The sequence below is a fragment of the Cephaloticoccus primus genome (genome assembly GCF_001580015.1).
Classification (GTDB): Bacteria; Verrucomicrobiota; Verrucomicrobiia; order Opitutales; family Opitutaceae; genus Cephaloticoccus; species Cephaloticoccus primus.
In genome coordinates this window covers 1-51,185 of the sequence record NZ_LSZQ01000022.1, presented here as the reverse complement: position 1 = coordinate 51,185, position 51,185 = coordinate 1, and the positions used below count along the sequence as shown (strand labels likewise).

The 51,185-nt window shown below is 62.7% G+C and carries 36 protein-coding genes and 1 tRNA gene; 22 read left to right on the top strand and 15 right to left on the bottom strand.

The features are described 5' to 3' along the window. Nucleotides 1–264: 264 nt before the first annotated feature. From AXK11_RS02725 to AXK11_RS02695, 7 genes are all read right to left on the bottom strand, one after another. Nucleotides 265–618 (bottom strand): type II toxin-antitoxin system RelE/ParE family toxin, encoded by a 354-nt coding sequence (locus AXK11_RS02725; protein WP_068629093.1) that lies wholly within the window; start codon nt 616–618, stop codon nt 265–267. Then, the gene (locus tag AXK11_RS02720) at nt 615–953 is read right to left on the bottom strand and encodes a hypothetical protein (RefSeq protein ID WP_156469163.1); all 339 of its coding nucleotides are present in this window, start codon (nt 951–953) and stop codon (nt 615–617) included. The genes AXK11_RS02725 and AXK11_RS02720 overlap by 4 nt, the downstream gene beginning before the upstream one ends. A 427-nt stretch (nt 954–1,380) precedes the next feature. Further along, entirely contained in the window at nt 1,381–3,009 is a 1,629-nt protein-coding gene (groL, locus tag AXK11_RS02715; RefSeq protein ID WP_068629088.1) for a chaperonin GroEL, read from the bottom strand. Between the two features lie 71 nt (nt 3,010–3,080). Then, on the bottom strand, nt 3,081–3,377 hold the full coding sequence (locus AXK11_RS02710; RefSeq protein ID WP_068629086.1) for a co-chaperone GroES: 297 nt from the start codon (nt 3,375–3,377) through the stop codon (nt 3,081–3,083). Nucleotides 3,378–3,502: 125 nt separating this feature from the next. Next, nucleotides 3,503–5,455 (bottom strand): molecular chaperone DnaK, encoded by a 1,953-nt coding sequence (gene dnaK / locus AXK11_RS02705; protein WP_068629084.1) that lies wholly within the window; start codon nt 5,453–5,455, stop codon nt 3,503–3,505. 181 nt (nt 5,456–5,636) lie between these two features. Next, entirely contained in the window at nt 5,637–9,101 is a 3,465-nt protein-coding gene (locus AXK11_RS02700) for an autotransporter-associated beta strand repeat-containing protein (protein ID WP_197456769.1), read from the bottom strand. A 464-nt stretch (nt 9,102–9,565) separates the two neighbouring features. Continuing rightward, nucleotides 9,566–9,638, bottom strand: a tRNA-Thr gene (locus AXK11_RS02695). A gap of 212 nt (nt 9,639–9,850) precedes the next feature. Here AXK11_RS02695 and queA point away from each other — a divergent pair. The 5 genes from queA to AXK11_RS02670 all read left to right on the top strand — a co-directional run bounded on the left by queA (nt 9,851) and on the right by AXK11_RS02670 (nt 13,939). Beyond that, the gene (gene queA, locus AXK11_RS02690; RefSeq protein WP_197456768.1) at nt 9,851–11,053 is read left to right on the top strand and encodes a tRNA preQ1(34) S-adenosylmethionine ribosyltransferase-isomerase QueA; all 1,203 of its coding nucleotides are present in this window, start codon (nt 9,851–9,853) and stop codon (nt 11,051–11,053) included. Nucleotides 11,054–11,167: 114 nt separating this feature from the next. Beyond that, a complete protein-coding gene (locus AXK11_RS02685; protein ID WP_068629080.1) occupies nt 11,168–11,521 on the top strand; it encodes a hypothetical protein in 354 nt (117 codons plus the stop codon). Next, complete coding sequence (locus AXK11_RS02680) at nt 11,518–12,144, top strand: YceI family protein (protein ID WP_068629079.1); 627 nt, start codon at nt 11,518–11,520, stop codon at nt 12,142–12,144. Before AXK11_RS02685 ends, AXK11_RS02680 begins: the two co-directional genes overlap by 4 nt. A gap of 124 nt (nt 12,145–12,268) precedes the next feature. Further along, nucleotides 12,269–12,712, top strand: coding sequence for a tetratricopeptide repeat protein (locus AXK11_RS02675; RefSeq protein ID WP_231865732.1), 444 nt, complete (start codon nt 12,269–12,271; stop codon nt 12,710–12,712). Nucleotides 12,713–12,952: 240 nt separating this feature from the next. Next, a complete protein-coding gene (locus AXK11_RS02670) occupies nt 12,953–13,939 on the top strand; it encodes an acetyl-CoA carboxylase carboxyltransferase subunit alpha (protein WP_068629075.1) in 987 nt (328 codons plus the stop codon). A 188-nt stretch (nt 13,940–14,127) separates the two neighbouring features. Here AXK11_RS02670 and AXK11_RS02665 read toward each other — a convergent pair whose 3' ends face one another. Next, complete coding sequence (locus tag AXK11_RS02665) at nt 14,128–15,027, bottom strand: 50S ribosomal protein L11 methyltransferase (protein WP_068629073.1); 900 nt, start codon at nt 15,025–15,027, stop codon at nt 14,128–14,130. 167 nt (nt 15,028–15,194) lie between these two features. Here AXK11_RS02665 and AXK11_RS02660 point away from each other — a divergent pair, with 167 nt between their 5' ends. Beyond that, nucleotides 15,195–15,659, top strand: coding sequence for a YiiD C-terminal domain-containing protein (locus AXK11_RS02660; RefSeq protein ID WP_068629071.1), 465 nt, complete (start codon nt 15,195–15,197; stop codon nt 15,657–15,659). A 148-nt stretch (nt 15,660–15,807) separates the two neighbouring features. Here the strand turns inward: AXK11_RS02660 and AXK11_RS02655 are convergent, their stop codons facing one another. After that, entirely contained in the window at nt 15,808–16,596 is a 789-nt protein-coding gene (locus AXK11_RS02655) for a 3-ketoacyl-ACP reductase (RefSeq protein WP_068629102.1), read from the bottom strand. A 181-nt stretch (nt 16,597–16,777) separates the two neighbouring features. On the opposite strand from AXK11_RS02655, the gene AXK11_RS02650 reads away from it, so the two are divergent. The 4 genes from AXK11_RS02650 (at nt 16,778) to AXK11_RS02635 (ending at nt 23,040) form a co-directional block, all read left to right on the top strand. Beyond that, nucleotides 16,778–18,406: a fucose isomerase gene (locus tag AXK11_RS02650; protein ID WP_068629069.1), complete on the top strand. Its 1,629-nt coding sequence runs from the start codon at nt 16,778–16,780 to the stop codon at nt 18,404–18,406. Nucleotides 18,407–18,901: 495 nt separating this feature from the next. Continuing rightward, nucleotides 18,902–20,257 carry a DUF1343 domain-containing protein gene (locus AXK11_RS02645; protein WP_231865731.1) on the top strand — a complete coding sequence of 452 codons (1,356 nt, stop codon included), beginning with the start codon at nt 18,902–18,904 and terminating at the stop codon, nt 20,255–20,257. A gap of 269 nt (nt 20,258–20,526) precedes the next feature. Next, the gene (locus tag AXK11_RS02640) at nt 20,527–21,573 is read left to right on the top strand and encodes a sugar phosphate isomerase/epimerase family protein (protein ID WP_068629067.1); all 1,047 of its coding nucleotides are present in this window, start codon (nt 20,527–20,529) and stop codon (nt 21,571–21,573) included. Between the two features lie 309 nt (nt 21,574–21,882). Further along, nucleotides 21,883–23,040 (top strand): Gfo/Idh/MocA family protein, encoded by a 1,158-nt coding sequence (locus AXK11_RS02635; RefSeq protein WP_231865730.1) that lies wholly within the window; start codon nt 21,883–21,885, stop codon nt 23,038–23,040. 399 nt (nt 23,041–23,439) lie between these two features. Here AXK11_RS02635 and purU read toward each other — a convergent pair whose 3' ends face one another. Beyond that, the gene (gene purU / locus AXK11_RS02630; protein WP_068629065.1) at nt 23,440–24,387 is read right to left on the bottom strand and encodes a formyltetrahydrofolate deformylase; all 948 of its coding nucleotides are present in this window, start codon (nt 24,385–24,387) and stop codon (nt 23,440–23,442) included. Between the two features lie 253 nt (nt 24,388–24,640). Between purU and mqo the strand changes: the two genes are divergently transcribed. After that, nucleotides 24,641–26,173: a malate dehydrogenase (quinone) gene (mqo, locus tag AXK11_RS02625; RefSeq protein ID WP_068629063.1), complete on the top strand. Its 1,533-nt coding sequence runs from the start codon at nt 24,641–24,643 to the stop codon at nt 26,171–26,173. A 225-nt stretch (nt 26,174–26,398) separates the two neighbouring features. After that, nucleotides 26,399–27,925, top strand: coding sequence for a rhamnulokinase (locus AXK11_RS02620; protein ID WP_231865729.1), 1,527 nt, complete (start codon nt 26,399–26,401; stop codon nt 27,923–27,925). Nucleotides 27,926–27,966: 41 nt separating this feature from the next. Here AXK11_RS02620 and AXK11_RS02615 read toward each other — a convergent pair whose 3' ends face one another. Further along, nucleotides 27,967–28,269, bottom strand: coding sequence for a hypothetical protein (locus tag AXK11_RS02615; RefSeq protein WP_068629061.1), 303 nt, complete (start codon nt 28,267–28,269; stop codon nt 27,967–27,969). A 300-nt stretch (nt 28,270–28,569) separates the two neighbouring features. Between AXK11_RS02615 and AXK11_RS02610 the strand changes: the two genes are divergently transcribed. From AXK11_RS02610 to AXK11_RS02580, 7 genes are all read left to right on the top strand, one after another. After that, nucleotides 28,570–29,595 carry a biotin--[acetyl-CoA-carboxylase] ligase gene (locus AXK11_RS02610; RefSeq protein ID WP_068629059.1) on the top strand — a complete coding sequence of 342 codons (1,026 nt, stop codon included), beginning with the start codon at nt 28,570–28,572 and terminating at the stop codon, nt 29,593–29,595. After that, nucleotides 29,592–30,782, top strand: a complete 1,191-nt coding sequence (locus tag AXK11_RS02605) for an ABC transporter ATP-binding protein (protein ID WP_231865728.1) — start codon at nt 29,592–29,594, stop codon at nt 30,780–30,782. Before AXK11_RS02610 ends, AXK11_RS02605 begins: the two co-directional genes overlap by 4 nt. Nucleotides 30,783–30,879: 97 nt before the next feature. Further along, entirely contained in the window at nt 30,880–31,641 is a 762-nt protein-coding gene (locus AXK11_RS02600; protein WP_068629057.1) for an ABC transporter permease, read from the top strand. A 125-nt stretch (nt 31,642–31,766) separates the two neighbouring features. After that, entirely contained in the window at nt 31,767–33,260 is a 1,494-nt protein-coding gene (locus AXK11_RS02595) for a GldG family protein (protein WP_068629055.1), read from the top strand. Nucleotides 33,261–33,420: 160 nt separating this feature from the next. Continuing rightward, nucleotides 33,421–35,613 carry a DUF4340 domain-containing protein gene (locus AXK11_RS02590; protein WP_068629053.1) on the top strand — a complete coding sequence of 731 codons (2,193 nt, stop codon included), beginning with the start codon at nt 33,421–33,423 and terminating at the stop codon, nt 35,611–35,613. Nucleotides 35,614–35,647: 34 nt separating this feature from the next. After that, nucleotides 35,648–38,566: an AsmA-like C-terminal region-containing protein gene (locus AXK11_RS02585; protein WP_156469162.1), complete on the top strand. Its 2,919-nt coding sequence runs from the start codon at nt 35,648–35,650 to the stop codon at nt 38,564–38,566. 311 nt (nt 38,567–38,877) lie between these two features. After that, a complete protein-coding gene (locus AXK11_RS02580) occupies nt 38,878–41,133 on the top strand; it encodes a TonB-dependent siderophore receptor (RefSeq protein ID WP_197456766.1) in 2,256 nt (751 codons plus the stop codon). Between the two features lie 91 nt (nt 41,134–41,224). Here AXK11_RS02580 and AXK11_RS02575 read toward each other — a convergent pair whose 3' ends face one another. Continuing rightward, nucleotides 41,225–43,096: a putative glycosyltransferase family protein gene (locus tag AXK11_RS02575; RefSeq protein ID WP_156469161.1), complete on the bottom strand. Its 1,872-nt coding sequence runs from the start codon at nt 43,094–43,096 to the stop codon at nt 41,225–41,227. A gap of 248 nt (nt 43,097–43,344) precedes the next feature. Between AXK11_RS02575 and AXK11_RS02570 the strand changes: the two genes are divergently transcribed. Further along, the gene (locus tag AXK11_RS02570) at nt 43,345–44,718 is read left to right on the top strand and encodes an ABC transporter substrate-binding protein (RefSeq protein ID WP_082780788.1); all 1,374 of its coding nucleotides are present in this window, start codon (nt 43,345–43,347) and stop codon (nt 44,716–44,718) included. A 114-nt stretch (nt 44,719–44,832) separates the two neighbouring features. Here the strand turns inward: AXK11_RS02570 and AXK11_RS02565 are convergent, their stop codons facing one another. The 3 genes from AXK11_RS02565 to AXK11_RS02560 form a co-directional block, all read right to left on the bottom strand. Further along, nucleotides 44,833–45,432, bottom strand: a complete 600-nt coding sequence (locus tag AXK11_RS02565; protein WP_156469160.1) for a phytanoyl-CoA dioxygenase family protein — start codon at nt 45,430–45,432, stop codon at nt 44,833–44,835. Between the two features lie 17 nt (nt 45,433–45,449). Further along, nucleotides 45,450–45,746: a phytanoyl-CoA dioxygenase family protein gene (locus tag AXK11_RS09660; RefSeq protein ID WP_156469159.1), complete on the bottom strand. Its 297-nt coding sequence runs from the start codon at nt 45,744–45,746 to the stop codon at nt 45,450–45,452. Between the two features lie 155 nt (nt 45,747–45,901). After that, the gene (locus AXK11_RS02560) at nt 45,902–47,113 is read right to left on the bottom strand and encodes a sulfatase-like hydrolase/transferase (protein WP_068629043.1); all 1,212 of its coding nucleotides are present in this window, start codon (nt 47,111–47,113) and stop codon (nt 45,902–45,904) included. Nucleotides 47,114–47,675: 562 nt separating this feature from the next. Between AXK11_RS02560 and rodA the strand changes: the two genes are divergently transcribed. Both rodA and AXK11_RS02550 read left to right on the top strand, forming a co-directional pair. After that, the gene (gene rodA, locus AXK11_RS02555; protein ID WP_231865727.1) at nt 47,676–48,992 is read left to right on the top strand and encodes a rod shape-determining protein RodA; all 1,317 of its coding nucleotides are present in this window, start codon (nt 47,676–47,678) and stop codon (nt 48,990–48,992) included. 101 nt (nt 48,993–49,093) lie between these two features. Continuing rightward, the gene (locus AXK11_RS02550) at nt 49,094–50,872 is read left to right on the top strand and encodes an Rne/Rng family ribonuclease (protein WP_082780787.1); all 1,779 of its coding nucleotides are present in this window, start codon (nt 49,094–49,096) and stop codon (nt 50,870–50,872) included. The last annotated feature ends 313 nt before the right edge of the window (nt 50,873–51,185 follow it).

The following is a 51,185-nucleotide window of genomic DNA, read 5'->3' as shown; positions in this document are numbered from 1 at the left end:
CCCCCCCCCCCGAAGACGATGACTGTGGCGGACAACTGGCGAAAAATGCTCGAACAAAAATTCATGAGATCCCCAGTCGAACAGAGCGAAATAAAACCCTAAAGGAAATTGAAACCTGATCTCAACTTAGCAGTTTCGCTAATCCGCTCAGCTCAAGCCATATGAACAGCTCATTGGAGTGATGCGCAGATGCCTCCCCTTCCCTTGTGCTCGTTGGCACGCCGTCATCGAGTGGCAAAAAACGGCGGAAGATCTTCGAACGGTTTATCGCGCGAATTTCCGCCGCAGGTCCTGCCTCTCGTGCAACACACGCTCGATGATGACGACGCCTGCCTCTATACGGTAAAAGATGATGTGGCGCGGCTGGCTGACCATTCCCGTAGGGGTCCGTGCACGCTCCCGACTCAGCTGCAAATGCCAAGACCGCGCTCCACGCCCAAGCTCCGGCCAAGCCCGGCTCTCCACTCGATAGGGATTCGCCGCAATGTCGGACAGTGCTGTATTAATCAGTGCGGCATAACGGAGGCGAGCAGCCGGCCCGAATTCCTCTTCTGATGTTTCTAATATCCTCGCGATGTCAGCTTGGACGGCCGGGGAAAACGTGTAGGGGAAGCTCATGACGCATGAGCCAACGCTAGAGCCTCCCGTTTAGCTTGTGCCCGCTTGCCCGCCTCCTCGCTCAACCCGTGAATAAAAGCCCCGAGTTGATCGTGAGGAACCTCGATACCGAGCCCTGCGTCGTACTCTGCCCGCGCTACATCGATAGCCGCCTTTAGCTCGGCGAACTTATCCTCCTCGCTGGTCGTCACCGCCCACTCGTCCCACTGTGCATCACTCCAGCCTACCCGTGAGTCACTGATCTGCCGCCCCAGCGAACTACTTGAGGCAGACGAATCGGTGAGCACGGGGGCAGAAGCAGCGGCGGCGGCGTTTGCGTGGGCAGCGGGGAGCATGCTCGCAAGAGTGGACGCTCCGCCGCCCGAGTCAAAGCACCGATGCACGGAAGCGCACAGTCTTCGACCTGTTCAGTTAGCGGAGGTCGGTGACCTCTGCCGCTCACGCTCGCGCGACTTGATCAGCGAGCACATCACTCTGCCCCGCCATGCGGGGGCCGACTTTTTTGGAAAAGCTGAGCGGAGTGGGCCAACAACTACGCCTCACTATTCTTCGACTGGTTTACTTGGCGGAGGGCTCTTTCGTACATGGAGGGAGACACAAAAAAGCGGCACACCCGATTGGGTGTGCCGCGTGAGTTGTAAGTGGACCGAAGCGAGACGGCGCGCCAGCGAGCGCGCCATCCGCAGGCGGTGTGCCAAATGAAAGGAGGGCACATGGACACGGGCCAACGAGCCCGTGCCCATAAAAACGGCCTATGGCCGCTTAGTAGCCCATGTCGCCGCCGCCGGCGGGCACGGCGGGCTTTTCCTTCTCCGGAGCGTCGGTGATGATCGCCTCGGTGGTGAGGAGCAGCCCGGCAATCGACGCCGCATTTTGCAGCGCAGTGCGCGTGACCTTGGTCGGGTCGACGACACCCGCTTTGACGAGGTCTTCGAAGTCACCGGTCGCGACGTTGTAGCCGTTGTTGCCCTTGCTGGCGAGCACCTGCTGGACGACGACTGCGCCTTCGACACCCGCGTTGAAGCAGAGCTGCTTGAGCGGAGACTCGACCGCGCGGCGGACGATCTGCGCGCCGAGCTTCTCGTCGCCTTCGAGCGAGTTGATGACTGTGTCAACCGCCTTGCCGGTGCGCAGGAGTGCGACGCCACCGCCGGAGATGATGCCTTCCTCGACGGCCGCGCGGGTCGCGTGGAGGGCGTCTTCGACGCGCTGTTTCTTCTCCTTCATCTCGGACTCGGTCGCGGCGCCGACGTTGATGACGGCCACGCCACCGGCGAGCTTGGCGAGGCGCTCCTGGAGCTTCTCGCGGTCGTAGTCCGAGGTGGTCTCCTCGATCTGGTGGCGGATCTGCTTCACGCGGGCCTGGATGTCGGAGGACTTGCCCAGCCCCTCGATGATCGTGGTGTTCTCCTTGCCGACGACGATGCGCTTGGCGCGGCCGAGGTCGGTGAGCTGCACGTTCTCAAGCTTGATGCCGAGGTCTTCGGAGAGCAGGCGGCCACCGGTGAGGATGGCGATGTCTTCGAGGATGGCCTTGCGGCGGTCACCAAAGCCGGGGGCCTTTACGGCGACGACGTTGAGCGTGCCGCGGATCTTGTTGACCACGAGCGCAGCGAGGGCCTCGCCCTCGACTTCCTCGGCGATGATGAGGAGGGGCTTGCCGCTCTTGGCGGTGGTCTGGAGCAGCGGGAGGAACTCCTGAAGGTTGGAGATCTTCTTCTCGTGGATGAGGATGTAGGCGTCTTCGAGGACGGCCTCCTGCGTCTCCGCGTTGGTCGCGAAGTAGGGCGAGAGGTAGCCCTTGTCGAACTGCATGCCTTCGACGACGTCGAGGGTGGTCTCGATGGACTTGGCTTCCTCGACGGTCACGGTGCCGTCCTTACCGACTTTCTCGAGGGCCTCGGCGATGATGTTGCCGATCTCGGCATCCCAGTTTGCGGAGACGGTGGCGACCTGGCGGATTTCCTCGGAGGCGTTCACCTTTTTGGAGATCTTGGCCAGCTCGGCGACGGCGGCTTCGACGCCCTTGTCGATACCGCGCTTGAGGTAGATGGGGTTCGCCCCGGCGGTGACGTGCTTGAGGCCTTCTTTGTAGACGGCTTCGGCGAGCACGGTCGCAGTGGTGGTGCCGTCACCCGCGGCGTCGTTGGTCTTGGAGGCGACCTCCTTCACGAGCTGCGCGCCGATGTTTTCATACGGATCGGCCAGCTCGATTTCCTTGGCGACGGTGACGCCGTCCTTGGTGACGGCGGGCGAGCCGAATTTCTTGTCGATGACGACGTTGCGGCCTTTGGGGCCGAGCGTGACCTTGACGGCCTTGGAGAGGAGCTCGACGCCGTGCAGGACTTTCTGCCGCGCGGCTTCGTCGAAGAGGAGTTGTTTAGCTGCCATAATTTTTAAGGGACTATATGTGGGTTGTTGATCTGTAGAGAGGCTCAGGGAAGTGCCCGGGCGCGGGAGCCTCAGGCGACGACGCCGAGGATGTCGTCCTCGCGCACGATCGTGAACTTCTGGTCGTCGATCTTCACTTCGGTGCCGCCGTATTTGGAGATCAGCACCTTGTCGCCGACCTTGACCTCGAAGGGCACGTTCTTGCCCTGCTCGTCTTTCTTGCCGGTGCCCAAGGCGATGACCGTAGCCTCCTGGGGCTTTTCCTTGGCGGAGTCGGGGATGATGATCCCGCCGCGCACTTGTTCCTTCTCCTCGATGTGCTGCACGAGCACGCGATCACCGATGGGTTTGATACTTACTTTAGCCATATATATGTGTGGGTTTTGTGGATTAGATTTTCCAGGTAGGGTTTAAGGCTGCGCAAGGGAGGGCGCCCCGGATGGGGCAGCGGGGGCCTCCCGCACGCAAAAGGGTTAATGGGCGAAGCAGGGGCTCACTTCTTGTCCTTGTCTTCGTCGACGACTTCGAAGTCCGCATCGACGACGTCGGCGGGCTTTTCGGTGCGCTTGCCGGAGTCGCCACCAGCAGCAGTGCCCGCGCCTGCGGCGTCACCCGCCGCACCGGCCTGGGCAGCCTGTGCGGCTTCCTGGGCTTGGGCGTAGAGCTCGGCACCGACTTTGGAGAGGGATTCGAGCGCGGACTTCATTTGCTCGGCGTCGTTGGATTCGAGCGCCTTTTTCGCATCGGCCAGCGCGGTCTCGATCGGCGTCTTCTTGTCGGCAGGGAGTTTGTCACCCGCCTCCGAGAGTGTCTTTTCGAGTTGGTAGATGGAGCTGTCGAGCTGGTTGCGGGTCTCGACGGCTTCCTTGCGCTTTTTGTCTTCCTCGGCGTGGAGCTCGGCTTCCTTGGTCATCCGCTCGACCTCTTCTTGCGAGAGGCCCGAGGAGCCCTGGACGGTGATCTTCTGATCCTTACCGGTGCCCAGATCCTTGGCGGAAACGTGGAGGATGCCGTTGGCATCGATATCGAAGGTGACCTCGATCTGCGGCGTGCCGCGCGGCGCGGGCGGGATGCCGTCGAGCTTGAAAGTGCCCAGCGTTTTGTTGTCGCGGGCCATCGGGCGCTCGCCCTGGAGGACGACGATCTCGACCGAAGGCTGGTTGTCGCTGTAGGTCGAGAAGACCTGAGTCTTCTTGGAAGGGATAGTGGTGTTGCGTGGGATCATCGGCGTGGCGACGTCGCCCGCGGTCATGATGCCGAGGGTGAGCGGCGTCACGTCGAGCAAGAGCACGTCGCGCACGTCGCCCTTGAGCACGCCGCCCTGGACGGCTGCGCCGATGGCGACGACTTCGTCGGGGTTCACGCCTTGGTGCGGGGTCTTGCCCGCGAGGGATTTGGCGATCTCGACGACCTTGGGCATGCGTGTCATGCCGCCGACGAGTACGAGCTCATCGATGCTTGAGGAGCTAAGTTCCGCGTCCTTCAGGCAATTCTGGAAAGGCGGGCGGCAGCGCTCAAAAAGCGTGTCGCAGACTTGCTCCATCTTCGCGCGGGTGAGCTGCACGTTGAGGTGCTTCGGGCCCGTCGCGTCTGCGGTGATGAAGGGCAAGTTGATGTCCACCGACTGCGCGGAGGAGAGGGCGATCTTCGCCTTTTCGGCCTCTTCCTTGAGCCGCTGGAGGGCCATCGGGTCCTGGCGCAGGTCGATCCCGTTTTCTTTGCGAAACTCTTCGACCAGCCAGTTGATCAAGGCGTCGTCCCAGTTGTCGCCGCCGAGGTGCGTGTCGCCGTTGGTCGCCTTGACCTCGAAAACGCCGTCGCCGATTTCGAGCACCGACATGTCGAAGGTGCCGCCGCCCAAGTCGAACACGGCGATTTTTTCGTCCTTCTTTTTGTCGAGGCCGTAGGCGAGCGACGCGGCGGTCGGCTCGTTGATGATCCGCTGGACATCGAGGCCCGCGATCTTGCCCGCGTCCTTGGTCGCCTGGCGCTGCGAGTCGTTGAAGTAAGCCGGGACGGTGATGACCGCCTGCGTGATTTTCTCGCCCAGGTACGCCTCCGCATCGGCCTTCAGTTTGGCGAGCAGGAAGGCAGAGATTTGCTGCGGCGCGAAAGTCTCGGTCTTGTCGCCGACCTGCACCTCAATCGCCGCGTCGCCGTTTTTGCCTGCGACGACCTTGTAGGGCAGCGTCTTCACCTCCTCGGAGACCTCGGCAAACTTGCGCCCGATGAGGCGCTTGGCCGAGAAAATCGTGTTGCGCGGGTTGGTCACCGCCTGGCGCTTGGCGGCTTGGCCCACGAGGCGCTCGCCGTTTTTGGTGAAAGCCACAATGGAAGGCGTCGTGCGCGCGCCCTCTGCGTTGGGGATGACGACCGGCTCGCCACCCTCCATGACGGCCATGCACGAATTTGTCGTTCCTAGATCAATACCTAAAATTCTGCTCATGCTGCCCCTTGGAGCAGCTCCCGTGCCAAGCGCTTAAAAAAAACGTAACTGATTTTAAATAAACTAGTTAATTTAAATAGCGACTACCATCCCAGCCGCCAACGCTTCGCCCTTCTCGCGCAAATACCGGCACATCAGCGCCAACCTGTCCCACCCCTGACACACCCCGCCACTCTCCCCACTAAAAGTGGCTGCGGCTCGGTTTGCGCAAACGGCGCCTGTGCCAGAGGGCGAGGACGAGCGCGGCGGCGCCGAGGATTGTGCCGTAGGTGGCGGGTTCGGGGACGGGGGTGATTTGCCAATGAGTATCGTCGAAGGGGATCCAGCGCGCATCGCCGTAGCCGTCGAAATTAATCTGCGAGAGGATCGCAGGGATCAGCGTTTCGTTACCGCTGCGGCGCACGAGCAGGTAATCGGCAAACTCCACCCAGCGGCGAATGATCAACCGCGAGATGTCATCTGCAAAGGTGAGGTGATTCAGGATCAGGTAATTCGCCTTCCCGATTTCCCCGCCGGAAAAGTCGAGGACACCGCGGCCCTCAATGTGCAGGGTATCGAAGGCTTCGCGCACTCCGGGCGAGTTGGGACCGTTGTTGAACTGCAAAATGCCTTCGTGGACGTGCTGCGATCCGGAGGGGTGCCGAGGCTGCACGCCGCGCAGGGTGACCTTGGCGGTGTCAGCGATTTGGTGGCTATTGAAGAGCAGCAGCGTGTCGCGCCCCTTAAAATCACCGACGACAATGTCGCCCGCGATGGCGGTCACGCCGTGGTCTTTTTGGAGCGAGAGGATGCCTTCGTTCACATAAGTCGTGCCCGTGTAGGTATTGGCGTCCGGCCCGTGAAGAGCCAGGGCACCCGGGCCGCTCTTCACAAAACCTGCGCTGCCAAAGATCGCCGCGCTGAGGTTGAACTGTGAGTTGGCGATGTGGACATAGAGGTTGTCCGCAGCAGTCGTCAGCCGGCCGAGCACGAGCTTGCCGCTTTGGCCATTGGGCGCGGTGGCAACGAAGCCGCCCGAGGTGATGTTGAGCGCCGTATTATTATCCACGAGGTCAACGACCCAACTATCCTCAAAACGCAGCGAGTTGATGGTAAGGGTGCCATTCACAGTCCGCGCGGTATTGATCGACACGTTGTGATCAGGAGCCCAAGTCGAGGGAGCGCCTGTCCAATAATCGTTGTAGGGGACCAGTGCGCCGTCGCTCGTCACTGTCGCCCACTGCGAGCCGTTGACCGTGGCGTAGGGCAAGATGCCGCCGCTCAAGGCGGGGGCAGCGCTAAACCATAACCGCGGGCCAGTGCTCCCACCACCATAGGTGCCGGTGCCCGCCGAGTTGGTGAAATTAATCGTCGAAGACGCGTCGATACGCTTCAGCGAAGCCAGCGTGAGGGTGGCCACATTGCCATTGTTAACGACGTCGATCGTGTTTGCCCCGCCGGCCAGCGTGAGCGCACCGAGCGTCTCCGAAGAGTCGTAAATCACAGAGCCGAGGAAGCGCAGCGTGCCCGCGCTCAGGGTAATCGGTGCATCGTTCTTGACGCGGTCGGCCCTATCTTGTCCGCCAGTGGCCGAGTCGTGCGTGCCGCTATTGTCGAGGGTGACACGGCCCGCGCGGCCAATCCGCAGCTCGCTGATGTTTGCCAAGGAGCCGTCCTCGTTTAGTCGAAGCTCGGCGCCCTCGACCGTCACCGAGCCTTCGAGGTCGGGGTTTTCCACCGCCATGTCGAGCCGCCCGTCACCGGTGAGCCGCAGGCTGCCGTTGGAGAGCGGCTGAGTAACCTTCACCTCCGCCCGAACGGCAGCCTCCACTCCCATAACGCGCGAATCGGCCGTGCGGATCGTGCGCTCGCCGCCCGCGAAATCGAGCTTCGTATCCCAAATGTGGGTCACAGCACTGCCATGCGCGCCGATGATCAGCATATTATCGAGCCCTACAAAATATTGCTGCCCCCAAGTGACTTTGTCCTGCGAGCCGTTGAGGCGAATGGTACCGGTAAGGCCGCCAAAGTGTGCGAGCCCGCCGTCCTTTCCCGCCATCCACTGCACCTGCCCCGCACCCACACCGAGCATCACCGTGTCGCCCTCAAGTCCGAAGGTGCCGCCGCCGAGTTGGAAGTTGGTCAACACGTTATAAGACGAGATCGGCCTTTCCAAAGATCCCTCCAGGATTTCCGTCGGGCCACTATAGTTGAGGTGGCCACTGATTATGAGGCGGCCCGTGCCTGTTTTGATAAGGCCGCCGTTGGTCAACTCGCCGCCCAAAAGCAGGCCTGCAACTGTTTCGCGGTGCACCCAGATCTCGCGCTGGCCGCCAGCTAGGTCGATCGGGTTGTGAAAGCTCACCAGCCCGCCTGTGCCCTCCGCACCAAACATCAGCACGCTGCCTATCGGGACGAAGCCGCTCTTCCCCCAAGTCACTTTGCCGCGTACTACCCCATCTTCATTCGTCAACTCCACGTAACCCGGGTTGCCAAACTCGGCCCTCGAAAAGCCCCCGCTGCCCGTCCACTGGATCTGGCCGGGGCCAGTGCCGAGCTTACGCTCAAAATTCCGAAACTTGCCCGAGGAGCTCATATCGCTGTTAAACGCCAGCACGCCCCCATCAAGGATGAGGTTCGTGCCCACATCGGTATTTCCAAAGCCGCCCTGGAGCGCCGCCTCGCTCGCGATCCACAGGCCGCCCTCCTTGATGATCGTCGCACCCGTGTACGAGTTGCCCGTGTTACTCAGCCTCACGATTCCGCGTCCGACCTTGATAAACGAACCGCTGCCGCTCACCACGCCAGCGAGCGTCAGCCGGTTCACCCGCGCGCCGACCGAGGCATCCCCCAGCAACACCACATCCCCCGCGAACGTGTTGTTCCCCCCGTCGCTGTAGAGCGCGCCGACGTGGCCCTCGCCATGGCGCCACACGCCCAAGCCCGCGATCTCGATGGTCTTGGCACTCTCATAGTTCACCGAAGGGCCAAGGGCGCCCCAATTAAGCTGGCGAAAGGCGAGCGTCGCGCCCGCAGCCACCTGTGTCGCCAGCGTACTACTGCCTAGCGCACCATCGGCGCTTGCTACTGCCATTCCTGAATCAACGTGCACCGTCCCCGCCCAGCCCGCGCTCGTGTTGGCAAACACCACGTGACCCGTGCTCGTGTTGACGCGGAGCTCGCCGCCTCCCCCAAAAGCACCCGAAAAGCGCATCGGCCCCGGCCCCTCAAGCAGAAGCGTATGCCCACTCAAGCCGAACGTGCCGTTAAAACGCAGCCCGCCCAGATTCTCGTTAAAAACCCTGAACACGTGACTCGGGGCACTGGAGCTCAGGTTGACCGCCGACTCAAAGGTCACCTCGCTGTGGACACCCGCCACGCTACGCACCGTGATCAGGCGCCCGCCATCGTCCAGCCCTTCGCCGAGCAAAAAAGGCGAGCCCGAGAGCACGTAGTCGAAGCCCGAGTCAAACCACAGCGAGCGCAGCGAAAGGTCGCTCACATTGTTCGTCACCGCTTGGGTACTCCAAGGCTCCCCGCTCGGCGCATTGCCAAACAGCACATCGGCCCCAGCTGGCGGCAGCGCAGAGCCCTGCCAATTATCCGCGCTGCCCCAGTCACTATCCGCAGCCGCCCCGCTCCACTCTACGGTCCCTGCCGGAGGCAAGATCTGCGCAATAGCAGTTGTCGCTCCCGCCATACCAAGCAATAAGAGGGCGGCAAGAATCCCAACTGATCGATTCACTCTAACATTTAAATTGCATATACTTACGCAGTTCATGGGTACACCGGCGAAGGAGGAACAGGTTTCACACATGGGGTAAATTAAGTAGAATCAGGTAGTGGGGCTCTGTCCCTAGCAAAAACCATGCATATATTGCCCTCAAGGCATAATTCAGCTACCCGCGCTCAATCGGTCCCCTTCAACAGGTAGTATTATCGAAATCGCTCGGCATACGCACCGTCCGCCTCTCCCCCGAACCCCAAACAGCCCCCCAGAAACGGCAGTCAGGCATAACGCTGCACCAACATCACGCGCCCTCGCGGAAAAACGGCCATCCGATCCCGGCTTTAGCCCTCACACAGAAGAAGGGCAGCCCACCTAGGCCTCCCCTGCTCGACATCCACGTGAGCCGAGCATCGGACTCGAACCGACGACCCACGCTTTACGAAAGCGTTGCTCTACCAACTGAGCTAGCTCGGCGTCTCACGGCCCCGATTCAAATCGGGGAGCCGCCGAAGAAACTCGCCGCCACTCACACCGCAAGCCTTCATTTGCCGCGCCCACGCGCTCCCTCCCGCCCGCTCCAGCAGCGACGGGACTCACCAACCAACCCAGAACCGCAAAGCCGGCGCGGCCCGATAAGGCCGCGCAAAAAAAGGAGTCGAAGACTCCCGCACCTCGCCACCACTTCTGTGACCGCCGACACTCCCGCCCCTCCCGCCTACACCACGCCACCGCTGCCGACTGAGTGCTTCGACTACGCGCTGCCCGAGGAGCTCATCGCGCAAACGCCGAGCGCGCGGCGCGACGGCTCGCGGCTCCTCGTCGTTGATCGCACGGCGCACACGATCGCCCACCACCACTTTGCCGAGCTCCCCGAGTTTCTCCGCGCGGGCGACACCCTGTTTCGCAACAACGCCGCCGTCTTCCCTGCCCGACTCCGCGCCCTGCGCCCCAGCGGCGGCCAGGTCGAGTGCTTCTTGCTGCGGCCTCACGAGAGCGGCGAAAATTCCACCCTGTGGCTCTGCCTTTTAAAACCCGGCAAGCGCCTCCCCATCGGCGCGACTTTTGCCCACGCGAGCGGCGCCTTCAGTGCCGAAGTCGTCGCCAGAGAACCCGACCGCACGGCAATCGTCCGCTTCCGCATCCCCTCGGGAGCGAGCGTCCCCGAGCTCGCGCGCCGGCTCGGTGCCGTGCCGCTACCGCCCTACATCCGCCGCGAATATGCGTGCAAGGCGTACGACACCGCAGCGACAAATGAAGCACCTATGCGACCCAACGAGGCTGCGCACACAGAAAAGGTCGAAGACCTTGCGCGCTATCAGACCGTTTACGCCGATGAAGCCCGCCCTGTCGCTGTCGCTGCGCCCACGGCCGGGCTGCACTTCACCCCCGAGCTTCTCGCGCAAATCACTGCGCGCGGCGTTGCGCTCGCCGATCTCACCCTGCACGTCGGTCTGGGCACCTTTCGCCCGATCACGACCGATACGATCAACGCGCACCAGATCCACCACGAGCGCTACGAGATCCCCGCGCCGACGCTCGAAAAACTGCGCCACGGCACAGGCCGCCGGATCGCCGTCGGCACCACCAGCCTGCGCAGCATCGAGCACTACCTGCGCCAAAAACAATGCACGGCGGCCGACACTCGCCCTGAGACCGCCGAGCACAGCAGCGAGGCCGATCTCTTCATCTACCCGCCCGCGACCTTTCGCGGAGTCGATGCACTGCTCACCAACTTCCACCAGCCGCGCTCAACACTCCTGTGCCTCGTCGCCGCCTTTCTCGCCCCCGGCTCGACCGACGGGATCGCCTGGCTCCACGAAATCTATGCCGAGGCCATCGCACGCCGCTACCGTTTCTTCAGCTACGGCGACGCCATGCTGATTCTTTAAACCTGCGCCGCGCAGCCCACGTCACTTCCGCCGAATTCGCCGAAAAATCGACCGCCCGCATTTGCATCCACCACGTTGCACACTATCTACCGCGCCCTCGCCATCTCAGAGCCTATGCCCGCCAACGAATCCCCCGCAGCCGCCGACGCCGCCGACTCCGCGCCTGCCGCACACAGCTCCGCCGCACCCCGCGCCACCACGCATCCGATCCGGCTCGCCCTGCGGCTCATTGCGGCCTTCGTCTTTGTCTTCGGCCTCGTCTACTGGGCGGGCAAAGGCGCACACACCGGCTGGAGCATGAACCGCGTGCCCGTCACCCAAGTCGACGAAATCACCGAAATCGAGTTCACCACTTACGAAGAGCGCTTCGTCCCGGGCATCGAATGGCTCGGCGGCGCGATGGCCCTCGGCGTACTCAGCTTCGGCCTCTCCTTCTTTTTCCGTCCTAAAGAAAACCCAGAAGTATGAAAAAAAGTCATCTCCTCGCCTCCCTCCTCCTCGCAGGCAGCATGCTCAGTGCCGCAACGGCCGCGCCGCTCGCCTTCGACTTCACTGATCCCAAGGGAGTCAACGCCGTGCGCTTCCACCTCGACTCGCTCCTTGAGCCGATCAGCGGCAACGCCAACGGCGTCTCCGGCACCGTGAGCTACGACCCCGCCAACCCACGCGCCACCACGGGCAAGATCGTCGTCGCAGCGGGCTCGGCTGTCGTCTCCAACTCGGTGATGACCGACCACATGCTCGGCGAGCAGTGGCTCGACGCCGCCAATCACCCCGAGATCGTCTTCGAGTTGACCGGCCTCAGCGACGTCAAAACCGAGGGCAACAACACCACCGCGACCGCTACGGGTAAGTTCACCCTCAAGGGCATCACCCGCGAAATCTCCGTGCCCGTGCGCCTCTCGTACCTCCCCGGCGCCTTCGGCAAACGCATCAACAAGCCCGAAGTCCCCGGCGACCTGCTCGTCATCCGCGGCGAGTTCTCCATCCAGCGCGCCGACTACGGCATCAAGCCCGGCCAGAACGAAGATAAGGTAAACCCCGAGATCGCCCTCTCGCTCGCCATCGTCGGCAGCCCCGCAAAAGGCTGAGCCTGCCGTAAACGGCAAACCTAGCTTCGACTCTCGCTCTCCAATTGGGGCGCATCCATTTTTCGGATGCGCCCCAATTATTTCGCCCCCACGCTGAAGCCGTTTAACCAATCTGCCCTAAAACGTGAGCATACCAAATACAGGAGAAGAGCCGACGACGCCCACCCCCGGTACCGAAGGGCCACCAACGAGTAGCCCGGCAGCACGTGCCCAGACACCGAAGGAAGACTGCAACTCCCTTCAGGCCCTGATCGACGACGCCACCTTCGACTACACGATGGGCGACGCCGCTACGGCACTCGCCAAACTCCACGCCGCTGTCGAAACCGCACCCGAAAGCTTCCCACTCTGGCACACCCTCGCCGAAATCCACCTCGGCGCCGCACAGCTCGACGAAGCCCTTTCCGCCGCCCAACGCGCCCACGCACTGCGCCCCGACGAGCTCCTCATCAACACCACGCTCTCCCGCATCCACGTAGCCCGCGGCGACCAAGCCGCTGCCGAGAAATTCGGCGCTCAAGCGAAAATCCTCGGCTGGAAAGAGCAGCTCAAAGAAGGGCAACCCTAGCCACAACGCGTGGTGGCGACACTGACGAGCCGCCAGCAAGCGGCTCGCGAAATAAGTGGGGCGCTTCCACTACACGTGGGGAGGGGGGAAGCAGAGAGGCCCTGCGCTCATCAGGATCCTCAACTCTTTTATCGGGCGGGCTGATTTATTGGGCGGGCTGATTGGCCGCGGCTAATACAAAGGTTGCGCGGGCGGCCTGCTTCCGATGCGCTCGGCCTCCCCTTCCCTCTGCACACACACATGGAACCGTCGGCCTACGTCCTGGAATTTGAAAAACCGCTGCGCGACCTCGCGCTTCAGCTCGGCGCGCTCCAGCAGCAATCACTGGAGACCAAGCTCGACCTCAAACCCGAGATCGCCGCCATCGAAAAGAAAATCGAGCAAACCCAGCGCGAGATCTACAGCAACCTCAGCCCCTGGCAGCGCGTCCAGATCGCCCGCCACCCCAAGCGCCCCTACGCCCTCGACTACGTCTCCCAACTCTGCGAAGACTTTGTCGAGCTGCACGGCGACCGGCAGTTTCGCGACGACCGCGCCCTCATCGGCGGCACCGCCTTCTTCAACGGCCAGGCCGTCATGATCATCGCCCAGCAAAAAGGCCGCGACACGAAGGAGAAAATCGCGCGCAACTTCGGCATGCCCCAGCCCGAAGGCTACCGAAAGGCCAACCGCCTCATGAAAATGGCCGAGAAGTTCGGGCTGCCCATCCTCTCCTTTATCGACACCCCGGGCGCGTACCCCGGCATCGGCTCCGAAGAGCGACACGTCTCCGAAGCCATCGCCGTAAACCTGCGCGACATGGCGCTGCTGCGCGTGCCCAGCATCGCCGTCGTCGTCGGCGAAGGCGGCTCCGGCGGCGCACTCGGCATCGGCGTGACCGACCGCGTCCTCACTTTTGAGAACAGCTACTACTCGGTGATCTCGCCCGAAGGCTGCGCCGCGATTCTGTGGAAAGACGGCGCCGCCGCCCCCCAGGCCGCCGAAGCACTCCGGCTCAACGCCGCCACACTCGAAAACCTGGGCGTCGTCGAAGAAGTCATCTCCGAGCCCACTGGCGGCGCCCACTACGACCCGCAAGCCGCGGGCGAAGCCCTCGGCCGCAGCCTCAAAAAACACCTGCGCGAGCTCAACAAACTGAGCATCGAGGAACTCCTCGAAAACCGCTACACCCGCTACCGCAAGCTTGGCGTCTTCGAAGAACCCAGCCCCGCACAAACCGCGCCATAAAAAACACGGCGGAGACCGCACCGAGTGAGCCGTCAGCTCATGACTCGTGAAACAGTCGAGCTGCCCGTCCTGCCGAAAAGTCGGCAGCCCACTTTTTGTGTGGGCTGCAACTAGCACCCTGACCAACGGATAGCCGCGCGCCCAGGCGGGGCGCTTCAGTTATTTGCCCCCCCAAGGGGCTTTTCCGCTCAAGCGGGGCGGGTGCAGGTGATGTCGCACCATTCGCCCAGTGTGTGGCTTTCGGCGAAGTGCCAGTCGGGGGCGGCGCGGCGGAAGGCCTCACTCACGGCTTTGCCCTCGCTGGTGAGGATGCCGCTCAAGACGAGCGTCCCGCCGGGGGCGACTGCGGCGACGAGTGGGGCGGCAAACTCGATCAGCACCGGCGCCAGGATGTTGGCGAGGACGAGCTCGGCCTGCCGCCCGGCGAGGCCCGAAACGAGATCGCCCACAAAAAACTCCACGGCGCCGGACAGTCCGTTGAGCGCGGCGTTTTCCTCGCTCACGCGCACGGCTTCGGGGTCGTTGTCAAAGCCCACAACTGGCCCCAGACCAAGCTTTGCCGCCGAGAGCGCCAGAATCCCCGAGCCGCAGCCGGCGTCGATCACGCGCAGGCCGCGCGGTGACTCGCCGCCCGCCGCTGCGCGCGCGGCGAGCTCGACCAGGCGCTCCACGCAAAGGCGGGTCGTCTCGTGGTTGCCCGTGCCAAAGGCGAGGCCCGGGTCGAGCCACAGCACTTCGTGTCCTTCGGGAAGGACAAACGCGTCTTGCTCCCAGATTGGGGCCCAGTGCAGGCGGCCAAATTGCCAAGCGCGAAAATGCGCCCGATAGCTTTCGCGCCACTCCGGCTCGGCGAGCTGGCGCAACGCGGGTTGCACCTCAGCCGCGGCGAGCGCGGAGCAAGCCTCTCGCAACTGCTCCCATGCGCGCCAAGCCTCTGCCTCGCTCTCAAAAACTGCGACCAGGGCCGCTGTGTGCGCCAGTGCGTCTTCGACGATGTTCCAGCCGAGGAGCTCGGCGGCTTGTATTGCTCCGTCGATTTCCTCGACCGCTTCGGGGGCGACCTCCGCGCGTAGTTCGTATAAAATCATGTGGCGGCGAGCAAAGGGGCGAGCTGCGGCACTTCGAGCGTTTTGTTGAAAAGCGGGCGCCGACTACCGAGCCGGGTTTCCCTCTGCCCAAAAGTGTCGCGGGCTCCTGTTGACGGATGGAAAAACTTTCCCAAATTCGGCGCCCAGCTCCGCCCCCAACCGCCGCCATGAAGTCGCTCAAAGTCCCGGCCTTTCAGCTCTTTCTTCACGAGATGATCCCCCTCGCGAAAATGATGGGGGTAGGCGTGGAGGTGAGCGACGACCACGCGCTCGTCCTGAAAGCCCCCAAGGAGCAGAACAAAAATCCGCTCGGGACGGCCTTTGGCGGCAGCCTCGTCTCGCTCGCCACACTCGCGGGCTACGGCGTCGTGTGGGAGTTGATGAAGGGGAAAAACAACTCCGAGTGGCGCATCGTCGTAAAGGAAAGCCGCGTCGCCTATCGGCGCCCCGTGCTGGGCGACCTGCGCGCGATCTGCGAGCGCCCCGCCCAGGCAGCAATCGCCGAGTTTAAGGACGCGCTCTCCCGCTACGGCAAAGCCAAGCTCAAGCTGCACGCCCGCGTGATCGAGGAAGGCCAGACGGCAGTCGACGTCCGCGCCGCCTTCGTCGTCACCAAAGCCGCCACCGCGTAGCAGCGCACTGCGCAATGGGTACCTCGCACCAATGGTTCGGGAGCGCGTTTTATGGATGGCTTTCCCAGCCACTCCCACGCACGGGAGGCAGGCTTACACCGCAGCTAAACTGGGAGAAGAGGCCGGCCCCGGTCCTGTAGCGGACTGATCAGATGCGGTGAAGGTGGAAGCCGCCGTCCACGTCGAAGCAGGCGCCGGTCGAGAAGGGGAAGCGGTCTTCGGCGATTGCGCGCACGGCTCGCCCGATGTCGGAGGGCTGCCCCCAGCGGCGCAGCGGCGTGATGCCGCGCTCCTCGCGCAAGATGAGCTGGTCGTACTTGTCCTTCACCGCGCCGGTCATGTCGGTCGCGATGACGCCCGGGCGGATTTCGTAAACGTTGATCCCGGCTGCCGCGAGCCGGTCGGCGAAGAGCTTGGTCATCATCGCCAGCCCGGCCTTCACCATGCAGTAGTCGCCGCGATTGGTGGAGGCCGTGTAGGCCGAGATGGAGGTGATGGTGACGATCCGCCCGCGAAAACCTTCCGCATCGGGCGCCTGCGCGAGCATCTGCTTCGCCACGCGCTGCGAGAGGAAAAACGGCCCTTTCAGGTTAATCGCAAAGAGCCGGTCAAAACTCTCCTCCCCCGCGTCGAGCAAGTCGGCGCGCACGGTCGGGGCCACCCCCGCGTTGTTGACCAGCAGGTCGATCCGGCCGCCGAGTCCCTCGCAGGCTTGGGCCACGAGCCGCTCGCGATCTGCCGCCGAGGCAATGTCGCCCTGCACGGTGAGGCCCTCGCCGCCCGCCTCTCGCACGAGCGCGAGCGCTTCGGCAGCGGCGGCCGCATTGCCCGCGTAGTTGATCGCCACGCGGCAGCCCGCGCGGGCGAGCTCGATAGCGATCCCCCGCCCGATACCGCGCGAGGCGCCCGTCACCAAGGCCGTTTTTTGCGTCGTCATAATCACGCCGACCAAAGCCGCGCCGCACTCGCATTCAAAGAAAATCAACGCTCGCCGAAGCCTGCCAAACCGCTAGCTGTGTGCGAAATTTTACGAAAGCGTAAGCCACTGCCCCCACCTACTCCCCCTTCCATTCCCCGGCGCTCACCGCGCGGCCACTCCTCCTTTCACCTCCCCTCTCATGAAAAAACTCCCCGCAAAATCGATCCTCCTCGTCGCCAACGGCGACCTGCGCCTCTCCGCCAATCAAGCGACCTGGCACTTGCAAGTCGCGATGGAGAAGCAGCTCGCCAAGGCCGTCGCCGCACTCGGCTACAAACTCGTCCGCGCCCACGCCTACAAACCCAAGCTCAAGCACGGCTTCATCTCCTCACAAAAAGAAGGCATGGAAGTCTTCGCCGGGATCGACCCGCAGGCGCCGCTGATCGTCGCCGAGTCTGTCTGGCAATACTCGCACCACGTGCTGCACGGGCTCATCTCGCACCGCGGCCCGATCCTCACCGTCGCCAATTGGTCGGGCAGCGCCCCCGGGCTCGTCGGCATGCTCAATCTCAACGGCTCGCTCACCAAGGCGGGCGTAAACTACTCCACCCTTTGGAGCGAAGATTTCACCGACAGCTTCTTTCTCAAAAACCTGGAGAAGTGGCTGAAGACCGGCGCAGTGCAGCACCGCCAGACGCACGTGCGCCCGCTCTCCCGCTGCGCCGTGCCCGCTCGCGCCAAAACCCTTGGCAAGAAACTCGCCGACGAGCTGCGCCAGAAGAAGGCCATCATGGGCATCTTCGACGAAGGCTGCATGGGCATGTACAATGCCATCATCCCCGACGAGCTGCTCTTCCAGACTGGCGTCTACAAAGAGCGCCTCTCGCAGTCCGCCCTCTATTACGAGACCACCCAGGTCAGCGACGCCGAAGCACGCGCCGTTTACTCCTGGCTGAAGAAAAAGGGGCTCACCTTTCACTACGGCAAAAACCCGAAGACCGACCTCACCGAAGACCAGGTCCTGCTACAGTGTAAGATGTACGTGGCCGCACTGCGCATCGCCGACGAGTTCGGCTGCGACGCCATCGGCATCCAGTACCAGCAAGGACTCAAAGACCTGCTCCCCGCCTCCGACCTCGCCGAAGGCCTCCTCAACAACGCCGACCGCCCCCCGGTCAAAAACGCCCAGGGGAAGGAAATCCTCCCCGGCCAGCCGCTCACCCACTTCAACGAAGTCGACGAGTGCGCCGGGCTCGACGGCATCTTCACCCACCGCGTGCACCGCGCCCTCAAGCAGCCCATCGAAAACACGCTGCACGACCTGCGCTGGGGCACCCCCGACCCGACCGGCACGGTAGACGACTACGTCTGGGTCTTCCTCATCTCCGGCGCCGCGCCCGCCGCCCACCACATCGGCGGCTACAAGGGCAGCGACTCCCTGCGCCAGCCGCCCATGTACTTCCGCCTCGGCGGCGGCACCTTGCGCGGCGTCGCCAAGCCGGGCGAGATCGTCTGGAGCCGCATTTTCGTGGAAAACGGCAAACTCAAGATGGACCTCGGCCGCGCCAAAGTCGTCGAACTCCCGCGCGAGGAAACCGAGCGCCGCTGGCGCGAGACCAACCCCCAGTGGCCCATCATGCACGCCGTGACCTACGGCGTCTCGCGCGACCAGATGATGGCCCGCCACAAGGCCAACCACATCCAGGTCGCCTACGCCAAAGACGCCGCCGCGGCCGATCTCGCCCTCTACACGAAAGCCGCCCTCGCCTCCCAGCTCGGCCTCGAAGTCGCCCTCTGCGGCACAAAGGCCAACGGCACGAAGTTTTAAAACGTGCACTCAATTGACCGAGGCGCCGATTGACGGCGAGGCAACGACTCGCCGCCCGATAAAAAGGGCCGAAGCCCCCGCTGCGCGCGGGGCGGTGGCCAGTGGCCACTTCCGTTCAATTCCGGATTTGGTGAGTTCGCTTCGCGAGCACACCAAATCCGGAATTTGAATAAGCAGGACTCCGCCACATCGTAGCAGAAGTTCTGCCGTGATCCCGACGAGTCGGGATTCCATTTGGGCGAATTACAAAAAACCACTGGTTAAACCGGTGTCCCAAGCGAATCGCTACCACGGGTTACCATTCAATTCACCGCACGGTAGCTGAAAGGCAGGCACTGACGAGTCGCCAGCACGCGGCTCGCCAAATGAAAGGGCCTCGGCGGCCCCGCACCACGCGTAGTGGCAAAACGCTGAGGGCTCGACGGAGCGATGCGCCAACGCACAGTCGGGCGGATGCGTGGTACGCGTTGCCCTTCTTTTATTACATGCGCGGTGATGTTTGGCTGGCTGGTGCCGCTCCTGTTTCTGGCTGTGCAAACGCAGCCCGCGCGGGCGCAGTCTGCCGCGGCCAAGGCTCCTCAACGGCCCGAACCGGGCTCGACCGCACTTACTCAAAACAGGAGTGCCGAGTCGCTCATGCTCGGGATTGATGTGCTGGAGGCGCAGGGCTTTGCCGCGATTCGCGGCAAGCGCGTGGGGCTGCTCACCCATCCGGCGGGCGTCAACCGGCGCGGCGAAAGCACGATTGATGTGCTGCGGCGCGCGCACAGCAGCGGCGCGGTAAAGCTCGTCGCGCTCTTCGGCCCCGAGCACGGCATTTACGGCAACTTCAAGGCCGCCGTCGATGTGGCCGACAGCATCGACCGGCGCACGGGGCTGCCCGTCTATTCGCTGCACGGCAAGCACCGCAAACCCACGCCGCAAATGCTCGCCGGACTCGATGCGATGGTCATCGACCTGCAAGACATCGGCACGCGCAGCTACACGTTTGTGAGCGCGATGCTGTACACGATGGCCGCCTGTTTTGAAAACGGAGTCGAGGTCATCGTCCTCGACCGGCCCAACCCGCTCGGCGGCCTCAAGGTCGATGGGCCACCGCTCGACGCCGAGTGGAAAAGCTACGTCGGCGCCTTTCGCGTGCCCTACGTGCATGGGCTGACGATCGGCGAGCTCGCCCGCATGGCGAAGGAAGCGCCGGGCGTCATGCGCGTGCCCGGGCCCAACGGGATCAACGTCACCGAGGCCAACCGCGAGCGCGGGCGACTCACCGTCATCCCGATGCGCGGCTGGCGGCGCAGCATGCGCTGGCCCGACACCGGGCTCAGGTGGATCCCCACCTCGCAGTACATCCAGGACTTTGCTGCCGTGGTCGGCTACCCGATGCTCGGGCTCGGCACCGAGATCGGGAAATTCAGCCACGGGCTGCCCGGCCCGCTCTACCCGTTTCGCACGATTTCCCATCCCGACCTCACCGCGCAGGCGCTCCAGAAAGAGCTGACCGCACTCCGGCTCCCGGGGCTGCGCTTCAGCCTGATCGACGCGCGCAACGCCAAAGGCCAGCCCACCAAAGCGCTCTACGTCGAAGTCACGGACTGGGACGCGTGGCGGCCTACCGAGCTCAATTTTCACCTTATGCGCCTGGCCGCCAAACACGACAAGAAGAACCCCTTCGCCAAGCTCAACGAAGCCGAGAAACGCCGCTTCCTCATCCACACCGGCTCGGCCGCGCTCCTCGACGCGCTGCGCCGCCACGGCGCGCGCACCAATATCGACGCCCTCTTTCGCGACTGGCACGCACGCGCGCTCGTTTACCAGCGGCACTCGCGCCGCTACTGGCTGTACGCACCCTGATGCGCACGGCCCTTTCGCCCGCCTCCCCCCAACCGAGCGCTCAACCGGAGCAAACGCGGCCCGCAGCACGATCCAAATAAAGCGGATGAAGACTGCTTGCAGCGCAAAACGCTTTCTCTCCAACTAGCGCGCATCGGCGCGGGCAGCACCCTGCCCGCGCGTTTCTTCCCCCAACTCTCACCCAAAAACAAAGAACCCTAAAAGCCGCCTCTTACCTGACGCGCGTGCACCGATTGCCGATGCGCCACGTAAAGCGGCCATGAACGACTGTGCCTAGACCCGTCACCATATTCACCGGCCAATGGGCCGACCTCCCCCTCGCCGAGCTCGCGCCGCTCGCCAAAAAAATGGGCTACGACGGCCTCGAACTCGCCTGCTGGGGCGACCACTTCGACGTCGATCAAGCGCTGAGCTCGCCCAAGTACGTTGATGAGAAATGGCAGCTCCTGCTCGACAACGGGCTGAGCAGCTACGCGATCTCCAACCACCTGCTCGGCCAGGCGATCTGCGACCGCATCGACGAGCGCCACCAAGCCGTACTCCCGCCCGACGTCTGGGGCGATGGCGACCCCGAGGGCGTGCGCCAGCGCGCCGCGGCCAAGATGATCGTCACCGGCCAGGCCGCGCGAAAATTCTTCGACGCCAAGCCCGGCCTCAAGGACAGCGAGAAAGGCAAGACCGCCGTCGTCAACGGCTTCACCGGCTCCTCGATCTGGCACTCCATCTACAGCTTCCCGCCCACGCCGAAATCGTACTGGGACGCGGGCTTCGCCGACTTCGCCGCACGCTTCGGCCCGATCCTCGAAGCCTTTGACAAGGTAAACGTAAACTTCGCCCTCGAAGTCCACCCGACCGAGATCGCCTTCGACGCCGCCAGCGCGCAGATGGCGCTCGACGCGCTAAAAGGTCACCGCCGCTTCGGCTTCAACTACGACCCCTCGCACTTCGGCTACCAAGGCGTGGACTACGTCGGCTTCATCCGCCGCTTCGCCGACCGCATCTATCACGCGCATATGAAGGACGTGTGGTGGGGCCACGGAGACGGCACCGTCGGCACCTTCGGCGGGCACACCGAGTTTGGCGACCCGCGCCGCGCGTGGGACTTCCGCTCAGTCGGTCGCGGCGACATCCGCTTCGAGGACATCATCGTCGCGCTAAACGACATCCGCTACGAAGGCCCGCTCTCCGTCGAGTGGGAAGACATCCGCATGGACCGCGTGCACGGCGCGACCGAGAGCGCAGCCTTCGTCCGCCGCCTCGACTTCCCGCGCAACGACGTCGCCTTCGACGCCGCCTTCGACAAGAAAAACCAGTAGTCGCAAAAAAACACCGAGGCTCGCACCGCAAACGCAGTGCGAGCCTTTTAGCATAAGGCTTAACCCAAGAACACTCGCCGCTCAGGCCGCTTGGCGATTCGCCAAAACGGAACAAGCCGCCACCCGGCAAAACGGGAAACCCATCGGGCCGAGTGTTTTGGTTTAACAGTTTTTCAGGACTCCCCCCCTTCCCACTTTTTCTCCCCTCCAAAAAAACATAACCCTGACGGCTCTTCTACTCGCCGAAGCGAAAACGGGAGCATCCCGCAGCCAGGCGACAGAAAGAGCCGAGCGATCCCACAAATTCTTATGAACAGAAAACTACGTTACGGAATGATCGGCGGCGGCCAAGGTGCCTTCATCGGCGCCGTCCACCGCGCTGCAATCGGCCTCGACGGCCAAGCTGAACTCGTCGCCGGCGCCTTCTCCTCCGAGCCCAAGCGCGCCAAGGCCTCCGCGGCCTCGCTCTTCATCGCGCCCGAGCGCGCTTACGGCTCTTACCAAGAGATGGCCAAGAAAGAGGCGCAGCTCCCCGCTGACCAACGCATCGACTTCGTCTCGATCGTCACGCCCAACCACCAGCACTTCCCGCCCGCGAAACTCTTCCTCGAAAGCGGTTTCAACGTCGTCCTCGAAAAGCCCGCCACGCTCAACCTCGCCGAAGCAAAAGCGCTCAAGAAGATCGTAGAGAAGACCGGCAAAGTCCTCGTCCTCACCCACAACTACACGGGTAACGTGATGGTGAAGCAGGCCCGCGAACTGGTCCGCAGTGGCTACCTCGGTGACATCCGCAAGGTCATCGCCGAGTACCCGCAAGGCTGGCTCTCCACCCTCGCCGAGAAGGGCGACAACAAGCAGGCCGGCTGGCGCACCGACCCCAAGCGCAGCGGCGCAGCGGGCTGCATCGGCGACATCGGCACGCATGCCGAAAACCTCGCCCGCTACATCACCGGGCTGGAGATCGACTCCCTGTGCGCCGACCTCACCACCTTCGTCAAAGGCCGCAAGCTCGACGACGACGGCAACATCCTCGTGCGCTACAAGGGCGGCGCCAAAGGCATCCTGCACGCCTCGCAGATCAGCGTGGGCGAGGAAAACGCGCTCAACATCCGCGTCTACGGCACCAAAGCCTCAATCGAGTGGCACCAGGAGCACCCCAACGAACTCGTGGTGAAATACCCCGACAAGCCGCGCGAAATCTGGCGGCGCGGGAACGGCTACGTCTCCGCCCAACCCGCGAAGTTCACGCGCATCCCCGCCGGCCACCCCGAAGCCTATCTCGAAGGCTTCGGTAACATCTATCAAGAAGCCGTTCGCGCCATCCGCGCCGAAGTCGCAGGCAAGAAACTGCCCAAGGATCTCGACTTCCCGACCATCGACGACGGCGTCTACGGCATGGCCTTCATCGAGACCACCGTGAAGAGCTCCAAACTCGGCGCCAAGTGGCTCAAGTTCCCAAAGCTCTAACGAGGTAGCGCCCCTCTCCACTGCGCGTGGGGCGGGGGACGGTGTCCCCTGCCATTTACTGTGCGGCTTGTTGTCGGGCGGAACGCCCGACGAACAAGCCGCACAGTTGAATGAACTCCCTGACCGGAGCTCAGGTGGAAGTTTAACCCGTAAACTTTTTCGCCGCGCCCAAATGGGTTCCCGCTCCATCCACACACGGATTGAGGTAACTGACGAGCCGCCAACGAGCGGCTCGCCAAATGAAACGGGGCTGAGCCCCTCGCAACGCGACAGGGGGATGGCCCGTTAAATTTGGGAATCGCGCTTCGGCGCGCAGCGACGAGGCCGATTCCCAAATTCAATGGCATGTGGCGCCACGCCACCGCCCCACGCGCAGTGGGGAAGTCTGTGACTCGGCTCCTATTCGGAGAAGAGGATTGTTTTGTGGCCGTGGACGAGGACACGGTCTTCCAGATGCAGGCGGAAGCCGCGCGCGAGGACGGCGCTCTCCACGTCTTTGCCGAGCCGCATCATGTCTTTGATCGTGTCGCTATGGCGGATGCGCACGACATCTTGCTCGATGATCGGACCCGCATCGAGCTCTTCGGTCACGTAGTGGCAGGTCGCGCCGATCAGCTTCACGCCGCGTTCCTCGGCTTGGTGGTAGGGGCGCCCGCCGACAAAGGAGGGCAGGAAGCTGTGGTGGATGTTGATGATGCGGTCGCGGTAGCGCTCGCAGAGCCAGGGCGGGAAGATCTGCATGTAGCGCGCGAGCACGATCGTATCGGGCGCGGCTTGATCGATCAGCGCAGCAGTCTGCTTGAGCGCAGCGTCCTTGCCCGCTGGATCGCGCGGCACGGGCACGTGGTGAAAGGGCACGCCGTACCACTCGACGAGGGGGCGCAGGTCGTCGTGATTGGAGATCACGCAGGGCAGGTCAAAGACGAGGTCGCCCGACTTTCGCCGGTGCAGCAGGTGCGCCAGGCAGTGGTCGAAGCGGCTTACGAGGATCACCACGCGGCGCGGTTGCTGCGCATCGGTGATCCGCCACTGCATGCCAAACGCTTCTGCGATGGGGCGGAATTCCTCCGCCAGGCGGGCGAGCAATGCGGCATCATCCGCGGCGGCACTCACGGGCGAGTGCGCCTCCGCCGCGCTCGGCGAGCCCCTCCCGATCTCGAACTCCGAGCGCATGAAAAACCACTGGCTGTGCGTGTCGTGGTAGTGGTTGGCCTCGGTGATCGAGGCGCCGCGCTCCGCCAAAAACGTCGCCACCCGGGCGACGATCCCGACGCGGTCGGGGCAACTGGCAATCAGGCGCAAGCGCGCCGGGTTTAAGACAGGGGGCGGAGTGGGCAACGAGGTCATTGCAGTGCTAGAAGGGCAGGGTTTTCGCAAAACAGGACGCTCAAGCAGCCTTGCGCTCGCCACTTTTACGAGCCGAGAGTTTGCCCCCCCGAAGCGCGGGCACTCTCATCAGCGCGCCCACCGTTTTTCTCCCGATATCGCACCTCTGCCCTCACGCCTCCTGCGCCGCCGGATCGGCAACACGTGTCCCGCCAATCTTCGCTTATAAATAGAACCCGTGTGCGCGGAGCCCCGCCCCCCGCTTTAACACGCCATGCCTGCCCGCACTCACCGCCCTGCCGCTACGCCGCCCATCGATTCGCCCGACGTCCTCCTGGTGGGCAGCGGCATCATGTCCGCCAACCTCGCCGCGCTGCTCAAGCAACTCGACCCCGCGCTCACGATCCAGGTCTACGAGGCGACCGAGCAGCTCGCCCAGGAAGCCTCCAATGGCTGGAACAACGCGGGCACCGGCCATGCGGGCCTGTGCGAGCTGAGCTACACGCCCAATCGCGGCCCCGATGGCGAGGTCGATGTCGCCAAGGCCATCAGCGTCTTCGCCGAGTTTGAGCACTCGCTCCAGTTTTGGGGCTACGCGGCAGCGCAGGGCATGCTGCCCGAGCCGCGCCGCTTCATAAACCCCGTGCCGCACATCAGCTTCGTCCACGGGCAGGACTGGGTCGACTTCCTCGCATCGCGCCATCGCGGGCTCAGCCAGCACCACTTCTTCCGGCAGATGGAGTACTCGACCGACCGCGAGACCATTGCCCGGTGGGCACCGCTGCTGCTCGACGCGCGCGACCCCGCCGTGCCGATCGCCGCCACGCACATGCCGGGCGGCACCGACGTCAACTTCGGCGAAATCGCGCGCGGACTCCTCTCCTGGCTCGCCGCGCAAGACGGCTGCGCAGTCACCACCGCCCACCGGGTCGTCGACCTCAAGAAACTCGACCGACCGCAGCGCGGCTGGCGCGTCAGCGTGCGCGACCTCGCCACTGGCGCCGTCCGGCACACGCACGCCAGGTTCGTCTTCATCGGCGCGGGCGGCGGCAGCCTCCCGCTCTTGCAAAAAGCGGGCATCGCCGAGCAGCGCGGCCTCGGCGGCTTCCCCATCGGCGGCCAGTGGCTCATCTGCGACAACCCCGAGATCGTCGCCCGCCACCGCGCAAAAGTTTACGGCCAGCCGCTCGCCGCCGCGCCCACGATGGCCGTCCCGCACCTCGATACGCGCATCCTCGACGGCCGCCAGACGCTGCTCTTTGGCCCCTTCGGCTCGTGGACGACCAAGTTCCTCCACCGCAAAGGCCGCTGGACCGACCTGCCGCGCTCCATCCGCCCGCACAACCTCGGCACGCTCATCAAGATCGGCCTCAGCAACCTCGGCCTCATCCGCTACCTCATCCAGCAAGGCACCCAGTCGATGCAAGACCGGCTCGACGTGCTCCACGTCTTCTACCCGGGCGCGCGACTCGCAGACTGGCGGCTGATCGATGCGGGCATCCGCGTCCAGGCCATCAAGAAAACCGACGGTCAGGCGGGCATCGTCCACTACGGCACCGAAGTCATCACCAACCCCGAGAAAACGATCTCCGCGCTCCTCGGCGCCTCACCCGGCGCGTCGACCAGCGTGAACATCGTCCTCGAAGTTTTGGAAAACTGCTTTGCCGAAAAACTCGCCGATCCCGCCGTCCGCGAACGCCTCACCCAGATCGTCCCCAGCTACTCGCTCGACCTCGCCCAGCCAGAAAACGCAGAGCGATTTGACGCACTCCACAGCCAAGCCCTGAAACGGCTCCAGCTCGCGTAAGGCGCCGCCGCTTCAGAAGCGCGTTTCGCTCAACGAGCGACACGCGCGAAGAAAACGAGCCCGAAGCCCCCAGCTCGCTGCCCCAAACTCCCCTCCTGCCCCATGCCTGCGAAACCTGTAAAAAATCCCCCGAAGCCTGTGCGCAAAGAAACGGCTACCCGCTGCGCCGCGGCAAAAAAAACACGGGCCAAACCAACGCCTGTACGCGCAAGCCAGCCCGGCAACGTGGCACGCCACACAATCAGCAGCGGGCGCCGCGGCTCCGCTCCGGTTGCTTGCGCGGCGGTTGATCTGGGGGCGACCAGTGGGCGCGTCATCCTCGGGCTCTGGGCGGGAGAGGCGGGAGGGCGCCTCCGGCTCACCGAGGCGCACCGCTTCCCCAACGCCTACCGCGAGCTCGGGCCGCACGCATATTGGGATATCGGCCAGCTCTGGCACGAAGTCCGCAGCGGCCTGGTAAAGGCCGCCGCACTCGTCCCGCACGGCGGGCGGCTCGCCAGCGTCGGCGTCGATAGCTGGGGCTGCGACCACGTGCTGCTCGACGACAGCGGCCGGATCGTTTTCCCGCTCCATGCTTACCGCGACAACCGCGTGCAGCCCGCACTCAAGGCACTCAACAAAGACCGCGCCAGCAGTGCGCGGCTCTACGCGGCGACCGGCATCCCCAATCTCTTTTACAATACCAGCCTGCACCTCGCCGAGACGCTCGACCGCTACCCCGCTATCCGCGGCCTCGCCACGCGCTGCCTCTTCCTGCCCGACTACTTCAACTTCCTGCTCAGCGGCCGGCTCGAAAACGAGCTCACCATCTCCAGCACCTCGCAGCTTCTCGGCGTGCAGCCGCAAGCCGAATGGGCGCCCGATGCGCTCGCGCACTTCGGCATCCCGCCGGAATGGTTTCGCACGCCCATTCTCCCCGGCACGCCGCTCGGCCCCGCCCGCTCCATCCCCGAGCTGCGCGGCGCGCAGGTAATCGCCGTCCCCGGGCACGACACCGCCTGCGCTTACGACGCCATGCCCGCCAGCGAAGACGGCGGTGACCTCTACCTGAGCTCCGGCACCTGGTCGCTCATCGGCTTTGAAAACCCTACGCCGCTGCTCGGCCCTGCGGCGCAAAAAGCGCGCATCGCCAACGAGCGCGCAGGCGGCGGCCACTTCCGCCCGCTCACCAATATCGACGGCCTTTTCCTGCTCGAACAACTCATGGTCGAGTACCCCGAGCAACGGCCCAAAAATGCGAAAGACTGGGCCGCGCTCGTCAGCGCCGCCGAAGCCCTGCGCCCCGCCAGCAAACGCAACACCCGCGCGGCGGCTGGAGGCCCCGCGCTGCTAAAACTAAACGATGGCAGCTTCGCCAACCCCGCCTCGATGAGGGCCGCAATCGACTCCCAGTTGCGCAAGCGGAAGCTGCCGCTGCCCGCCGACCTCGCCGGCTACGCGCGGCTGATCTACGACTCCATCGCGCACAGTCACGCCGAAGCGATGCACCTCTTCGAGCGCCTCACGAACAAACAGTTCAAGCGCATCCTGATGGTCGGCGGCGGCTCCAAAAACCGGTTGCTGTGCCAAGCCACCGCCGATGCTGCGGGCATCCCCGTGCACTCCTTCAGCCTCGAAGGAACGGCTGTCGGCAACATCGCCCGCCAGCTCATCGCCCTGGGCGCAGTAAAAGACCTCCGAAGCTTCCGCCACCACCTCAGCGCACAGCTTACGGGCAGTGCCCGCTACCATCCACGCTCGCGCGACTCGTGAGCCACGCAGCATGATGTAGCCCGCGAAATACTCCGCGCTTCTTACCGTGAAAGCTGCGCGAGAAAAGTGCGGGTGATTTGTTCCCACTCGTGAGCGAGGTCGGTTTTTGGGACGGGCTGGCCTGCGCGGCCGTACCAATACGAGGCGTTGCCGAGGTCGCCTTCCTTGCGGTGCAGGTAGGCGTGTACCCAACACGCTTCGCGCGACTCCAGCCGGTGGATTCCTTCGTGAGCTTTTTCCCAATCGCCTTTGGCATCGTACCACAACGCGCCCAGCTCAACGGAGAGCCCCTCGGGCGGGGCACTATCGGCAGCCACTGAGCGTTTAAATTCGGCGAGTAACATGTGCGCCACGGTAGTAGTGCAGGCGCCGGCGCGCAACCGTTCGCATTTCCCTCCGGACCGAGGTCGGGGCTACGCAGGATGGAGCTGCGCGAGACAATGCCCGGCCCCGCCTTCTCCGGCCTCCCCCTCGCCTTCTCGACGTCACGCTCCAGGTAGAAACGCCCAGCTTCCCCGCAAGCTCACCGCTAAAAAAGGATGCGAAGACCCCTTGCCGCTGGGCGGCCCACTAGCGTTTATTCGCGGCCACTGCTACCGCCTCCCTCCCGCCCTCCTCCCGCCACTCTCACGCTCTCCGCCCGCATGCCACACCGCGCCCACCGACCTGAACTTGTGATCTTGAGCGAGCTCACCCAGGCCGCGCCCGACTACGTCTCGGGTGAGGCACTCGCCGCGCAACTGGGGATCAGCCGCGTCGCCGTCTGGCAGCATATGGAGAAGCTGCGCGCGCAGGGTTTCGAGTTCGAGACCAAGCACTCGCGCGGCTACCGGATCGGCGCGGTACCGCTGGAGCTGCACGCCGCCTATATCGAGATCCTGCTGCGTAAGCGGGGGCGCGATACGGTGCCCTTTAGCGTCTACGACACGATTGACAGCACCAACGACGAGGCCGCCCGCCGCCTCGCGCGCGGCGAGCCCGCGCCCTTCGCCATCCTCGCCCGCGAGCAGACCCGGGGCCGCGGGCGCTTCAAGCGCGATTGGCAGAGCGGCAAGCACGGCAACCTCTACTCCAGTTTTGCGTTTCGCCCCGAGCTGCCGCCGCAGCGGATGCCGACCTTTACGCTCTGGATGGGGGTAAACATCTGCGAGCTGATCCACACGCTGTGCGGGCTGCCCGCGCAGATCAAGTGGCCCAACGACATCGTCTTCGGCAGGCGCAAATGCGGCGGCATCCTCACCGAGGCGCGGATCGATGCCGACCAGATGCGCGACCTCGTTTTCGGCTTCGGGCTAAACGTAAACCAGGTGGCGGGCACCTGGGGGCGGTCGCTGCGCCGCCCCGCCACTTCGCTGCGGGTTGAGGCGGGACGCCCGATCGATGTGAACCATTTGACTGCGGCGTTGCTTGGCAGGATCAGCCTCGCGTACAGCCAGTTCGTCGCCGACCAGTACGCCGAGCAACTCACCACACTTTGGGAGAAGCACGATGCGTTGCGCGGCCAGCAAATCACCGTCGTAAACGGCACGCAAAACATCGAGGGAACCGCCTGCGGGATCGACGAGAACGGCAAGCTGCTGCTGCGGGTGGGCGACGGCACGCAGCAGCGTTTCGCAGCAGGCGAAGTCACACTCGAAAGCGCTGCTGCCCAAGCCCCGATCACCCCATGAGCAACGCCAACGCAGGGCCCGCCACAGTCGCCGCACAAGCCCGCCCGCCTGTGAAGGGTGAGGCGCAGTCTGATTTTGAAACCGCTGTGGCGGGCCCGCCCCCCGCACACATGACAAGCGAAGACGCGCTCACAGCGAGCCCGGCGCCCGCGCCAGCCACGACGCCCGATAGCGATGCAACGCCCCAGGCCGCGCCGCCCTCGCCCCCCGCCCCTCCCGCCATAGAGGTGCACGATCTGGTGAAGAGCTACGCGGGCCACGTCGCCGTGGATCACATCAGCTTCTCGCTGCCGCGCGGAGAGATCCTCGGCTTCCTCGGCCCCAATGGCGCAGGCAAGTCGACCACGATGCGGATCCTCACCGGCTACCTGCCGGCGACCTCGGGCCGCGTCGCCGTCTGCGGGCACCCGGTCGCCTCGCGCGGTGCCGAGGTTAAAAAACTCATCGGCTACATGCCGGAAAATAACCCGCTGCCCGAAGACATGCGCGTACACGAGTACCTGTATTTTCGCGGGCGGCTAAAAGAGATGCCGCGCCGCGCACTCGCGCCGCGCATCGACGAGGTGCTGGAGCTGTGCGACCTGAAGCGCGTGCGCCACAAAATCATCGGCAAGCTCTCCAAGGGCTTTCGCCAGCGCGTGGGGATCGCCGAAGCGATCCTCGCCGAGCCACCGATCATCATCATGGACGAGCCCACGATCGGGCTTGATCCGCACCAGATCCTCATCGTGCGCGACTTGATCGCCAGCCTACGCGGGCGGATGACGGTCATCATCTCCAGCCACATCCTGCCGGAGATCGAGATGACCTGCGACCGCGTCCTCATCATCAACCAGGGCCGGATCGTCGCCCAGGGAACCCCCGAAGAGCTGCGCCGCAGCGTGATCGGCCACTCGCACTACGAGCTCGAAGCCGCGGGCGACCCCAGCCTGCTGCCGCGCGCCCTCGGCGAGTGCGACGAGTCGCTGCAAATCGCCGCCACCGGCGAGCCCGATGCGGCGGGCTTTCACCGCTGGCTGCTCACCACCAAGCGCGAAGACCCGCTGGGCGAGGCGCTCCTGACAGCGCTCACACAAAGCGGCTTTCGCGTGCGCTCGCTGAGCCGCTCGCAGCCCACGCTGGAGGACGTCTTCCTCGCGGCCACGCGCCGCAGTTGGGACGTCACCTCCGATGAATTGAAACGCTAACCCGCTCGCCGCCCTTCCGCTCCGCACGAACCTTTCCCTCCCGCCTCGCCCACTTCTTCTGTAACGCAACTTCCTCCGCTCCCGCCCGCCTCTCCCGATGCGCCACTTCCTCACGATCCTTAACCACGAAGTCCGCATGTTGCTGGTCACGCCCAGCACCTATATCGCGGCGACGTTGTTCCTCGCCGTGATGGGCTTTTTCTTCACGAGCCTTCTGCAAGATTACAGCAACGCGCCCCAGGAAGTCTCGCCGCCCCAGGTATTCTTCCAGCTCTTCTGGTTTCCCGTGCTCTTCATGGTGCCGCTGCTGACGATGAAGTGCCTGGCCGAGGAGCGCCGCCTCGGCACACTGGAAACGCTGCTGACGACGCCCGTCACCACGGCCGAAGTCATTTTGGGCAAGTACGCCGCCGCCTACCTGCTGTACCTCTCGCTCTGGGCGACGACCGGCGGCTTCTTCTACATCCTGTATCGCTTTGCGGGTGACCTGCGCTTCATCGACCCCGAGTCGCTTTTTGGCGGCTACCTGTTTATCGCCGTCTCCGGGCTGCTCTTCATCGCGGTGGGCGTTTTCGCCAGCGCGCTGGCGCGCAACCAGGCCGTCGCGGGCATACTCAGCTTTGCGCTTCTGTTTGCGCTGATCTTCGGCGGCGGGCTTTTGCAAAATACGGCCTGGCTCGAACGCGAGGTGCTGCACCCCGCACGCGAAGCGCTCCACTACGCGCAAATCATCCAGCATCGCGAAGACTTCGCGCGCGGCATTGTCGATACCCGCCAACTGCTCTTCTACCTGAGCAGCACCACGCTCGCCCTCATCTTCAGCATCCTCGGTGTCGAGGCGAAGCTCCTGCACAATTAAGCGCCCGCCCTACCCGCCACTGCCCCACCCATTTTCAGTCCCGCACGCATGCCACTTCACCCGATTTTCAACCCCCACCAACGCGCGGCCAACGAGCCGCGCGCAAAATAGAAAGGTCTGCGACCTTGTTTTCGCCTGACAGTTTTCGTGCCGCCCGATGGCTGCGCACCTGCAACCTCGTCCTGCAGGTGCTGCTCTTCCTTTCGCTCTTTAGCGGGCTAAACTACCTGGCGCGCAGCTACGCGTGGCGCTTCGACCTGACGGCCCAGCAGCGGCACTCGCTCTCGCCCGAGACACGCGCGTACCTGCGCGGGCTGGAGCGACCCGTGCGTATCGTCGTCACCCTGAGCGAGACCGATCAGGACCCGGAAATCGCCGAAGCCTACCGCGACCTGCGCGGCCTCCTGCGCGAGTACAGCTACGCCAGCCAGAGCAATCCCAACGGGCCGATCTCCGTCGAGTTTATCGACGTGTACCGCCAACACCAAATCGCCACCCAGCTCGGCCTCAGCGACTCCAACACGATCCTGTTGCTCTGCGGCGAAAGCCGCCAGCAAGTCGCCATCGCCGACCTGTACGGCGTCTCCGAGCGCCAGCGAAAAGACTTCCGCGGGGAGGAAGCCATCACGGCGGCCATCCTCAGTGTCTCCAACCCCGCGCGCAAAAAAATCTACTTTCTGACTGGCAACGGCGAGCTGCGCCCCGACGACGTCGATCCCACGCGCGGCCTCTCCGTGCTGAGCGACGAGCTGCGGCTGCGCAACTACGCGGTCGAGCTGCTCTCGCTCGCCACCACAGACGCCGTCCCTGCCGATGCCGACCTGGTGATCGCCGCCGCGCCGCAAGGCCGCTACGACGCGCGCACCCAGGAGCAGTTGCGCGACTACCTCTCCCTGCGCCAAGGCCGACTCATCGTGCTGCTCGCGCCCGGGATCCCGCACGGGCTCGACCAGTTTTTTTACGATTGGGGCATCCTCGTGGACGACGTCGTCATCCACGACGGCGATCTCGCCAGCTACACGGACAACGGCGACCTCATCGTCCGCGATTTCAACCCACACCCCATCACCCGCACGCTCATCGACTACCGGATGCCGCTGCGCATCGGCGCGGCCCGCAGCGTGCGGCCCGACCCAGGCCGCGGTCTTGCGGGCGGGCTCGAGGTCTCCGTGCTGGCGGCCACGGCGCAGACCGCCTGGGGAGAAGTCAGCTACCGGCGGCGCAGCAGGCCCGAGTACAACGCGGGCGTCGACCTGAAGGGCCAGCCCGGGCTCGCGCCCGATGGACGGCTCGGCCTGGTCGCGACCTCCGAGCGCGTGCAGGCGCGCGGCGACCTGCCCTTCAGCGTGCGCAGCGGCCGCCTCGTCGTCATCGGCACGGGCGACCTCGTCACCAACCAGCGCATCGCCAACCCGGGGAACCAGAGCCTCTTTCTCAACGCGGTGAAGTGGGGGATCGACCGCGACGCCGAGCTCAACATCCCGCCGCGGCCCATCGAGCGCTTCCAGCTCGCGCTCGACCGCAGCGAGCTGCTCAAGCTGCGCAGCCTGCTCGGCTTCGCCCTGCCGCTCGCGACTGCGCTGCTCGGGCTCATCGTCTACTGGTCGCGCCGCAGCTAGAGCAGCGTACGGCGCACATCTGCACCACCACCTCCTCCACGCTGTACGCGCTCCGCCTACGTACCGTTCCTGTTTTTAACACACCCACTGCCCTTTAAAGCCCAGACACTGGCACGCCCGCGCGGCGGCGCCGATCAAACAAGAAAGCCCCCCTCTTCCCTTGCGCACCAAAGTCACACTCGTCCTCCTCTTTCTAAACGTCGCGCTCTTCGTCTTTATTTTTAAATTCGAGCGCGGCTGGCGCACGGAGCAAGCCGAGCGCGAGACCCGCCGCCGCGTCCTCGGCCCCGAGGCCGCCAGCATCCAGCGGCTGCGGATCAGCGGCCCGGGGCTTTCCACAATCGAGCTCCAACGCAGCGGCGAGCAGTGGGCCTTGAGCTCCCCCATCGACTGGCCTGCCAACCCGCACGCCGTTAACCGCATCTTGAACGAGCTCCAGTTTCTCGAACACGAGACCAGCTTCAGCGTCGCCGATCTGGAGAAAAACCACCAGTCGCTCGCCGACTACGGGCTGGAGCACCCGCGCCTCACGATCGAGTTTACCCCGACCACGCCCGCCGGATCAGCGGGCAGTGCCACCAGCGTCACGCTCCAGGTCGGCGACGAGACCAAGGTCGGCAACCGGCTCTACCTGCTCTCCCCCGAGCGCGACCGCGTGCACGTCGTCGGCCTCTCCCTCCTGCAAAGCCTCAACCTGCCTCTCGAGGAACTGCGCACCGACAACCTCTTCTCGATCCCCACCTTTGAGGCGCGCAGCCTTAACCTGCAAAGCGCCAGCGCCTCGCGCGTGCGCATCCGCCAGGAAGGCAAGCACTGGAGCTTCGAGGCACCCATCATCGCCCGCGCAAACAAGCCCCAGGTCGAGCTCACCATCAACGCGCTCAACGCCCTGCGCGTGCACCACTTCCTGCCCGACAACGACAGCCCCACAGCCAACGCCGAGCTGCGCGTCAGCCTCATCGGCAACAACCGCCAGCAAACCCTCATCCTCCTGCGCGAAGTCCCCGGTGAAGTCGCAGGCCTGCACTCCTCCACGCCCGGGCAGGAGCCCATCCACGTCTTCATCGCCGCGCTCGAAGGCAAGGCCCCGCGCTTCGCCCTCCCGATCCCCGAGCCCCTGCTCAACACACTGCGCAATGCACAGGACGCGCTGCGCGAGACACGCATCCTCGACTTCGAGCCCGAGGCGCTCACGGCAGTCACCCTCTCTGCGCCCAACCAGTCCCCACTCACCCTCCAGCAGCTGCGCAGCACAGCCGACGGGCAAAACACCTGGCAGCTCGTCCGGCGCGACGCCCAGCAAAGCCCGCAGCTCCAGCCCGCCGATCCGCAGCGCATGCAGGAGCTCATCCGCACGCTAAGCCAGCTCGCCGCACAACGCTTCGTGAGCGACGCCCCCAGCGACGCCGACCTGGAGAACTGGGGCTTCAACCGCCCCGAGCGCGAGATCACCCTCACGCTCAACACTCCGGCAAGTGCCCTGAGCCCGGCAGCTACCGCCCCCACTGCCAGCCGCGCGAGCAACCGCGACAACGGCGCCGACTCCTCGCGCACACTCCAGCTCCAGATCGGGCGGCCCAGCCTCTCCGAGCCCCACCTCTACGCGCGGCTCGGCCACGCCCGCTTCGTCTATCAAATCCCCGCCGAGATCCTCGAACAGACCGCTCCCGATCCGCTGCTCTATCGCAACCGGCTCCTGCGCGAGCTCCCCGAGGCCGCCCGCTTCAGCGCGCTCACGATCACCGATCTGCGCGAGGGCCACGTGGCGTTTGAGGCCAACATCGAGGATAAGGAAAGCAGCGCCACCGAGCCTGCCCAACCCAACGCCACTGCGGCAGCAGCGAGTAACGCGCCCGTGCAGCGCCTCTTCGGCGCGCTCCGCCATCTGGAGGCGGCAAGCCTCGTCCAGGATCACTTTAGCGACACGATCTTTGCCTCTGGGGCCGAGCGCTCCTGGCGCTGGCGGATCGACACCACCGTGCAGCTCCCCAGCGGTGGCGGCGGCGAGCAGAGCCAGGCGAGCACGCTGTTCCTCAGCGAGCGGCTCGGGGGCGACCTCCAGCTCGCAGGCTCGCCGGAGCTGGGCCTCGTCTTCGCGGTTAATCAGGAGCTCCTCGACGCGCTCTGGCAGCTCAACTACCGCGAGCCCGCCGCCAGCGAAAATACGCAGCCAGCCAGCGCGCACCAAAGCAGCGCCCCAGCGCAGCCGACTGCCCGGCCCGCGCAGGCTGCCGCCGCAGACGCCACAGACGACGACGCCAGTCGCGAGACAGCAGCCCCCCCCGCTCCCACGGCTTCCGAAGCGACTGCCCCCGAAAACCCCGCCGCCGAAAACGCAGGCGCCGCCGAATAAGATGCCTGCCTCGGTCCCTCGGCCTCCGCCGCCTTTGTTGCGCCACGGCCTGCGCTTCTGCGGGCACTGCCTCGGCTGCTTCTTTTGGTGGACGCTGTGGCTCGGGCTCGGGCTGCTGCTCGGGTTTCAGATCTACACGGCCACCACCAAGCAGATGCCCGTCCCGCCCTTTCTGCTGCGCTCGCTGGAGCAGCAGCTCTCGAACTCCGAGCTCAGCGCCCAGCTCGGCAAAACGAGCTTCGACCCCACCGGGCAAATCGTGATTCAGGACTTGCGGCTGTCGCTGCCCCGCTTTGCCGAGCCAGTCGCTCAGGTGCGCTCGCTCTACATCCAGCTCGACCCGCTGGCCCTGCTCACCGGTCGCGTGCAGGCCGATGCGCTGCGCGCCAATGGGCTGAGCCTCTACATCCCCGCGCTGCTCAGCGGCAGCGGCGCGCGCGAGCTCCTGATCGAAAACGCCGAGCTCGCACTCAGCACACGCGAACACGCACTGGAGTTCACCGAGTTCAGCGCCCAGTCCGCGCAACTCGGCAACCTCGCGCTCTCCATTCAGGGCCGTGTCGATCCGCGCCCACTCATCCGCACCAAGGCGACCGAGACGCTCCCCGCCGCCGAACTCTTCGCCCGCTACTACCCGCTGCTCTGCCGCCGCCTCGGCGAGGCCGCGCAATGGACAGCCGGCCTTCACCCGAGCACACGAATCGATATCGCACTCAGTCCCGACGATGTGGCTGGCGCCTTCGCCGAAATCACGATCACGGGAAATGGCTACGATGCGCCCAAACACGCGAGTCCCCCCTTTTCGCTCGGCGCGTTTCGTGTGACCAGCTCCCCACTGCCTCTGCACAGCACAGCCCCCGTACCGCTGCAAATCGACCTCGCGCTGCGCGCGCTCGACCTTGAGCTCCCGCCCCTCCCGCCTCTCCCAACACGGGTCGCGCCGTCGGCCCTCCCGCCACATTTCGCCCTGCGGCAAAACTCGCCCATCGACCGCCAGGCTCGAGTGCTGGGCCTGCGCGGCACGCTTCGCGGCCTCGTTGACTTCGCCCAGATGCGCGTCCGCCCGCAAGCGCTCGCAGTCGCAGCCGCAGAGCTGCGCTTCGCCGGAGCCAGCCCGCGCGACATCTCCTTGCAGGCGGAGCTGGACGGCTGGCCCCGCATCCGCAGCGCCGCCCTCCTGCAAATCGGCGGCGCCCCGCTCGACCTCGATGCCCGGTTCACACTCGGCGAGCCCGACGCGCAGCTCCACGCGAGCGGTCGCCTGCCGCCCGCGCTGCTCGACCTCGCAAGCGAATACACGAGTACCGACCTCTCCCGCTTCGTCCGCCTGGGCGCAGCCCCCGAAATCGACCTTGAGCTGCGGATCGCTGGCGGCCGACTCGCCGCGCTCACCGGCCGGTTCGACGCGCGCGCCGTCTGGGCACATGGGCTCACGCTCGACCAGATCGGCGGGCGGGTGACGTTTTCGGGAAAACGCTTCGAGGCCCCGCAAGCCTACGCCGCGATCGGCAGCAACTATGCCCACGGCAGCTACACGCAGGACCTTGGCACGCGCGACTACCGCTTCCTGCTAAGCGGGCAGCTCAACCCGCCGGACATCAGCCTGTGGTTTCACGATTGGTGGGCCCAGTTTTGGCAAAACTTTGACCTCTCGAAAAACGCACCGACGGCCTCGGTCGATGTGCGCGGCCGCTGGGGCGAGCCGCAGCACTCGCGCGTCTTCGTTTATGCCGACAGCCATAGCCCGACAATCGAAGGGGCCGCCCTCGACCAGGTCCGCACCCGGATCTACATAAAACCCGATTACTACCACGCCATGGAGCTCTCCATCCGGCGCGGCACGCAAAGCGCCAACGGCTGGTTCCTCCGGCGCAACGATCCGGCCACCAGGCAGCTCGCGCGGGAGGACTTCGACTTCAGCTCCACGCTCGACATGCCCACCCTCGGTGCGCTGAGCGGGCCAGAGGTGCAGGCTGCGATAGCTCCCTTTTACTTCGCCGAGCCTGTTTCGGTAAAAGCCCGCGGCTTCATCGCCGCAGCCGGCGCGCGCCACATCGACCTGCACGGCAGCACCAAAGGCGACTTCACGTTCTACGATTTCCCGCTCAACGGGCTCAACTTCACCGCCATGATCGACGACGACATGCTGCTCGTCGACTCGCTCTCGGCGGGCCTCGCCGAAGGGCTCGTCTCTGGCCGCGTCCTCCTCCAGGGCACGGGCGAGGCGCAGACCCTCGGCTTCGACCTCAGCCTCGCCCAGGGCAAATTTTACAAATGGACCGGCATCGTCTCCGATTACCTCGCGCGGCGGCGCGGCGAAGAGCCCCCACCGAACGTTGAGAAAAATACCAACGTCACGATCGATCTCGACCTCTCCGCCGAAGGCCGCCCCGGCGACACGCTCAGCTTCATGGGCTCCGGAAACATGGAGCTCAAAGGCCGCGGCTTGGGCGAGATCCACATCTTCGGCCTCCTCTCCGAGCTGCTCAACTTTACCGCGCTGCACTTCAACCGACTGCTGACGAGCTTCTCGATTGAGGGCGATAAAATCGTCTTCCCCGAAGTGCACATCACCGGCTCAAACTCCGCCATCACCGCCAGCGGCCACTACGCGCTCGACCGTGGGCAGCTCGACTTTCGCGCCCGCATAAACCCCTTTCAGGAGAGCCGCTCCATCCTGAAAACCATCGCAGGGCTCATGCTCACACCGATCTCCAACGTGCTCGAAGTCCGGCTCACCGGCCCGCTCGACAACCCGAAGTGGAACTTCCTGCACTTCAGCAGCAATCCCGCCACCGCACCCAACAATCCCAATGCCGCGTCCAACAACGCCGCCGCGCCCGCGCCCGAAGAAAATCCGCCGCAGGCCGAGGTTCCGGAAACTTCGGAAACAGGATCGAACACGCAAATAGACGCAGCAAACGTACACCACAATACCGGCGCAGACTACTAAGTCTGGCTAATTGGGGAGCTGTGTCGTCGCCCTCTCGCGCGAGCTGAGCTCGGCCAACGCGCCCTCAACAGTTATACGCACTCGAGGTGCAAGGTTACATGAGATCAAGGGATACTCTGTCTGGTATTATTCTGTTGCCGTCCTACGCGTTTTTTGTCCGGCTACGGGCACTCCCCCCTTCGCGGGTCGCCCCCCCAAAGCGTTTCCCGCGTCCCTTTAGGTCGGCCCGCTCCCCCCTTAGTTTTCCCGCCCCTTTGCCGGTTCGACACAAGTACGCGCCGAACCGCTTCACCCCCAAATCCCCTACCCCCATGAGAAAATATGCATTCGCAACCCGTACGAGCGCATCCGCGTTGATGTTCGCCCTGTGCCTCCCCGCCTTTGCCCAGCAATCCCAAAGCCAAACCGACGAAGAAATCGTCCACCTCTCCCCCTTCGCGGTAAACGAAAGCGCAAATATGGGCCGCTACCAAGCTGCCGAATCCACATCAGGCAGCCGAGTTCGAATGGACCTGATGGACTCCACCCAAAGCATATCGGTTGTCACAAACGAGTTCATGTCTGATATCGGCACTGCTCGCCTTTTGGATGCCACCAAGTATGTAGCTGGCATTAGCAGTATGGGGGGATTCCAATTGCTTATGGACGTGATGAATGTTCGCGGCTTCTCAGACTATGACTTGACCATAGATGGCTTCAGCCAGTTCAGCTTGAGCAACCAAGATCCGATCATCGTAGAGCGCATCGAAATCGTAAAGGGGCCTAATGCGATTCTTGCCCCGCAGGGACTGCCCGGTGGTGTTGTTAATAACATCACGAAGACCCCTCTATTTGTGAATAAAGGCTACGCCTCCTATCAAGTTGGTCGCTGGGATGCCAACCGCGCCGAACTTGATGCCAACTACGTGCTCCGCCCTGACAAGCTCGCCCTGCGCGTGGTAGGTGCATTCACTGATGCCGACCACTACGGCCAAGGTCAGTTTCACCAGAACACCACTGTAATGCCGATGTTCACCTACCGGCTCAGCCCACAGACGGAATTCATTCTCCAGTTTCAAGCCAGTAACGCCTCTATTTTCGCTGGTGGTGACATCCCAGTCTCGGTTTACGCAGTTGGCCGAAGCGATGTCCGCCCCCAAGACGGCTTACCACGCGACTTCCAGATAGGCGGACGCAATATCACCGCCCACCAAAAAGCTCACAACACCCGATTTAAACTTTCCAGCCAAATTACCGATAAACTATCCATGCGAGTTGCGGGAAACTGGGTAGAGTCAGACGTGCGCTCGAACTTCCTGGGCCCGAGTGATCCTTACCTTGGACAAACTGGCATAGTTGTAGACCCGATCAAACTCGACCAAATCACGGGAGAATGGTACTGGGATGGCGTCACCGTGAATCCCAACCCGACCTATATCCTCGGCGGCCTCAAGGAATGGCCTTTGCGCCTGTCGGGTAATTTCCAAAATGACTTCGTCTACGAACACACAGCAAACACTTGGAAATCGCAGACGGTCGCAGGCTACGCCTTCGGCTACAGGAGTCAGCACTTCCGGCAGATAAACTACATCCCCGACGGGATATATTATGACTTCGTTAACAACTATACCCAGCCAGCCTATACCCTTGGGAACGATTGGAACTTTAACTCATCGGACCGCTACCGCACGAATCAAGCCTACATCTACGAAGTCCTCCACCTCTTCGAGAATCGGCTAGTACTTAGCGGGAGCATTTCTCAAAACCGCTATGTTTCCAACACTCATAACAACCAAACGGGAATACGCGTTGAGGAAAAAGCAGAGGCAACACTACCCTCTGCCGGTATTGTTTACAAAATAATCCCCGAGCTTTCAGTTTTCTACGGTTTCTCAAAACAAGAGGTACTTGGCAGTGCCGACCCAGGCTCAGCAATCCCCCCTCACACTCGTCCTGGACGACAGCACGAGGGCGGCCTCCGGCTCCGACTCTTCGAGGGACGACTTTACGCGACAGTCTCCTATTTCGACATTTTGCAGGAAAACCTTTGGGAACAAGATCCCGATAACTATAAGGCCCCGATTCCGTTTCCTCTGAATCCTGCAGTGAGCACTGACCGCACCTCTAAGGGAGTTGAGTTTGAGATCGCTTGGTCGCCCACCCCAAATTTCTCGCTGATTGGAAGTTTCACAGATTTCAAATTCCGCGATGAAGATAACATCCGCGCCCCTAATGTTGCCGAGGAAACGGCCGCACTCTGGGCCTCCTACACCTTTTCCGAAGGCCCACTACGCGGGCTGCGACTAGGCATAGGTGCCAATTACGTAGGCGAGCGTGCAGGCGATACACGCGGCAGATGGACCACACCACCTCTCGGTTACGATCCCGTCAGGATCCAGCCCCGATTCTGGACCCCTTCCTATACTATCGTCGAAGCCAGCGCCAGCTACCGCTTCAAAAAGCACTGGCACGCACAACTCAATATTCATAACCTTTTGGATAGAGACTATGTTTCTGGCTCCGGCCGGAGCCAAATTTATATGAGTACTCCAATTAACCCCAAATTCACTCTTCGTTATGATTTTTGAGCGAGTGCCTGATAAACCTCTGTTAAGCCCCTTCCTACGGCGCGCCATCTGGCGCGCCGTAAGTTTTTATTGGAGCGGGTAAAGCAAGTGCTCACGAATCCTGATTTTCTACAGACATCGCGTAAGGAGTCTGTGTTGGGAATACTGGTCTTTCACTTGGTCTGAGCCGAATAAAAGCCCACTCATTGCGAATCCCTTGCTCAAACTCCATTGGCCAACCGGCTTTGGCAAACTCTGCCAACAACTGCTCCCCACGGTCTGGATAGTCCTTCCGATTCAACAGGATCCCAGCGAAGCCATAGGATTCGAGTCTAGCTGCAAGTTCTCCAGCGGGTAGCTCCTGCACATTGAGCTGCCAATCCGCCCCCTGCCTACCTTTGTTACTCCCATAGGAATAACGCAGCTTGGTGGAGTAAAGGAAAGGCCGAATAGGGTCATAAATAAAAAAGTTGAGCTTAAAAGCTCCACGCCCCGAGAAAGGCTCCGGAAAGTCAAGAACAGGCAGTATGTAGATCATGGCTCCTGCGTCCAAACGATTCTCCAAATTTAAAGCTAAAGCCTTATCCGCCATCACTCGCTCCCTCGTCAGACTTGTAGGAATATTATAGCGAGGAAAGAAGTAGCTCTGATAAGATTGATCCCACATAAAGAGTGAGCCGAGCGCAATCAGTACACCAAACCTTACCTTTAAAGACCACCTCTTCGTCAATCGATGAATTACAAAAACGAAATATAGAAACCCTATCGTCGCGATGGCAAACGAGTAGCGATTAGTACCTCGAATGTCGTAAAAATTCGTTATAAGACTAAAAATCGCATTAACCCCGCCAAAGCTGGCATAGGCAATAGTCCAACACACAGCGAGAAAAGGCAGTGACGGAGAATGCCTATTTAACTGACGATACACTCCCCTAAAAAGCAATGCAAGTAACCCAGCTATGGCGCATAAGCCAATATAAACGCCCCACCAATATTCTCCGACATCCCACTTACCGCCATCATAATACCGCGAGAAAAATAAGGAGACCCCTTTTAAGCGAGTCCCCCAGATAGGAATCAAGAGCTCAATCGGTTTAAGTGCTCCTCCCTCTACATCAGAATAAGTCCTAACCATAGCAGTTGGGTTCACTCCGTACTGAAATCTATATATAACAAAACTCCCCAGCACCAAGATGGCCATAAAGCAAGTAGCTGCCAAGGGGATGAGTGCCATAATAACGCCTTGGCGACGTTTTAGTAATCCGCATAGCACAGCAAGGACACACATCTGAGCAAAAAAGAATACCCAGTAAACATTCAGCAGCCCACTAAGCATCCCGATAACTAACGTAAGCCGAAAGCGAAAAGACTTCCAAGAAAGCCTCTGCACAGTCGCGATATACCACAAGCAGTAGAACTGAAGAGGAAGAAGCCCCGTAGTGACTATCCCTAGACTGTCAAGAGAGCGTTGATTATGTGGGAGAAAAGCATAGACGATGGCGAAAACCCATGCGGTTAACCGCGACACCCGCCAGAGCCTGGCTGCAAAATAAAATGAAAAGGCTGCACCTACGCATGCCAGTATCAGCATAATATTTGATGCAGGCATGAGCCCAGTCACTCTGGCGACCTGCCCTCCCAGCCAAACAATCACTCGCTCGGCCTCAATAAAATCGTTTAACTGCCCGCGAAATGGGGCCCCTAGAGAAGCAGTTGTTATATGAGTAAACAATCCGAGGTCGCCCTCCTTAGCCAGCTTCATCATAGCCAAGATATAATGTGCATCACCAGTATATCGGGTCGGCAGTACGAAGTCACTCCCCCAGCGATCCTCGATAGTCAGCCACAGCGCACATACCACAAGAGCCAGTAAGAGCAATCTGCCGAATCGGCCAGCTGCACGGCTCCGCAGCGGCTGCGAACCTGAGGTCAACCCTCTGGATGGAGATGAAGCCCCCGAGTCATATAAATACTTGAATTTCATAATCAAAAGCAGATGTTTCTTAGTCCGTATAAGCGTGCCTAAGTTCCCGCCAAAGTTTGACACTCGCTTTGCTACCCGAGCCACCACCCATAGGGTGAGCTCCTAAGACGAAAGTCTGCTTTCAAAACTCATATTTTCTTGCCAAACACTTACTTTTGGCTGCCTATGAGAAGCTCACGCCTTTCCGTTGAGGCATTTCTTAGAGTGCCCTCTTGCCCCCTCCCCATAACGCATCTACGTACTTAATCATGAGATCTCTCCTTGGCCCTACCCTGATTTTTTGCTTCGCTGCTGTAAGCTCAGTTCTAGTCATCCTATTACCCGAGAACGAATCCGAGGGGATCTCCTTTTGGGTTTTCGCTACTCCCCATCGTGATTCCTATGTCGAGCCAATCACACGGTGGAATAAGGAGCACCCAGAAAGCCCCTTTGAAATGTCTTTGTTACATGCCCAAGCAATTGAGCACAGGATGCTTTCGGGCTTTCTATCAGGCACACCGATGGCCGATTTATTCGAAACACATGAGGGTATGTATCCCAAGGCTTACCTCGGCCCACTCGACCAGATCGGGTTCTTGGACATCACGGATCGGCTGCACAACGATGGACTTTACGCGCAGTTTAACGAATCGACTCTTTTACAACATAGTGCATACGGTAGGCACTTTGGATTACCTCTGGCGGCTGCCCCCGCCCTACTTGCTTACCGCGCCGACCTCGTTGAAGCAGCCGGCATAAGCGACGCAGAAATTGAACAAATCGAAACTTGGGACGACTACTTCCGTGTCATGCACCCCTTGATGGTGGACCTTGATGGCGACGGGCGGCCCGACCGCTACTTGCTAAGCCTTTCTGAAGTCAGTCACGATACAATCCGTATGCTTGTCCTACAAAATGATGGAGTGCTCTTCGACACAAATGGTCACCCCATCTTCGCTAATGAACGAAATGCCCGTACTCTCGCGACACTTACCAAGTGGATTACCGGCCCAAACCGCGTAAGTATTGACGTCCCCCTCCACAGTTCAGCCGGACACAAACAACGGCTCGATGGGGTCGTTGTAGGAACGATTATTACTGACTGGATGCTCACGCTCTGGAAAAAGGAAAACCCTCAGCTTGGAGGAAAGATTAAACTCATGCCTATTCCCGCTTTTGAGCGCGGAGGACGCCGCACCAGCTCGACCGGTAGCACGATGATCTCCATTAACAAACGTAGCCCACATATCGATACCTGCTGGGAAATGGCCAAATTTCTTTATACTTCACGCGAAGTCGCGAAGCATATTTATCGCGGTTCGGGAATCATCACACCCTTCAAACCCAACTGGCAAGCCCCTTTCTATCACGAGCCCGACCCGTTCTGCGGAGGCCAAGCCTCCGGCACACTTTTTATTGAGCAAATCCCTCATGTTCCCCAGTCTCCAGCTTCGCCTTACCAAAACTTGGCCTATTCCGAACTGGTCAACACCATGATCGGCTTACGTGCCTATGCCGAAAAACACCGCATTTACGAAGTCGATGCCCTCGCCTCCGAAGCACTCCGCCTGCTCCAAAAAGGACAAGACCAGATCCAAGACCTCATCAATCGAAATGTGTTCTTAGAAACACACGAATCTTAAGAGATAGAATACATCCCCCCCCCCCACAATAAGACCACTTCTTCGAAGCAATCTTATTGTTTATCCAATCGTAAAATCTGACAAGTCGGTTCGAGCCATCGGAAATGCACAAGGCTACGCTCCCTCCGCGCCCTCCCAAGTGCCGCCGCAAGGACCACCACCAGGCTCGAACTCGACTACGATATCACGACCATCCATCGACACAAGGGGTAGGAAGAATTTCGATATTCTGCTCAGATCTCCCTTGGCGTAATGGCAGATCCACGAGCGGCGAAAACGCGTTTTCGAGCGATTGGGGCCAGAGCCGTGAATCACGTTACCGTTAAAAAACAGCGTATCGCCCGCTTTCATCTCTGCCAAAACAGGTTTTTGCCCCTCTGGAATAGGTACCCGATGAGGCGCGTAACTAAGTGATACGTCGGCCCGCTCCGGACAAACCAAATCATTGTTTTGAGAATTCGGCACGACCATCAGCCCGCCGTTTTCCGCATCGCAATCGTCCAAGGCCGTCCATGCGGCCATACAAGTGCCAGGCTGCACCAAGAGGTAAAAATTGTCCTGGTGCATAGCTTGGCCGCGCGCCCCGGGCGGCTTGAAGTAGTACATAGTCTGGGTCCCCACGGGCTCCCCTCCCATAAAGCGTTCGAGATACACGCGAGTTTTGGGGTGGAGCATGTAGGCACGCGCCTTCTCATTGAAGCGGTGTGGATGCATCACCCGCGGCCACTGGGCTAGTGGGTCGACCTTATTGCGATCCACGCCCCACAGCTCATCAACGGTCGGCAGCCTGCCCGGTCGTAAAACCCGGGAACACCTCCGTCGGCGTGCATTTTCATAAAAAGCCCGTTCAGGTCTTCGACCTCCTCGGGCGAAAAAAGGCCACGGGCGATGAAATAACCATCGCGGTGAAAGGCCTCAGCCGCTTGGGCGAGGCTCGCCTCGTCGATATTTCCTTCGGAAAGGACAAAAGGCTCGTTAGACGAGTAGCCTTTAACTGCGGATTCTTTTTCGGGTGTTTCTAAGAGCATAGGGTATTTTGGGGTTACGCCCCAACCTGTAGCACAGATCCCTCGAAAAAGCTAGTGGGGCACAGATGACAACCACACCGGCTCCGCACATATTATTTCCACTTATGCCATAATACGGTAGCCGGTAGCCGCCTATTTCGTGTAAGGCTCTCTACTCATCTGCCGAGCTCGTTAAGCTCCCACAGAGAGCCGTCGGCGTTAAAAATAACTTGGCCACCCGGCCCCCAGAAGCCGCTCCAGGCGTGGTCGCACTGGTCGGGCAGCCCCACCACGCTGGGCATCGAGATCTGCGCGCGCTCGGGCTGCTCCAGCCAGCGCTCGCCTCGCGCCCACGCGCAGGTCATCCGGTGCAGGTCGAGCAGCGAAGCGGCCGTCTCCGTATCGCGGCGCGGCGGCTCCAACGGATGCCGCACCAGCAAGGGCACGCGCACGCTCTCCTCGTGCGGCCAGCCTTTGCGGAAGAGGCCGTGCGCGCCGTGCATGTCGCCATGCACGCTGGTGAAAACGATCACCGTGTTCTCGCGCGGCAGTCCCGACAGGAGCCGCCCGATTGCCGCATCCGTCGCCGCGATGTGCGCGTAGTAGCCGGAGAGCTCGCGCCGCGCGCGCTGCTCCACCGCGCCGCCGCGCGGTACGTTTGGCGCGAGCTGGATTTGCCCGGGCGGCAGTGGCGCGAAGCCATTGGCCGCTGCCGCGTAAGGCGGGTGCGGCGCCTCAAGGCTCAGCACCGCAAACCACGGTGCGGCAGCACGGGCCACCTCAGCCACGTCGCCGCTGCCGGCGCTCCCGCGACTCGCCGCGTACTCGCGCAAATACTCTGCCGCACGCGTGCACAAGATCTCGCTCTGGTAGCCGCTAAAACGCTGCGGCTCGGGCAGCCGCGTCCCATGCAGCCACGGGTCGTTGAGCAGGAAGCCGCTCTCAAAGCCTTCCCAAAACGCGAAGCCGCCGCGCGCCTCGGGCGGCACCCGCATCCGCGCATGCGCTTCGCCCACCAGCGGCGCCGCCGGGTCACGCGCAGCGAGGTGCCACTTGCCAAAAAACGCCGTGTGGTAGCCGCGCGCGCCCAGCTCGTGCGCGATCGTCCGCGCGCCCGGCGGCAGCGGATCGTAGTAGCGCGCCACCCCATTTTGCGGACTCGGGATGCCGGTGAGCAGAGCCGCACGCGCGAAGGGCCCAAACGGGTGCGGCGTCACCGCCCGCGTGTAGTTCACGCTCTGCGCCGCCAGCACATCGAGGTGCGGCGTGCGCGCATTGGGGTCCCCCGCAAACCCGCAAGCCTGCGCCCGCCACTGCGTCGTCAGAATCCACAAAATATTGGGCGGGGCATCCGGCATCCAGGCCAAAGCCAGCGAACCAGATTTCATAACGCAACCGCACAAGCCGCGCGTGCGCCCTTTTGACGAGGCCCCAACGAGCGCCTCGCAAAAGAAAAGAGTCGAAGACTCCACTGCGCGTGGGGAGCGGTAGGCAATGCCCTACGCGGGCAGCGGTGGCGGGGCGCCACGTGCCATTTACTGTGCGGCTTGCTGTCGGGCGTTCCGCCCGACGAACAAGCCGCACAGTTGAATAAGCCCGACCTCTGGTCGGGCGGTCGAAGGCCGGTTTATTGGGCGTAGCCTCGTTGGGCCGCACCCAAGCCGCATTTTACCGGTGAATTATTTCATCTCGCCCAAGCGGGTTCCCGCTCCACTCGCGGCGCGACAGGAAATGAGGCATCAAATGCAAACGGAGCGAAAACCCATTGGGGCGATTTTTTTAGTTTACGGATAATTCGCCAGCCCGACCGAAGGTCGGGCATTTCTGCATTGCGGCTTGAGCGACGGCGGAACGCCCGTCGCCCAAGCCGCAATGTAAATGGCAGGGGACACCGTCCCCCGCCCCACGCGCAGTGGGAGTCGGATACCCCTCCCAAAATAAAACTGTCTTGTGCCGCTGCTTCCATTGACCCCGCGGCGGCTCGCCCGTTTAGCTCGCGGGAATTTTCCGCAGCCTGCCGCCCTCTCCCCCCCTTACGTGAATCTCGCCGAGCGTCTCGACAGCCTCCTCCGCTTCCAAACCCAAACGCGCGGGCGTTGGGATTGGGTGAGCCCGCTGGCCTGCCTCGGCCTTGCGCTGATCGGCGTCTTCTTCATCTACAGCGCGCAGCTCCCCGTGCATGGGCGCAACTGGATTACGCAGCTCGTGTGGCTGACGCTGGGGGCGGGGCTTTATCTGGCGGTTTCGCTCATCGACTACCGGTTTTGGCTGGGCATCGCGCACTGGTTTTACCTGCTCGCACTGGTGCCCCTGCTGCTGGTGCTCGTGCCGGGCATCGGCAGCGAGCGCTTCGGCGCGCAGCGCTGGCTCGACCTGGGTTTCTTTACATTCCAACCCTCTGAAACAGCGAAGGTTGCGGTGCTGATCATGGCCGCCAGCCTGCTCGTCCGCGAGCGTGTGGGGACGCTGCGCGACTCGCTCGGGGTGCTGGGCAAATTGGCTCTTGCGGTGGGTTTGCCCCTGGTTCTTATCCTGCTCCAGCCTGACTTAAAGTCGGCTATTGTGCTGCCCCCGATGGTTTTTGCGATGTTGTTCGTCTCCAAGCTCTCTGCCCGTTTTTTTGCGGGGGCTCTGGCGGCATTTTTACTGATCGTGGGGCTGGTGAGCTGGGACACGTGGCGCTACGCGCAGTTTATGGAGACGCATGGCTACTCTTACTTGCGCGACCGCGGGAAGTTTGAGGCGCAGACCTGGTTTCCGCTGCACGACTACCAGCGCAACCGGATCATCTCCTTCGTCGCCCCCGAAAAAATCGACCCGATGGGCATCGGCTGGAACCAGCGCCAGTCGCTGATCTCGGTCGGCAGCGGCGGGCTCACCGGCAAGGGCTGGACACAGGGCACACAAGCGCAGCTCGGCTACCTGCCGAGATCGGTCGCGCACAACGATTTCATCTTCTCGGTCATCGCCGAGGAAAAAGGTTTATTGGGAAGTTTTACGGTTCTGGGTCTGTTCGGACTGGTCCTGTTCAACGGCATACGCATCGCGGGGCTCGCCCGCGACCGCCTCGGCACACTGATCGCCGTAGGCGTCACCGTGCTGCTCACGGTCCACGTGTTTGTGAACATCGCCATGACGATCGGACTGGTGCCCATCACGGGCATACCGCTTCCCTTTATAAGTTACGGAGGCTCCTTCGTGCTCAGTTGCTGCCTGCTGCAAGGACTGGTCCAGAGCGTCTATCGATTCCGCAAGGACTTTGCGTAAAACCCAAATGCCCACTTGCCCCGATATTGACCGCCCTGCCGGGATTTCCTGCGCCGCAACGCCCGACGCACGCCAGAGCTCCGCGCAAATGATAAGGCATAATGAGTTCCCACTCCTCCCCCCGATCCTCCAAACCTGTCCCAAAAAACGCTTCCGGCGACCCGGCTCCTAAAGACCTGAGCCAGTACGACGAAGAGCTCGCCCACCCGCCCCCGATCACCGAAGCGGCCAACGTATCCGCCGAAGAGCTCAAGGCCGAAGCCGCCCGCCGCGCCAAAACCCGCCCGCTGATCCAGCGCGTGCTCTCCACCTTCAAGAAAGAAAAAGAGAGCTACCGCGAGTTGATCATCAACGCCGAGCCACTCGAGCGCCGCGTCGCCCTGCTCGTCGACGGGCGACTCGAAAAATTCGAGATCGAGCGCGACTCCGACACCCGCATGGTCGGCGGCGTTTATAAAGGCCGGATCAAGAACCTCGACCCCGGGCTAAAGGCGGCCTTCGTCGACATCGGCTACACCAAAAACGCCTTCCTGCACTACTGGGACATGCTCCCCGCCGCCGCCGACTCCTCCGTCGAAGTCGTCCGCGTAAACAAAAAGAAAACCGCGCCCGCGCGACCCGCCGAGCCCACCGTCAAAGACATCCCCCGGCTCTACCCGCCCGGCTCCGAGATCGTCATCCAGGTCACCAAAGGCCCCATCGGCACCAAAGGCCCGCGCACCACGACCAACATCGCCCTCCCCGGCCGCTACCTCATCCTCATGCCCTTCAGCGACGGCTGCGGCATCTCGCGCAAAATCGAAGAACCCGCCGAGCGCAAACGCCTCAAGCGGATGCTCAACGAGCTCACGATCCCCGAAGGCATGGGCGTCATCGTGCGCACCGCCGGCGAGGGGAAGAAGACCCGCTACTTCGTGCGCGACCTGCACCTGCTCCTCAAGCAGTGGGAAAAAATCACCGCCAGGACGCAGACCGAGCGCGCCCCCGCCTGCCTCTACCAGGAGCCCGACCTCGTCGAACGCACCGTGCGCGACTTCCTGACCGAGGAGGTCGACCGCGTCCTCATCGACGATAAAACCGAGTTCGAGCGCACCCAGGACCTCGTCGGCCAGATCTCCAAACGCTCCCGCTCCCGCATCGCCCTCTACGAAGACACCATCCCCATCTTCGAGCGCTTCAACATCGAACGCCAGATCGAGCAGACCTTTCAGCGCAAAGTCCCGCTGCCCTCCGGCGGCGAAATCATCATCGACGAGACCGAGGCCCTCATCTCCATCGACGTAAATACCGGCTCGCACAAAAACAGCAGCAACGACGAGCGAAACACCATCTACGCCGTCAACCTCGAAGCCGCCGTCGAAGCCGCCCGCCAGATCCGCCTGCGCAACCTCGGCGGCCTCATCATCATCGACTTCATCGACATGAAAGAGCGCCGCCACCGCAACGCCATCTACGAAAAGATGGTCAGCGGCATGGCCCTCGACCGCGCCAAAAGCCACATCCTGCCCATCTCCACGCTCGGCATCCTCCAGATGACCCGCCAGCGCCAGCAAGAGTCGCTCTCCTCCAACCTCTACACCGTGTGCCCCTACTGCCGCGGCCGAGGCATCGTAAAAAGCGCGACCACCCTGTCCGTCGAGCTCCAGCGCAAACTCTCCTCGGTCATCCGCCGCCTCACCGCGCGCGACGCCAAGAGCCAGCACTCGCTGCGCGTCCTCGTGCACCCCAGCATCCTAGAGCGCATCCGCAGCGAAGACGCCGACCTGCTCATCCGCATGGAAACCCTCTACGGCGTCAAACTCGCCTTCCGCGCCGACCCCAACTACCACGTCGAAAACTACAAAATCCTCAACGCCACCACCGGCGAAGAATACCGCTAGGCACAGGCTCACAGCCCATAAAACGAGTCGAAGACTCCGCTACGCGCGGGGCGGGGGACGGTGTCCCCTGCCATTTAATTTGGGAATCGGCCCCGCCGCGTAGCGGCGGAACACGATTCCCAAATTTCGCACCCTGTCGCGTTGCGACAGGAAGTGAGGCATCCAATGCGAATGAAGCGGAAACCCATTGGGGCGCGGCGAAAGAGTTTACGAGTTAAACTCCGGCCCGACCGGAGGTCGGGAGAGGTTCATGTAAATTTGCGATTTTGGGCGGGAGGGTGGGCGCAAAGCGCGCGGGCAAAATCGCAAATTA

What these genes read in the sequence shown, in the direction of transcription:
- AXK11_RS02655 (WP_068629102.1), bottom strand. Translation starts at nt 16,596, where the DNA reads ATGACGACGCAAAAAACGGCCTTGGTGACGGGCGCCTCGCGCGGTATC.
- AXK11_RS02645 (WP_231865731.1), top strand. Translation starts at nt 18,902, where the DNA reads ATGTTTGGCTGGCTGGTGCCGCTCCTGTTTCTGGCTGTGCAAACGCAG.
- AXK11_RS02680 (WP_068629079.1), top strand. Translation starts at nt 11,518, where the DNA reads ATGAAAAAAAGTCATCTCCTCGCCTCCCTCCTCCTCGCAGGCAGCATG.
- AXK11_RS02710 (WP_068629086.1), bottom strand. Translation starts at nt 3,377, where the DNA reads ATGGCTAAAGTAAGTATCAAACCCATCGGTGATCGCGTGCTCGTGCAG.
- AXK11_RS02720 (WP_156469163.1), bottom strand. Translation starts at nt 953, where the DNA reads ATGCTCCCCGCTGCCCACGCAAACGCCGCCGCCGCTGCTTCTGCCCCC.
- AXK11_RS02660 (WP_068629071.1), top strand. Translation starts at nt 15,195, where the DNA reads ATGAAGTCGCTCAAAGTCCCGGCCTTTCAGCTCTTTCTTCACGAGATG.
- AXK11_RS02570 (WP_082780788.1), top strand. Translation starts at nt 43,345, where the DNA reads ATGAGATCTCTCCTTGGCCCTACCCTGATTTTTTGCTTCGCTGCTGTA.
- AXK11_RS09660 (WP_156469159.1), bottom strand. Translation starts at nt 45,746, where the DNA reads ATGCTCTTAGAAACACCCGAAAAAGAATCCGCAGTTAAAGGCTACTCG.
- AXK11_RS02685 (WP_068629080.1), top strand. Translation starts at nt 11,168, where the DNA reads ATGCCCGCCAACGAATCCCCCGCAGCCGCCGACGCCGCCGACTCCGCG.
- AXK11_RS02580 (WP_197456766.1), top strand. Translation starts at nt 38,878, where the DNA reads ATGAGAAAATATGCATTCGCAACCCGTACGAGCGCATCCGCGTTGATG.
- AXK11_RS02575 (WP_156469161.1), bottom strand. Translation starts at nt 43,096, where the DNA reads ATGAAATTCAAGTATTTATATGACTCGGGGGCTTCATCTCCATCCAGA.
- mqo (WP_068629063.1), top strand. Translation starts at nt 24,641, where the DNA reads ATGCCTGCCCGCACTCACCGCCCTGCCGCTACGCCGCCCATCGATTCG.
- AXK11_RS02725 (WP_068629093.1), bottom strand. Translation starts at nt 618, where the DNA reads ATGAGCTTCCCCTACACGTTTTCCCCGGCCGTCCAAGCTGACATCGCG.
- AXK11_RS02560 (WP_068629043.1), bottom strand. Translation starts at nt 47,113, where the DNA reads ATGAAATCTGGTTCGCTGGCTTTGGCCTGGATGCCGGATGCCCCGCCC.
- AXK11_RS02610 (WP_068629059.1), top strand. Translation starts at nt 28,570, where the DNA reads ATGCCACACCGCGCCCACCGACCTGAACTTGTGATCTTGAGCGAGCTC.
- AXK11_RS02650 (WP_068629069.1), top strand. Translation starts at nt 16,778, where the DNA reads ATGAAAAAACTCCCCGCAAAATCGATCCTCCTCGTCGCCAACGGCGAC.
- AXK11_RS02605 (WP_231865728.1), top strand. Translation starts at nt 29,592, where the DNA reads ATGAGCAACGCCAACGCAGGGCCCGCCACAGTCGCCGCACAAGCCCGC.
- AXK11_RS02670 (WP_068629075.1), top strand. Translation starts at nt 12,953, where the DNA reads ATGGAACCGTCGGCCTACGTCCTGGAATTTGAAAAACCGCTGCGCGAC.
- AXK11_RS02600 (WP_068629057.1), top strand. Translation starts at nt 30,880, where the DNA reads ATGCGCCACTTCCTCACGATCCTTAACCACGAAGTCCGCATGTTGCTG.
- AXK11_RS02615 (WP_068629061.1), bottom strand. Translation starts at nt 28,269, where the DNA reads ATGTTACTCGCCGAATTTAAACGCTCAGTGGCTGCCGATAGTGCCCCG.
- AXK11_RS02565 (WP_156469160.1), bottom strand. Translation starts at nt 45,432, where the DNA reads ATGCATCCACACCGCTTCAATGAGAAGGCGCGTGCCTACATGCTCCAC.
- AXK11_RS02635 (WP_231865730.1), top strand. Translation starts at nt 21,883, where the DNA reads ATGAACAGAAAACTACGTTACGGAATGATCGGCGGCGGCCAAGGTGCC.
- dnaK (WP_068629084.1), bottom strand. Translation starts at nt 5,455, where the DNA reads ATGAGCAGAATTTTAGGTATTGATCTAGGAACGACAAATTCGTGCATG.
- AXK11_RS02550 (WP_082780787.1), top strand. Translation starts at nt 49,094, where the DNA reads ATGAGTTCCCACTCCTCCCCCCGATCCTCCAAACCTGTCCCAAAAAAC.
- purU (WP_068629065.1), bottom strand. Translation starts at nt 24,387, where the DNA reads ATGACCTCGTTGCCCACTCCGCCCCCTGTCTTAAACCCGGCGCGCTTG.
- groL (WP_068629088.1), bottom strand. Translation starts at nt 3,009, where the DNA reads ATGGCAGCTAAACAACTCCTCTTCGACGAAGCCGCGCGGCAGAAAGTC.
- AXK11_RS02665 (WP_068629073.1), bottom strand. Translation starts at nt 15,027, where the DNA reads ATGATTTTATACGAACTACGCGCGGAGGTCGCCCCCGAAGCGGTCGAG.